Source organism: Streptomyces sp. NPDC006326 (assembly GCF_040612915.1).
Classification (GTDB): domain Bacteria; phylum Actinomycetota; class Actinomycetes; order Streptomycetales; family Streptomycetaceae; genus Streptomyces.
In genome coordinates, this window is sequence record NZ_JBEXRC010000015.1 from 83,843 (window position 1) to 141,513 (window position 57,671).

General features: G+C 76.0%; 26 protein-coding genes and 1 pseudogene (1 of these 27 cut by a window edge). 22 read left to right on the forward strand and 5 right to left on the reverse strand.

From position 1 onward, the window contains the following. The 5 genes and pseudogenes from ABZ128_RS14790 to ABZ128_RS14810 form a co-directional block, all read right to left on the reverse strand. Window positions 1–1,983: pseudogene (locus ABZ128_RS14790) on the reverse strand (Tat pathway signal protein); the annotation flags it as partial. Between the two features lie 182 nt (window positions 1,984–2,165). After that, on the reverse strand, window positions 2,166–3,935 hold the full coding sequence (locus ABZ128_RS14795) for an AMP-binding protein (RefSeq protein ID WP_356848538.1): 1,770 nt from the start codon (window positions 3,933–3,935) through the stop codon (window positions 2,166–2,168). 44 nt (window positions 3,936–3,979) lie between these two features. Continuing rightward, window positions 3,980–6,307 carry a LuxR C-terminal-related transcriptional regulator gene (locus ABZ128_RS14800; protein ID WP_356848539.1) on the reverse strand — a complete coding sequence of 776 codons (2,328 nt, stop codon included), beginning with the start codon at window positions 6,305–6,307 and terminating at the stop codon, window positions 3,980–3,982. 14 nt (window positions 6,308–6,321) lie between these two features. Further along, the gene (locus ABZ128_RS14805; RefSeq protein ID WP_356848540.1) at window positions 6,322–8,871 is read right to left on the reverse strand and encodes an AfsR/SARP family transcriptional regulator; all 2,550 of its coding nucleotides are present in this window, start codon (window positions 8,869–8,871) and stop codon (window positions 6,322–6,324) included. A 20-nt stretch (window positions 8,872–8,891) separates the two neighbouring features. Further along, on the reverse strand, window positions 8,892–9,947 hold the full coding sequence (locus tag ABZ128_RS14810; RefSeq protein ID WP_356848542.1) for an AfsA-related hotdog domain-containing protein: 1,056 nt from the start codon (window positions 9,945–9,947) through the stop codon (window positions 8,892–8,894). Window positions 9,948–10,204: 257 nt separating this feature from the next. Here ABZ128_RS14810 and ABZ128_RS14815 point away from each other — a divergent pair, with 257 nt between their 5' ends. The 22 genes from ABZ128_RS14815 to ABZ128_RS14920 form a co-directional block, all read left to right on the forward strand. After that, on the forward strand, window positions 10,205–11,575 hold the full coding sequence (locus ABZ128_RS14815) for an MFS transporter (protein ID WP_356848543.1): 1,371 nt from the start codon (window positions 10,205–10,207) through the stop codon (window positions 11,573–11,575). 131 nt (window positions 11,576–11,706) lie between these two features. Further along, window positions 11,707–13,269: an MFS transporter gene (locus ABZ128_RS14820; RefSeq protein ID WP_356848544.1), complete on the forward strand. Its 1,563-nt coding sequence runs from the start codon at window positions 11,707–11,709 to the stop codon at window positions 13,267–13,269. Window positions 13,270–13,469: 200 nt separating this feature from the next. After that, window positions 13,470–13,898, forward strand: coding sequence for an ester cyclase (locus ABZ128_RS14825; protein WP_356848545.1), 429 nt, complete (start codon window positions 13,470–13,472; stop codon window positions 13,896–13,898). A 20-nt stretch (window positions 13,899–13,918) separates the two neighbouring features. Then, window positions 13,919–16,249: an acyltransferase domain-containing protein gene (locus ABZ128_RS14830; RefSeq protein WP_356848546.1), complete on the forward strand. Its 2,331-nt coding sequence runs from the start codon at window positions 13,919–13,921 to the stop codon at window positions 16,247–16,249. Then, window positions 16,246–22,914 carry an amino acid adenylation domain-containing protein gene (locus tag ABZ128_RS14835; protein ID WP_356848548.1) on the forward strand — a complete coding sequence of 2,223 codons (6,669 nt, stop codon included), beginning with the start codon at window positions 16,246–16,248 and terminating at the stop codon, window positions 22,912–22,914. The genes ABZ128_RS14830 and ABZ128_RS14835 overlap by 4 nt, the downstream gene beginning before the upstream one ends. Next, window positions 22,907–25,945, forward strand: coding sequence for a beta-ketoacyl synthase N-terminal-like domain-containing protein (locus tag ABZ128_RS14840; RefSeq protein ID WP_356848549.1), 3,039 nt, complete (start codon window positions 22,907–22,909; stop codon window positions 25,943–25,945). Before ABZ128_RS14835 ends, ABZ128_RS14840 begins: the two co-directional genes overlap by 8 nt. Further along, entirely contained in the window at window positions 25,942–30,420 is a 4,479-nt protein-coding gene (locus ABZ128_RS14845; RefSeq protein ID WP_356848551.1) for an amino acid adenylation domain-containing protein, read from the forward strand. The genes ABZ128_RS14840 and ABZ128_RS14845 overlap by 4 nt, the downstream gene beginning before the upstream one ends. A 56-nt stretch (window positions 30,421–30,476) precedes the next feature. Further along, window positions 30,477–31,406, forward strand: coding sequence for a methyltransferase domain-containing protein (locus ABZ128_RS14850; protein ID WP_356848552.1), 930 nt, complete (start codon window positions 30,477–30,479; stop codon window positions 31,404–31,406). Then, window positions 31,403–31,612, forward strand: a complete 210-nt coding sequence (locus tag ABZ128_RS14855) for an MbtH family NRPS accessory protein (RefSeq protein WP_356848553.1) — start codon at window positions 31,403–31,405, stop codon at window positions 31,610–31,612. Before ABZ128_RS14850 ends, ABZ128_RS14855 begins: the two co-directional genes overlap by 4 nt. A gap of 57 nt (window positions 31,613–31,669) precedes the next feature. Next, window positions 31,670–32,086: an aspartate 1-decarboxylase gene (gene panD / locus ABZ128_RS14860; RefSeq protein WP_356848554.1), complete on the forward strand. Its 417-nt coding sequence runs from the start codon at window positions 31,670–31,672 to the stop codon at window positions 32,084–32,086. Continuing rightward, window positions 32,083–32,913, forward strand: coding sequence for an alpha/beta fold hydrolase (locus ABZ128_RS14865; RefSeq protein WP_356848556.1), 831 nt, complete (start codon window positions 32,083–32,085; stop codon window positions 32,911–32,913). Before panD ends, ABZ128_RS14865 begins: the two co-directional genes overlap by 4 nt. Window positions 32,914–33,046: 133 nt before the next feature. Continuing rightward, window positions 33,047–33,889: a hypothetical protein gene (locus ABZ128_RS14870; protein WP_356848557.1), complete on the forward strand. Its 843-nt coding sequence runs from the start codon at window positions 33,047–33,049 to the stop codon at window positions 33,887–33,889. 5 nt (window positions 33,890–33,894) lie between these two features. Beyond that, window positions 33,895–34,635 carry an SDR family oxidoreductase gene (locus ABZ128_RS14875; RefSeq protein WP_356848559.1) on the forward strand — a complete coding sequence of 247 codons (741 nt, stop codon included), beginning with the start codon at window positions 33,895–33,897 and terminating at the stop codon, window positions 34,633–34,635. Window positions 34,636–34,702: 67 nt separating this feature from the next. Beyond that, window positions 34,703–35,518 (forward strand): phytanoyl-CoA dioxygenase family protein, encoded by an 816-nt coding sequence (locus ABZ128_RS14880; protein ID WP_356848560.1) that lies wholly within the window; start codon window positions 34,703–34,705, stop codon window positions 35,516–35,518. Continuing rightward, on the forward strand, window positions 35,515–36,621 hold the full coding sequence (locus tag ABZ128_RS14885) for a zinc-binding dehydrogenase (protein WP_356848562.1): 1,107 nt from the start codon (window positions 35,515–35,517) through the stop codon (window positions 36,619–36,621). The genes ABZ128_RS14880 and ABZ128_RS14885 overlap by 4 nt, the downstream gene beginning before the upstream one ends. A 221-nt stretch (window positions 36,622–36,842) precedes the next feature. Beyond that, complete coding sequence (locus ABZ128_RS14890) at window positions 36,843–45,545, forward strand: type I polyketide synthase (protein ID WP_356848563.1); 8,703 nt, start codon at window positions 36,843–36,845, stop codon at window positions 45,543–45,545. Window positions 45,546–45,560: 15 nt separating this feature from the next. After that, the gene (locus ABZ128_RS14895) at window positions 45,561–52,184 is read left to right on the forward strand and encodes an SDR family NAD(P)-dependent oxidoreductase (RefSeq protein ID WP_356848565.1); all 6,624 of its coding nucleotides are present in this window, start codon (window positions 45,561–45,563) and stop codon (window positions 52,182–52,184) included. Window positions 52,185–52,200: 16 nt separating this feature from the next. Next, entirely contained in the window at window positions 52,201–54,999 is a 2,799-nt protein-coding gene (locus ABZ128_RS14900) for a beta-ketoacyl synthase N-terminal-like domain-containing protein (RefSeq protein ID WP_356848566.1), read from the forward strand. Further along, window positions 54,996–55,235, forward strand: a complete 240-nt coding sequence (locus tag ABZ128_RS14905) for an acyl-CoA carboxylase subunit epsilon (protein ID WP_356848568.1) — start codon at window positions 54,996–54,998, stop codon at window positions 55,233–55,235. Before ABZ128_RS14900 ends, ABZ128_RS14905 begins: the two co-directional genes overlap by 4 nt. Before the next feature lie 87 nt (window positions 55,236–55,322). Next, entirely contained in the window at window positions 55,323–56,531 is a 1,209-nt protein-coding gene (gene metK, locus ABZ128_RS14910; protein WP_356848570.1) for a methionine adenosyltransferase, read from the forward strand. Window positions 56,532–56,554: 23 nt separating this feature from the next. Continuing rightward, window positions 56,555–57,538 carry a carbohydrate kinase family protein gene (locus ABZ128_RS14915; RefSeq protein WP_356848572.1) on the forward strand — a complete coding sequence of 328 codons (984 nt, stop codon included), beginning with the start codon at window positions 56,555–56,557 and terminating at the stop codon, window positions 57,536–57,538. Then, window positions 57,535–57,671 carry part of the coding region annotated (locus ABZ128_RS14920) for a homocysteine S-methyltransferase family protein (protein ID WP_356848573.1) on the forward strand (this coding region is incomplete at its 3' end). 1,029 nt of the annotated region lie beyond the right edge of the window, so 137 of the 1,166 annotated nt are shown. The genes ABZ128_RS14915 and ABZ128_RS14920, both read left to right, overlap by 4 nt.

Here is a 57,671-nt window from a genome sequence, read left to right on the forward strand (position 1 = left end):
GAGGTTGGAGGCGCTGGTGCGGGTGGTGCCGTCGGGGTAGACGGATACGTGGCTGGCGGTGGTGGGTTCGGTGGCGGTGACGTTGAGGACGACGGCGGTGACTCCGGTGGCGGGGATGCCTGCCGTGCCGGTGACCTGGAGGGTCACGGTGCCGCCCTGGCCGACCTTCGCCTTCGGTACGCCGTGTCCGATGCGGGTGTCCATCAGCCGCGTGGGTGTGATCGGCTTGTACGTACCCAGGCCGGTGACCGCGGGCGGCGTCACCGTCAGCGTGCCGCGCGGGTACTCGGAGCCCAGGGCGACGACGCTGACGTTCCAGTTGCCGGCGGGCGCCGAGCGCAGGTCCACCGTCGCCTTCAGTGTCCGCGCGTCTTGCGAAACCGAGACGGTCGTGGCCGTCAGCGGCGCCGGGCCGCCGGTCAGCCGGACGGTGGTGTTCATGCCCAGCGCGGTGCCCTGCACGGTGAGGGTGGCGACCGTACCGCTCTGCGCGGTGGTCGGCGTGACCGTCCCGACGGACACGTTCTCGGAGCCGCAGGGCGCGGTGGTGCAGACGAGCTGGGCGCGGTACTCCGTCCGGTCCGTCCTGTCCGGCAGCGCGAGGACGAACGTGGTCTGGTCGGTGCCCTGACAGGTGTACGGGGACGAGCTGCCCGTGCAGAGGTCGCGCCCGGTGGTGCTGTACAGCGCGGGCTCCGGAGCGGACGCCCCGCCGTCCGTGGCGGTGACCTCGGCCCTGAACAGGTCACCCGAAACGCTCGGAAGAACGGCGCACACGCCGGTGTGGTCCTCGGAGAGCGTGCCGGTGAGCGGGCCGTACCCGTACGCGACGGATCCGGCGCGGGTGCACTCGGGAGCGGGCCCGGCGGCCGTGGCGATCCGCCAGGCGTCGAGCCGGTAGGAGGCGGGCAGGGACCAGTCCTGCGGGACCTGGGTGACGACCTGGTAGCCGGTGGAGCCGGTGACCGTGCACGCCCAGGTCTGCTGGTGGCAGGCGAGGGCGCCGGCGCCGTCCATGACCAGGATGTGCGTGGAGTCCTGCGCGTCACGGGCGTTGACGCGCAGCCGGTCCGCGGCGGCGGCCGTGGTGATCCGGTGGCAGCGCAGGGTGCCGTTCTGGCCGGACGCTCCGGTCGTGGCCGGGGCGCCGACCGCCGTCGCGGCGGACAGCGCGCAGCCCTTGGCCGTGCCGGTGACGTCCCGGCGGTCCAGGGTGTGGCTGCGCGGGGCGTCCTGGCCCTGAAGGAGGACGGTGTACGCCTTGCCCGCGGTGAACGAGCAGCTGGTGAGGCCGTCGGTCCGGAGCTGCTGGCCCGGGGCCGGGTGGTCGTAGCAGGAAGGCCCGCTGCCGTCGGTGCCGATCAGGCTGATCCTGTACCGCGGGAACAGATCCGAGTCGTCCGGGAAGCCGTAGCGGATGCGCAGGAGTTCGGCGGTGGAATGCGCGTCGGCCGGGATGGTCAGGCAGTGCGAGAACACGCCGTTGCCGGTGTCCAGCCGCACGGCCGCCGCGTCGTCGGCGAAGCTCCCGGCGGGCAGGACCTGACAGCCGTTCTGGAGCACGTCGGTACGGACGAAGTGGACACCGTACGGACCGGTCTCGGTGGCGTCAGCGGCGCGCACCAGTGCACGGAAGGGTGCCGTTCCGGTCAGGGCACAGCCGCCCCGGGGGAGCTCGTCGGCGGTGCACTGTGCGGTGCCGTTCCTGTCGACCACCTCGACCTGGACGGTCACCCCCGCGCCGCCGAGCGAGGTGAGGGCGGCGATCCGGGCGCCCTGCGGGCTCGGCAGCTCCAGGCAGTGCGTCTGCCCGGCCGTGGTGAAGGTGCCCGCGTACCGCCCCTCGGTGACGCCGAAGCAGTCCTGGACGGCCGGCGCCGCCTGAGCGGCGCCCACCGGCAGCAGAAGTGTGGCGAGGACGGCGAGCAGACACGTCAGCGCGGTGGAAAACGGGCGTCTTGCGGACGCCGATGCCGTTGGCATGAACCCCCCAGGGTGGTGTGCGACGAGCGATCGTCGCACACCCGTACGGGGCCGGGGTGAGGTGGGGGACCACGTCCCGGTACTGCCCGTGGGCGCCGCCCCTCCGACACGCTCGCGTCGAGTCCGCCGCGGGGCGCTGTGGCGCCTTGGCCGCCGTGACACCGCCTGCAGCCACGAAGTGGTCAGGCCCCCGGGCGCGGGCCGAGGCGGGGGGTGCCCGGGCGGAGGCGTTCCAGCCAGGCGCGCAGCCCGTCCCGGAGCGGCTCTCCGCGGTCGTCCGTCGGAAGGGAGCCCACCAGCTCCAGCCGGATGGGCAGGAAGCCCTCGCCGATGCCCCGGGCCGTGAGGTGCTCGCGCAGTTCCAGCAGGCCCGGCGGGGCGTCCTCGGCCTCCGGCACCACCACCGCGCAGGGGCGTTCGCCCAGGTCCGGATCCGCATGGCCCAGGACCACCGCCTGGCGCACGCCCGGGTGGGCCCGCAGCTCGCGCTCGATCCGGTCCACCGGGACCAGGAACAGGCCGCCGGTACGGGCCGTGGCCCGGGCCGTCACCTGGATCCCGCCGAGGCCGTCGGGCCGGCCTCGGTCCCCGGTGTCCAGCCAGCCCCCGGCCTGCTCCCAGGTGGCGACGGGGGCGGGAGCCCCGTGCGCCCAGGTCGCCAGGCAGACCGAGGGGCCCCTGACCCGCAGCGGGACGGGGGCGGCCGGGTCGGCGCCGTGCTCGCGCAGCAGCGGGGACACCTCCAGGCCGGCCAACGGCACCCCGTCGCTGGCGCCGTCCCGTTCGGCCGGGGTGTCACCCCGGGTGAGGGTGCCCATGCCGAGCTCGGGCGCACCCCACACCAGGCGCACCGCCGCGCCGCCCAGCGTGTCCGCCAGTTCCGCCGGCAGCGGGGCCGCCGTGCCGGTGCGGCCGCCGGACAGCACCAGGCGCAGGGAGTCCAGCGTGCGCGGCCGCCGGCGCTGGGCCGCCAGCACCTCGGACCAGTGGGCCGGGGCGGCGTACGCCTGGTGGACCCCCGCCGTCTCCAGCAGGTCCAGGCAGCCGTCGGGGGTCCAGAGCTCCTGGTACACCCCGCTTCCGCCGACCGCCAGCGGCCAGCAGACGGCGTACAGGATCGAGGCGAGCGAGGTCAGCGGGAGGGCCGAGTAGAACACCTCGCCCGTCCGGCGACCCGGCCCCGTGCGGTCGTCCTGGCCGCTGATGTTGGCGTACAGGGTGTTCGGCGTGTGCAGGGTCGTGGTGTACCCGTCCTCGCGCACGCCCATCACGGTCACCATCAGGCAGATGCGGTCCGCCGCTCCCGGGGCGGGCGGCGGGCGCCGGCCGTACGGGCCGCGTTCGTGCGCCGTGTGCAGGAAGTGCGCGCGGAAGTCGACGGCGGTGTCCGCGCCGTCGGCCCCGTACGGGTGCGCCGCCCCGCCCGTCCGCTCCGTTCCGGCGCCGGCGGCCACGACCCGGTGGCGCAGCCAGGGCAGTCCGGCCGCGAGCTGCGCCAGCGCCTCGGCGTGCGGGTACCCGTCCCAGACGTCCGGCACGATGCACACCCGGGCCTGCGAGGCCGTCAGGATCCGGGCCAGGCCGCGGGCCCGTACGGTCGGCAGCACCGGCACCGCCACCGCGCCCAGCCGCATGCAGGCCAGGGTGAGCGCCGCCGTCTCCCAGCGGTCGGGGAGCTGGTAGGCGACGGGATCGCCCTCCCGGACGCCGAGGGCGGCCAGGGCGGCCGCGAACCTCTCGACGTACGCCGCCAGTTGGGCGTAGTCCAGTACGACGTCCGGCCGCCCGGCGGGGCGGTGCAGGCGGCGGGAGACCAGGGCGGTCCGGCGGGGATGGCGGGCCGCCGTCCGGCGCAGGTCGTCGACGAAGGTGTCCGTACGCCACCAGCCCTGCGCGCGGAAGGCGGCGGCCACCTCGGGCGGCGGGGCGATCGCGGCCAGTGCCCCGGCCACGTCGGGTTCCTCGGCAGGACGGGCCGCCGTCCCCTCGTCCCGGCTCACGACCACTGCCCGATCGCCCAGGCGACCTGGATGCGGGAGGAGCAGCCGAGCCGCCGCATGATCTGCCGCACGTGGTTGACCACGGTCCACTCGGACAGGCCCAGCCGCTCCGCGATCTGCCGGTTCGTCAGGCCCTCCGCGACCAGCATCGCGACCTGCACCTGGCGCGGGGTCAGCGTCCGCGGCGCCTCGCCGGACGCCCGCGCCGCACTGCTGTCCGTACGGGCGGCCGGCGCGGGGGAGGACAGCGCCTCCAGTACAGCTTCGGCCGGACCCAGCGCCCACCCCTCCGCCCACGCCGTGGAGTACGCGGTCCAGCCCAGCCGGGAGAGCACACCCTTGCGTGCCTGCTCCACGGCGGACTCGTGCTCCTGCGGGGCCCGGGCGCCGAGGCCCTCGCGGAGCGCGGCCGACGCGGCCAGCAGCCGTACGACCCGCGGCTGCTGGGCCGGGGTCACCCGCAGGACGTGCAATGCGAACTCCTCCAGCACCAGCGGGAGTACGGTGCGCTCGCCGATCTCCCGGCACCGCCGCAGGCCCTCCCGCAGCAGCGCGTCCGCCGCGTCCGGGTCGTCCCCGCCGGTGAGCGCGGCCGACAGCCGCAGCGCCTCGGCCAGGCCACGGTCGTCCCCGACCCAGCGCAGCGCGCCCACTGCGCCCTCCAGCGCCTGGGCCGCCCGGCGGTCGCGGCCGAGGGCGTGCAGGGTCGCGGCCAGCGCCGTGCCGGCCCGGGCCGCGGGGCCGGCGGCGCCGACGGCTTCCAGCGCGGCCGCGGCGGGCTCCAGGGCGGCCAGTGCGCCCTGCGGATCACCGGCGGCGAGCAGGGCCGCTCCGAGGTGGGCGGTGACCTGCGCGGTGTGCCGGCGGTCGCCGAGGGGTTTGCACAGGGCGAGGGCCGAGCGGTGGCGGCGTACCGCATCGGGGGCATCGCCGAGGGCCGCCGCCAGCACTCCGGACAGGTCGGCCAGCCGGGCCGCCACCGGATCGGGCAGGCCGCCGGCCTCCAGCAGCCGGTCGCACCAGCCGAGCCCCGGCCGCAGCCTGCCCTGGGCCAGCCACGGTTCACCGCAGGCCACCGCCATCGCGGCGGCGCCCGCCCGGTCACCCCGGGTCCACAGCCGGTCCAGGGCGGCCTGCACGTTCGGCGCCTCGGCGGAGTGGACCGCCAGCCAGCGGGCCTGGTCCGTGCCGGTGAGCCGGCTCGCGGCCGAGGCCGCGAGGCGGGCGTAGCGGTCCGCGTGGTCGTCCGCCGCGGTCCCGGCCCGGCCCGCGTCCTCCTGGACGCCGCGCAGGTGCGAGCGGACCGGTTCCGGTACGGCGTACCTGGCGTCGGCGTGGTCCTCGCCGACCAGCCGCAGCAGGCCGCGGTCGAGCAGGGTGTCGAGGGCCGGGCCGTCGGAGCGGCCGAGTGCCACGGCGCCGAAACCGGGCTCGTACCCGGCCAGCCGTTCCAGCAGCGCGCGTGCCTGGGCGTCCAGGGAGCGGCAGCTCCACTCGGCGAGCGCGTCGAGGGAACGGTGCCGGGCCGGGGCGGAGGCCGGACCGCCGGACAGCGTGCACGGCCGGCCGCCGAGCCGGGCCAGCAGCACGCCGGGCGGATAGAGCCGCATCCGCCCGGCGGCCAGCTCCAGGGCCAGCGGCAGCCCTTCCAGCAGGGTGCACAGCGCGGCGGTGTCCCGGGCGTTGTCGGCCGTCAGGGCGAAACCGGGGCAGGCCTCGGCGGCCCGACGGACGAACAGCTCCACCGAGGGGACACGGGCCAGCGCGTGCGGATCGCCGGCGTCGGCGGGACGCGGCAGCGGCAGCGGCGCGAGCGGCACCAGCTGCTCGCCGTACACCCCTACCGGCTGCAGGCCGGTGGCCAGCACGGTGAGGCCGGGGACCCGGGCCAGCAGCGCGGCCACCTCGTCGGCGCAGGCCTCGGCGCCGTCCAGCACGAGCAGGGTGCGCCGCCCGGCGCCGGCCGTGCCGTCGAGCCCCTGAGAGCCGGTCCGAGCGTCGGTCCGTACCTCGTCGAAGGCACCCGCCAGGCGCTCGGCCGCGACGGCGACCAGCCGGCTCTTGCCGACCCCGGCGGGCCCCGTCACGGTGACCAGACGGGCGCGGGGATCGGCCAGCCTCCCCTCCAGGGCGTCCAGTTCGGCCTCCCGCCCGACCAGCCCGTCCGCCGCGGCGAACCGGTGGGCGACCGCCGGCGCCGGCCCCAGGGGGGCGTACGCCGGCCCGGGCGCCGGTGGGACCAGCCCGGATGCCGGCCCGGAGGCCGGAACGGGAAGGGGCGTTGGCGTTGGCGTCGCCGACCGCTCCGCTTGGTGTGTGGACATGTGTTCCCCCTTGGTCAGCGCGGTGTCCCGCACCGCAGGCGCCAGATTCCGGGCCGCACTTCGACCGCCCGGCCGGCCGCGGCACCGGCTCCCGCCGGGCCCGTGCGCAGGGTGCGGCGGGCATAGGCCTCGCGACGGCGGTCGCCGAGTGCCCGGGCGAGCGCCACGCAGTCCGCCAGCGCCCCGGCGGCCTCCGCGCCCGCTCCGGTTTCCAGGGCGAGCAGGGCCTCCACCCGCCGCACCTCGAAGCGTCCTGCGGCGGGACGCCCGGGGCCGGTGGCGAGGGCGCGGCGCGCCGAGGTGAGCAGGGCGTCCGCCTCGGCGACGAGCCCGCTGTCCAGGCGGAGTTCGGCGAGCCCCGCCAGGGCCCGGGCCGCCTCGGCGGGTGCACCGGCCGCGGTCGCCGCCCGGGCCGCCTGCGCATAGCGCTCGGCGGCCCGTTCGGCCGTCCGCTGCTGCCAGGCCAGATCGCCCAGCGAGCGGAGCATCCGGGCCTCGGCACGGCCGTCGCCGGCCCGCCGGGCGGCGTCCAGGGCGAGGGTGTGGGTGCTCTCCCAGTCGTCCCAGGCGGCGGCGCGCTCCAGGGACCCGGTCACGGCATCGGCGAGCTGCACGGTCTGCTCCCACAGCCCGGCGCCGTGCGCCGTACGGACCAGCGCCGCGTACAGCCCCGGGCCGTCACTGCCCGTGGGGCCGCCGCCCGGCTCCCCGGCGGCGGCCGCGTAGGCCGCGCACATCCGGGAGGTGGCCGCCCGGACGGCGTCGGCCGGCTCCTGCGCGGCGAGCTGCTCCGCGGCCAGGACGCGCAGCAGCTCGGGCAGGACATAGGTGTCCGGGCCCAGGGCCAGCAGCAGGTGCCGGTCCACCAGGGACTCCACGAGCGGCGCGGCCTCCGACGCCGCCAGGCCGAGTACGGCGGCGCCGGCGGCCAGCGGGAAGCCGGCCGCGGGCAGCAGGCCGAGCAGCCGGAAGGCCCGCCGCTCGGCCGCGGGGAGTTCCTCGCAGGCGGCCGTCAGCCGCGCCCGTACGTCGAACTCGCCGATCCGCAGCGCGTCCAGGCGGGACGTCTCGTCGCGCAGCCGCGCGGCGAGGACCTCGCCGGTCCAGTGCGGGCGGGCGTCGAGCTGTACGGCCGCGGCGCGCAGCGCGAGCGGCAGCCGGCCGCAGAGCGCCGCGATCTCCTCCGCGGCGCCCGGCCCCGCGGCGGCGAGCACGCCGGCGGCGGCCTTGCGGCCGAGATGGCCGAGCCGGAGCACGTGCAGGCCGGCGGCCCCGGCGGGCAGCAGGCGGCCGGTGACGAGCGCGCTGCTGCCGGGGGTGGTCGGCAGCAGCGGCCGTACCTGCGCCACGGAACGGGCGTCGTCGAGGACGAAGAGCAGCCGTCGCCCGGCGGTGAAGGTCCGCAGCGCCTCCAGCGGATCACCCTCCCGCTCCGGGGTGCAGCACGCCTCCCCGGCCACCGCCCGCGCCCGGCGCAGCAGCCGTACGGCGGCTTCCGCCGGGGCGAGGGCGGGGCCCCCGTCCGGGGCGAGGTCGAGGAACAGGACGCCGTCGGGGAAGGCGGTGGCCGCATCGCGGGCCGCGGCGACGGCGAGGGCGGTCTTGCCGGAGCCGGGCAGCCCCGTGACCGCGGTCCAGGCGCCGGGCCGGGCACTGCGCAAGCGGGCGCCCAGCTCGGCGCGCTCCGCGTCGCGACCGGCGAGCGGGCCCTCGTCCGGCGGCAGCCAGTCCGTGTTGCCCGCGGCCGCCGGGGCGGCCGTGAGGGCCACCGGCGCGGCCGGGACGGCGGGGAGCGGGTCGCCGTCGGCACGCAGCAGGTCCTCGTGCAGCCGGCGCAGCCGGGCGCCGGGCTCGACGCCGAGCTCCTCGATCAGGGTGCGGCGCACCGCCGCGTACGCCTGGAGCGCCTCCGCCAGCCGGCCGCTGCGGAAGAGCGCCGTCATCAGGTGGGCGTGCAGCTCCTCGCGCAGCGGGTACGTGGTGACCAGGGCGCGCAGCTCCGCGACGAGTTCACCTGCGCGGCCGAGCAGCAGGTCCGCGTGGACCCGCTGCTCCAGCGCCTCCAGCCGCGCCTCCGCCAGGCGTGCGGCCGCGCTCTCCAGCAGCGGCCCGTACGGGACTCCGGACAGCAGCGGCCCGCGCCACAGGTCCTGCGCCTGCCGCAGCAGCACGGCGGCCCGCTCGTGGTCGTGTTCGGCGAGCGCCTTGCGCCCGCGCTCCCGCAGGTCCTCGAAGACGGCGAGGTCCAGCTCGTCGGAGGCGGCCCGCAGGACGTATCCGGGCCGCCGGGTGAGCAGGATGCCCTCGCCGTGCCGGGCGCTCGCCGAACGCAGCGCCTTGCGGATCTGGGACACGTACACGTGCAGCGTGGTCATCGCGGTGCGCGGCGGGGCGTCGCGCCACAGCTCGTCGACGAGGGCGTCCACGGACACCACTTCGTTGGCCCGCACGAGCAGGGTGCCCAGCACCACCCGCAGCTTGGCGGGGCCGGGGGTGTGCAGACCGGCGGAGGCCGGGTCCGGGTCTCCCGCGACCTCCAGCGGACCCAGGATCCGGAACCTCATCTGGGACGACCTCTCAAGAATCAGAAATCCTGGACCACGACGGCGCGGGCCTCGGCCACGGGCCTGCGGCACTGGGTGAGCGTCAGCGTCACGGGGACCGACGGGCGCCCCTGCGCGTCCCGTTCCAGCCGGCCCGGCAGGGCCGTGCACCGCATCGGCAGTCCGGCCTCGGCGGGCCCGCGGAAGTGCACCCGCGAAGCCGCCAGGGTGCTGCGCGAGGCCGCCAGCCCGTGGCTGCGCCCGGCGGCGAGCAGCGCGGTCTGGCGCAGCGACTCCAGGACGCGCGCCCCCGTCAGCCGGCCGTCCGCGTCGGCGGCCGGCGGCCGGGCCCCGTCGGTCAGCACCCAGGCCGACCAGCGGCCGGAGGACAGCGGCTCCGGGTGGCCCACCACGACGTCGGCGGGATCCTCGCGCCCGACCGAGCCGGGGTCCGCGGGCACCACCGGGCGGTCGGGGGCCTCCTCGGCACCGGTGTCGCCGGCCGCACCGGCACCGCCCGTGCCTGCGGCCGCGGCCGCGCGGGCCGTGCGCCGCGCCCGCGCGAGATGGCTGCCGTACACGCCCGGCATCAGGAAGACCAGGCCGGCCGAACCGGCGGCGCAGGGCGTGCCGTCGATGCTCACCTCGACCTCGAAGTCGAGCCCGCGCGGCACCCCGTTGACCACGTGGGCGGGCAGGGCCCGGAGCCGGGTGGCGAGCCGGGAGCCGCCCTGCGGACCGGTGCGCCAGGCCGACAGGTCGGTGAGCCGCAGGTCGAACCGGAAGAACAGGCCGGGCCGCTCCTCGGGAACCCCGAAGTACCGGTGGCCGACGAACTCGCCCACCTCCTGGACCGCTTCGGTGACCGCCCGGGTGTCGTGGAAGTGCGCCCCGCCGCCGTGGAAGGGGGCCGGGGCGCCCGGCAGCCGGTCCGCGATGACGAAGTGCTCCTCGCCCAGGCTCGGTCCGTCCAGGCAGTGGTCCCAGGACACCGGGCAGTGGATCAGGTGGCGGGCCGGACCGAACCGCCGGGCGTGCTCGCCGCCCGCGGCCGGCGCAGCCGCGCGTGGCCCGTCCACCGTGGTCGCCTTCGTCATCCCGTCCCCCTCGTGCTGCATCGCATACGCCCCCGGACGGCCAAGCTTGCGAAAACCCGTGGTCCGCATGCCACTTCGGGCCGGTGGCAGCTAGTTGCACGTCCGTTACTGCTGCCGGTCGTCCGGGCCACCCGGTTTAGCGAAATACAGGGTGCGCGCGCGAGCGTGGGTGCGCGGGCCGGCCCCGGTGCGTCCGTCCCCCGGCCGCCGGGGCCGGTCCGCAGTCGGCTGAACGGCCCGAAAGGCGGCGACCCACCATGACGACCACTGTTCCCGTGCCGGACACCGGTACCGCGCAGACCGCCCCGGCCGGCCTGGCACCACCACCGGCCGTCCTCTCCGCGCGGGTCCGCGCCGGCTACGCCTCGGGCGCCCTCGCCTCCGGCACCTTCACCACCCTCCCCGGGCTCCTGCTGCTGCCCTACCTCACCGACACGCTGGGCGTCGGCGCCGCCCTCGCCGGAGTCGCCGTGCTGGTCCCGAAGGCCTGGGTGGCGCTCGTCAACCCGGTGGTGGGCCGGCTCAGCGACCGCACCCGCTCCCGCTGGGGAGCCCGCGGCCCCTGGGTGCTGGGCGGGGGACTGGCCATGGCCGTGGCCTTCGCCCTGATGTTCGCGGGCCTGGCCCGCGGCGCCGCCGGAGCCTGGATCACGGAGGCCGGATTCCTGCTCACGGCCACCGCCTTCGCCTGCTTCCAGATCCCCTACGCCGCCCTCCCCGCCGAACTGGCCCCGCACGGACGCGACCAGGTCCGGCTCGTCGGCGGGCGGGTCGTCGCGCTCGGGCTGGCCGCGCTGACCGCCGGAGCCGTGGCGCCCGCGCTGATCGGGGCGGGCGGCGGGGGAGTGCCGGGCCACCGCTGGGCCGGCCTGTTCGGCGGCGCCGTCATCGCGGTCGGCACGCTCGGGGCGTTCCTCGGCACCCGGTCGGCGCCGGCCGGCCCGCCGCTGCCCAGCGAGCCGAGCGTGCGCCTGCAACTGGCCGAGGCCCGCGGCAACCGCCCGTTCATGGCGCTGCTGCGCGCGGCCACCGTGCAGACCGTCGCCACGGGCGTGCTGCTGGCCGGGACCCCGTACGCGGCGGCGCAGGTGCTGCCCGGTCCCGGCTGGGCCGGCGCCCTGGTCGCCGTGTTCGTCGCACCCAACCTGTTCTCCACCCCGCTGTGGTCACGGCTCGGCGCCCGGCTCGGCCCGCGCCGCGCCTACACCGCGGCCTGCGCCCTGTTCGGCGCCGGCTGCCTGCTCTTCCTCGCCGCACCGCTGCTGCCGCCCGCCGCGGTCCTGGCCACCATGGCCCTCGCCGGAGCCGGGCACGCCGGCCAGCTGCTCTTCCTGTACGCGCTGCTGCCCGACTGCATCGTGCGGGAGACGGCCCGCACCGGGACCCGCCGAGGGGGCGTCCTGGCGGGGCTGTTCTCCACCGGGGAGGCGGTCGGGCTGGCGCTCGGCCCCTTCCTGTACGCCGTGGTGCTCCAGGCCTTCGGCTACCTCTCCTCCGACAGCGGGCAGGCGGCCGAGCAGACTTCCCTGGCGCGGCTGGGCGTGCTGGCCGGGATGGCCGTGGTCCCCGTACTGGCCACGGCGGCCGCCGTGGCACTGCTGCGCGCCTACCGGCCGGATCCGGCGTGATCGGAAAAGAGCAGGACCTAGGGGTCCCCTAACCTGCCTCCGGTTCCTTGCGGGCCGCTCCAAGCGGTCCCTACCGTCGGATCGTTGCTTTCGTCGTTGAGCGGCACTGCACTGCCGCGCGAGGAGTTGTGGTGGAAAACAAGGAGCACCCGCGCAGGTGGGCCATTCTGGCTGTGCTCGCCGTGGCAGTCTTCGTCGTCTCGATCGATTCGACCGTCCTCAATGTGGCCCTTCCCACGCTGGGCAGGGAATTGGACGCCGGCACCGGCGAACTGCAATGGATGGTCGACGCCTATTCCGTCGTCCTCGCGGGTCTCCTGTTGATGGCGGGAAGTCTTTCGGACCGGTTCGGCCGGAAGAAGCTGCTGCTGATCGGCCTGGTGCTGTTCGGCGCGGCCTCCGTGGCCGCCGCCTTCTCCACCGAGTCCTGGCAGCTGATCGCCGCCCGCGCCGCGATGGGCGCGGGTGCCTCGGCCTTCATGCCCGGCACCCTCTCCATCCTCGTCCACGTCTTCTCCGACGAGGAGCGGCCGAAGGCCATCGGCATCTGGGGTGCGGTGACGGCGCTCGGCGCGGTCACCGGCCCGCTGATCGGCGGGGTGCTGCTGGAGCACTTCTGGTGGGGCTCGCTCTACCTGATCAACGTGGTCGTGGTCGCCGCCGCCGTGCTCGGAGCGGCGGCCCTGGTGCCCGAGTCCACCGACCCGGCGGCCCGTCCGCTCGACCTGCCCAGCACGGTGCTCTCCATCGTCGGCGTCACCGCCCTGGTCTACGGGGTGATCGAACAGCCCCGGTTCGGCTGGTCCTCCTCCAAGGTGCTGACCGGGCTCATCGGCGGCGCCGTGGTGATGGTGCTGTTCTTCGTCCGGCAGGCGACCGCACGCCACCCGATGATCGACCTGACGGTGGTCCGCAACCGCCGCTTCCTCGGCTCCAGCGGCACCATGGCCGTGCTGATGTTCGCCCTCACCGGCAGCCTGTTCGTCCTGACCCAGCAGTTCCAGCTGGTGCTCGGCTACTCGCCGCTCCTCTCCGGCGCCGCGATCCTGCCGGTCGCGGTCGCGCTGATGGTCTGCTCCCCGCTGTCGCCGGTGGTCGCCAAGGCGATCGGCGTGCGCAACACCGTGGTGCTGTCCCTGCTGGTGCTCGCCGCCGGGTACGCCGTGTACGCCGTCTTCACCGAGGACTACGGCTACGGCGCGATGGTGGTCGCGATGGCGCTCGTCGGCACCGGCATGGGCCTGTCCCAGCCGCTGGTCAACGACGTGCTGATGACGGCCGGTCCGCCCGAGCAGTCCGGGCTGCTCTCCTCGATGAACGACACCGTGCAGGAGATGGGGGCCGCCTTCGGCGTGGCGGTGGTGGGCAGTGTGCTGGCAGCCAGGTACGCCGCGACGTACGACCCCCGGGACCCGGCCGCACCCGCCACCCGCTCCCTCGACCAGGCGCTGGAAGCCGCCCGGAGCCTGCCGCAGGCGGCCGGGAAGGCCACCGTGGAGGCGGCCAAGTCGGCGTTCGCACAGTCCTTCTCGGCCTCGGCGGCGGTCTGCGCCGGCGTGGTGGTGCTGGGCGCCGTGGCCGCCGCGGTCCTGCTGCCCCAGACGGTACGGGCCCCCGGCGAGGCCGAGGCGGAGGGGGATGCGGCCGTGGTGGCCGAGGCCCCCGCCCGCCCTGCCGGGAAGAGCACCGTCTGACCCCTCGACCATTTTCCGCCCCCCACAGAGCCGCCCGCGCGAACCCCGTCGCGCGGGCGGCTCTGCGCCGTTGCGGGGTGGGGGTGCCGGGGCCCGGGACCGGGGTGCCGGGGGCGCCGGTAGGGGCGGGTTAGGGGTGCCCTCCTTTCGAGCCACCCCATAGCTTTTTCGACGTAGGAGCCCATGCGAAAGGGAATCAGATGACCCAGGTCCAGGAAGAGCTGGAAAACGTCCTGCGCCGCTACATCGACGAGCTGCTCAACGGTCACGACGACAGCCTCGTCGAGGAATTCATCCACCCCGAATTCCGCCACTTCACCGACGAGAGCGCCCTCGCCCTCGAAAACGACGGGACCGATCTCGAAGGCATCAAGGCCGGCCTGATCGAGGTCCGCGAGAAGCTGGCCCCCCACTACAGCGCCGAAGTGGTCCGCTGGGAGGGCGACATCGCCCACCTGGCCTGGAAGACCACCGTCACGCACCAGGGCTACATCTTCGACCGCGAGCCCACGGGCAAGACCTTCACCCTCACCTACACCGGCAAGACCCGCTTCAAGGACGGGAAGATCTACCAGGCGCAGAACTACTGGGACCCGCAGCAGGCCCTCTCCGTCATCGACGGCGACTGAGGGGCCAGGGGGGCGCACCAGTGACGACATCGACTTGGGCCGCGGGCCGCGCGACGGCGGCGGCCGATCCGGCCGGCGGCCACCACCGGGGCCGCACCGCCTTCGTCTTCTCCGGACAGGGCAACCAGTGGCCGGGCATGGGCCGGGACCTGATGGCCCTGGAACCGTCCGTACGGCAGACGCTGGAGGAGGCGGACGCCGTCCTCCGCGAGCCCGGTGGATGGTCGCTGCTCGGCGAACTGGCCGCGTCCCCCGGGGAGTCGCGGCTGTCGGACCCGGCGGTCCTCCAGCCGGCCCTGGTCGCCCTGCAGATCGCCGTGGCCCGGCTGCTGGCCGAACGCGGCGTGGTCGCGGACGCGTTCACCGGGCACAGCCTCGGTGAGATCGCGGCCGCGGCCGCCGCCGGGGCCCTCGGCCTCGCGGACGCGCTCCGGCTGGCCCGGCTGCGCGGCGAGCTGATGCGCCGGGCCGTGGGCACCGGACGCACCGCGCTCCTGGGCGTGGACGCCGAGGAGGCGGCCGCGCGCATCGAGCGGCACGGCGGCGCGGCCGACGTGGCGGCGTGGAACGCCCCGGGCTCCACCCTGGTGGCCGGGGACGCCGCGACCGTGCAGGCCGTGGTGGACGAGCTCGCGGCGCGGGAGGTCTTCGCCCGGGTGCTGCCCGGGGACATCGCCTTCCACAGCCGTTTCCTGGAGCCCTTGCGCGCCGAGTTCGAGCAGGCGGCGCACGGTGTGCTGCCCGGCCCGACCACCGCCCCGCTGGTGTCCACCGTCACCGGCGCCGTGGTCGCCGGCACCGACCTCGGCCCCGCCTACTGGGCGGACAACCTGCGCCGCCCGGTCCGCTTCGTCCAGGCCGTCGACACCCTCGTCGGCCTCGGCTGCCGCACCTTCGTCGAGATCGGCGCGCACCCCACCCTCGCGCCCTCGCTGGCCGACTGCTGCGCGGCCCGGGGCGTCGAACCGGTCGTCCTGCCCACCCTGCGGCGCGGAGAGGACGGCCAGGAGAACGTCCTGCGCACCGTGTGGGAGCTGCGCGCGGCCGGCGCCGTGCGGGCCGTCCCGGCCCCGGCCGGCGCCGTACGCGAGGTGCGCTTCCTCACCGCCGTCACCCGTGACACCCCGCGGCCCGCGCTGCGCGGCCGGGCAGCCCAGTTCGCCGCCTCCGTCGCCGCCACCGCCCTGGAGGCGCTGGAGCGGGCCGAGGGGGGCGCGCCGTCCCGCACCGGGTCCCTTACGGCCCGCGTGGTGTGGGAGGAGAACGCCGAGCTCGCGCCCGGTGAGGCGACCGTGGTGGCGGCCCCCGTAGCCCCCGGCGCCTCGGCCGTTGCCGTGTACGGCCGCACCCCCGGGAGCGGCTGGACCCGGCTGGCCACCGCCCGCACGGAACCCGACCCGCTGCCGGCGCCGCCCGACGCGGACGTGCCGACCGCTCCCCGCACCCTGCCCCGTACGGTCGCGGACCCCGCGGTCGAAGCGGCCTGGGACGGGGCGGACGGCACCCTGGTACGGCTGCGCCCGGCGGCCGGCTCCGCCGTCGCCCCGCGCGAACTGCTGGACCTGGCCCTGCGCGTGACCGCGGCCGTCCTCGGCGCGCACGCGCCCGACGCCCTGCACGGGATCGAGCAGTCGGCCACGGGCGAAGCCCCGCGCTGGGTGCACGTCGCCCACGCCGCACCGGGGGACGGGGGAGCCGCATCCGCCGAGGCACCCGCCGGGCCCGCGGTCGCGGTGCTCGCCGCGACCGGCCGGCCCCTGCTGCGGATCGCCGCCTCCGCGTGGCGGCAGGCACCCGCCGCGGACCACGCCCCGGCACCGGTCCCCGCCACCCCGCCGGCCCCGCCCGCCCACCCCGGCGCGGACGGTGCGGCCGACCTGGCCGCGGTGCTGGCCGCCGAACCCGGCGAGCGGGCCGCGCTGCTCACCGAGCGGATCCGCCGGGCCGCCGCGGTGATCCTGCGGACCGGCATCGACCGGGTCCCGGCCGACCGGCCGCTGAACGCCCTCGGCATGGACTCCGTCATGGGCCTGGAGCTGCGCCGCCGCCTGGAGGCGGACTTCGGCGTGGAGATCGGCCTGGTGACCGTCCTGCGCGGGGCCACCCCCGCCGACCTGGCCGCCGACGTGGCCGCCGACCTGGCCGAGCAGCTCGCCGCACAGCCGCAGGAACCGGCCCCGCAGCAGGCTCCGGCCGCACACCCCGACCCCGCCCAGGCCGCCGCAGGCCTGCCCGATCTCGACGACCCCGCGGACCTTGAACGGCTCCTGGCCGACCTCGACGCGCTCTCCCCGGAGGAGGTGGACTCGCTGCTCGGCCGACTGGCCGGTGACGCGGCGGGCGAGCTATGACCACACACCCTGCCGCGCCCCTGACGGGGCCCGCCGCCGACCGGACCGCGGACGCCACCGCGGCGTCCGCCGCCCCCTCCACCGCCACCGGCGACGAGCGGCGCGCCCTGCTGCGCGCCGAACTGCTGCGCCGCGCCGCCGCCCGCCCGGCAGCCGCCGCTGCCGCCGCCGCAGTGCCCGTCGCGCCCGAGGCGCCCGCCGTCCACCCCGTCTCGGAAGGCCAGCGCGCCCTCTGGCTGTTCGAGCAGATGCACCCGGACAGCCCCGCGTACCGGCTGTGCTTCGCGGCCACGGTCACCGGCCCGCTGGACACCGACGCCCTGCGCAGCGCCCTGCAGACCCTGCTCGACCACCACCCGGTGCTCCGTACCGCCGTGCTCCGGGAGAATGGCGAACTCGTCCAGCGGATCCGCCCGGACGCCCGGGTGGAGTTCTCCGAGCTCGACCTCACCGGCCGGCCGGACCCGTCCGCCGCCGCCGAAGCCGCCGCCACCGCCTTCGCCGAGCGCCCCTACGACCTGGCGGCGGGCGCCTTCCTGCGCGCGCAGGTACTGCGCCTGGCCGCCGGACGCGCGGTCCTGCTGCTCGGCACCCACCACATCGCGGCCGACCTGTGGGCCTTCTCGCTGATGCTGCGCGACCTCCAGCTGGCCTACCCGGCCGTGCGGGCCGGCCGCCCCGCCGCACTGCCCGCTCCCGCCGCCGACTACCCGGCGTACGTCCGCCGGCAGCGCGAGCTGGTCGCCGGGGCCCGCGGCCAGGCGAGCGCCGCCTTCTGGCGGGAGCAGCTGTCCGGCGAGGTCCCGCGGCTGGAGCTGCCGGCCGACCGGCGCCGGCCACCCCGGCCCAGCCACCGCACGGCCGTGCACACCTTCAGCCTCGACCCCGAGGTCACCGAAGGGCTGCGCCGCATCGCCCGGGAGACGGGCGGGACCCTCTACACGGCCACCCTCACCGTCTTCAACCTGCTGATGCACCGGTACACCGGCCAGGACGACATCTGGCTCGGCTCGGTCTCCACCGGCCGGGGCAAGGCCGCCTACGAGGACATCGTCGGATACTTCGCCAACCTGATGGTGCTGCGCACCCGCATCACCCCGGGGCACACCTTCCGCACCCTGCTGGAGCAGGTCCGCGAGACCGCGCTCGACGCGATGGAGCACCAGGACTACCCGTACCCGCTGGTCGCCGAACAGGTCACCCAGGGCGGCGCGGGAAGCGGGCTGTTCGACGTCGCGTTCTTCTACGAGTCCGCCTCCTACAGCTCGGAGCAGGGCCTCTCGCTCTTCGCCACCGGAGCCGCCGGCGCCCGCCTCGCCATCGGGGACCTCCACCTGGAGCCGTACCCGCTGTCCGTCCAGGGCAGCGAACAGGACCTGACCGTCTTCGCCGAGGAGGTCGACGGCCGCGTCAGCTGCTCCCTGCGCTACGCCACCGACCTCTTCGACGCCGAGACCGCCGAGGGCCTGGGCCGCCACTTCCAGGCGCTGGCCGCCGCCTGCGCCGCCCGCCCCGACGCCCCGCACGGACAGCTGCCGATGCTCTCGGACGCCGACCGGCGCCAGGTGCTGACCGAGTGGAGCCGGCCCGGCGACCCCGCGGCCCTCGCCGGACGGGGCGTGCACGAGCTGGTGCTGGAACAGGCCGCCCGTACCCCCGCGGCCACCGCCGTATCGGCCGGCGAGGAGAGCCTCAGCTACGCCGAACTCGCCGAGCAGGCCCGTGCGCTGGCGCTGGTGCTGCGCTCCCACGGTGTCGGCCCCGAGGTCAAGGTCGGCCTCAGCGGCGACGGAACCCCCCGGCTCTTCGTCGGCCTGCTCGCGATCCTGATGGCGGGCGGCGCGTACATCCCGCTCGACCCCACCTACCCGGTCAAGCGGCTGGAATACATGATCGAGGACTCCTCGGTCGCCCTGCTGCTCGCCCAGCGCAGCATCGCCGGCCGGCTGCCCGTCCCCGACGGCACCCCGGTGCTGTACCTCGACGACCTCCACGAACCGCCCTCACCGGCGCCCGAACTGCCCGCCTCCGACGGCGGCCGGCTCGCCTACGTCATCTACACCTCCGGCTCCACCGGCCGCCCCAAGGGCGTGATGGTCGAGCACGCTGGCCTCGTCGACTTCGACCTCGCACACCGCGAGTCCATGCCGGCCGGCCCGGGCCGCCGGGTCCTGCAGAACGCCTCCATCAGCTTCGACGTCAGCACCTGGGAATGGATGATGGCGCTCACCACCGGGGGCACCCTGGTGGTCGCCCCGCGCGAGGAGCTGCGCCCCGGGCCGCCGCTCATCGACACCATCCGGCGCGAGCGCATCACCACCCTCAGCGCCACCCCGTCCGTCCTCGCCACCATGGACCCGGCCGACCTGCCCACCGTCACCGAGCTCACCTCGGTCGGCGAGGCCGTCTCCGCCGACCTCGTCCGCGCGTGGTCGCCCGGGCGGCGCATCGTGAACGCGTACGGCCCCACCGAGATCACCGTCTTCTGCACCACCGAGGTCTGCGTGCCGGACGGCAGCGTCCCGCCCATCGGGCGCGCCCTGCCGGGCACCGAGCTCTACGTCCTGGACGCCGGGCTGCGGCCGGTCCCGGCCGGTGTCGTGGGCGAGCTGTTCCTCGGCGGTACGGGCGTCACCCGCGGCTACCAGAACCGGCCCGACCTCACCGCCGACCGCTACGTGCCGCACCCCTTCACCGACGAGCCCGGTGCCCGGCTCTACCGCACCGGCGACCGCGTCCGCTTCGACCGGCAGGGGACCCTGCACTACCTGGGCCGCGCCGACCACCAGGTCAAGATCCGCGGCGTGCGCATCGAACCCGGCGAGGTACAGGACGCCCTCGACTCGCACCCCGGCGTGCGCGAGGCCGTGGTCATGGCCCGTCCCGGCCGCGACGGCCGCCTCGTCCTCGCCGGATATGTCCTGCGCGAGCCCGAGGCGCAGGCTCCCACCGTCACCGCCCTGCGGGCGCACCTGGCGGAGCGGCTCACCTCGGCGATGATCCCCTCGCACCTGTTCGTCATGGACGCCTTCCCGCTGAACCCCAACGGCAAGGTCGACCGCGCCCTGCTGCCCGCCCCCGAGCAACTGCCCGAGGACGGCGGTACCTCGGCCCCGCCCGCCACCCCCGCCGAACGGGCCGTGGCCGAGGTGTGGAGCGAGCTGCTCGGCATCGAGCGGATCGGCGCCGACGCCCACTTCTTCGAACTGGGCGGCCACTCCCTGCTGGCCATCCAGGCGGCCGCCCGGCTGCGCGAGCACACCGGCGTGGACCTGCCCCTGCGCGACCTCTTCGACGCCCCCGTGCTGTGCGCCGTCGCCGCCCGGATCGACGAGCTGCGGGCCGGCGCACCCCGGGACCCGCAGGCCGCCGCCGAGCCGGCGCTGCCCAGGCTGCCGCGCGGACCGGAGGGCCTGCCGCTCTCCTCCGCCCAGCAGCGGCTCTGGTTCACGGAGCAGCTGCGGCCGGGCGGCCTCGCGTACCGCATCGCGGGCGAGCTGCACCTCGACGGCCCGCTCGACCCCGCCGCCCTGCGCGCGGCGATGGCCGAGGTGGTACGCCGCCACGAGGCGCTGCGCACCGTGTACACCGTCTTCGCCGGGGAGCCGCGGCAGATCGTCACCGAGGCCGCCGCCGACGGGATCCTGCCCGTGGCGGACCTCAGCGGCCTCGGCCCCGAGGAGCGCGAGGCGGCCCGCGCCGAGCGGACCCGGAGCTTCTTCGAGCGGCCCTTCGACCTCACCCGCTCGCCGCTGCACACCCAGCTGCTCAGGCTCGCCGAGGACCGGCACGTCGTGCAGCTCTCGGTGCACCACATCGCCGCCGACGGCTGGTCCGTACGACTCGTCGTCCGCGAACTGACCGCGCTCTACACGGCGTACGCGACGGGCAGTGCGGCGGACCTGCCCGAACCGGCCGTGCAGTACCCGGACTTCGCCCACTGGCAGCGCGAACGCCAGGCCGGCGAGGCGGGCGAGGCCGAACTGGCCCACTGGGCGGCCACCCTGGCGGGCGCCCCCGCCCACCTGGAACTGCCCACCGACCGGCCGCGCCGCGACCTGGCCGACCGGCCGGCGGCCCGCGAGCGGCGGACCCTCGGCGCGGACCTCGCCGGCCGGCTGCGCACCCTCGCCGGCCAGGAGAACGCCTCGCTCTCCATGGCCCTGCTCACCGGCTACTCGGCGCTGCTGTCGCGCTGGTCGGGCCAGGAGGACATCGTCGTGGGCATGCCCGTGGCGGGCCGGAGCCGGCCGGACCTGGAACAGAGCGTCGGCCTCTACGTGAACACCGTCGCCGTGCGCACCGACACCTCGGGCCGGCCCGGGTTCCGCGAGCTGCTGGGCCGGGTCCGGGAGGCGGCCCTCGACGCCGACGCCCACCAGGACGTGCCCTTCGAGCGGGTCGTGGACCGGCTCGCCCCGGACCGGGACATCACGCGCACCCCGGTCTTCCAGGTGCTGTTCAACATGCTCAACCTGGACGGCTCCCACCCGCCCGTCCCGGGCGTGCGGACGCGGCTGGCCGGGACCGAGGACCTCAGTGCCCGCTTCGACCTGACCCTGTACGTCACACCGGACGCGGACGGCTCGCTCGGACTCGACCTCGTCTACGACTCCTCGCTGTTCGACGCCGGGACGGTCGCGGCCTTCCTCGACCAGTTCGAGGCGCTGCTCGCCGAGGCCGCCGCCGAACCGGCCGTCCCCGTGGCCGAGCTGGCCCTGCCGCGGCCGGCCGCCCTGCCGGACCCCGCCCTGCCGCTGCCGGCCGCACCGTGGACCGCGGCCGTGCACGAGCGGTTCGCCGCGACCGCCGCGGCCCGGCCCGACGCCGTCGCGCTCAGCCACGGCGGCCGGGAACTGACGTACGGCGAACTGGACCGCGCGAGCGCCGCCCTGGCGGCCGAACTGGCCCGCGCCGGCACCGGACCCGGCGGCGTGGCCGCCGTCCACGCGGAACGCAACCCCGCCCTGGTGGTCGCCGTACTGGCCGCGCTGCGCGCCGGAGCCGCCTTCGCCCTCCTCGACCGGGCCCACCCGGCCGAGCGGCGCGAGCAGATCGCCCGGGTGCTGGGCGCGGGGGCCTGGCTGGAGACCGGCAGCGCCCTGCCCGAGGTCCTCGGGCCCGCGGTCGGGTTCGCGCGGAGCGTCGGCGTCACGGCGGACGCCCCGGGCGATGCCCCGGCCGGCGCGGAGCCGGCGGCCCCGGCGGCGCGCCCCGCGCGTCCCGGCGACACCGCCTACATCGCCTTCACGTCCGGGACCACGGGCGCGCCCAAGGGGGTCGTCGGCAGCCACGCGCCCCTGGCGCACTTCGTGGACTGGTACACCCGCACCTTCGCCATCGGGGTCGGGGACCGCTTCGCCCTCACCTCGGGCCTGAGCCACGACCCCCTGCTGCGCGACCTGTTCGTACCGCTTGCGGTCGGCGCCCGGCTGCACGTCCCCGAGCCCGGACGGCTCGCCGCCCCGGAGGCGTACGCCCGCTGGCTGGCCGACGAAGGGATCACGGTGCTCCACCTGACCCCGCCGATGGCACGGTTCATGAGCGGACTGCCCGACGGCTGCCTGCCGTCCCTGCGCCTGGTCGCCTTCGGCGGTGACGCGCTCACCGGCCGGGAGGCCGCCACCCTGCGCAGACTGGCCCCCGGCGCACGCCTGGTGAACTTCTACGGCGCCACCGAGACCCCCCAGGCCCCGGCCTGGCACCCGGTCGGCGAGCACGCGGCCGACGAGCAGGTACCGCTGGGCACCGGCATCGACGGTGCGCAGCTGCTGGTCCTGCGCGGCGAGCGGCCCGCCTCGGTGGGCGAGCTCGGCGAGATCGCCGTCCGCACCCCGCACCTGGCCGAGGGCTACCTCGGCCCGGACGAGGCGGATCGTTTCCGCCCCGACCCGGCGGGCGGCGCGCACGGCGAGCGGCTCTACCGCACGGGAGACCTCGGCCGGCACCGGCCCGACGGCGCCGTGGTGTTCGCGGGCCGCGCCGATCGCCAGGTGAAGGTCCGCGGCCACCGGGTGGACCTCTCCGGCGTCGAGCACGCCCTGCGCGGCCACCCGGCGGTCACGGCCGCGGTGGTCGCCCCGGTGGCCGACGCCGGCGGCGAGCTCGGCCTCGCCGCCTGGGCCACCACGGACGGCAGCGCCGACGCCGCCGCGCTCCGCGCCCACCTGCTGGGCCGGCTGCCCGCGGCGATGGTGCCCGCGACCCTCGACGTGGTCGAGGCCTTCCCGCTCACCGCGAACGGCAAGGTGGACACCGCCCGGCTGCGGGCGTGGCGCCGCAGCGCCGGGGCGGCCGGGGCGGTCCGTACGCCCGCCACGCGGACCGAGGAGAAGGTCCGCGCCCTGTGGCAGGAGCTGCTCGGCGCCGAGGACATCGGCCGGGACGACACGTTCTTCGGGCGCGGCGGCCACTCCCTCCAGCTGGTCCCGCTCCAGCTGCGGCTGCGGGAGGAACTGGGCGTGGACGTACCGGTGCTGGACCTGCTCCGGCACCCGACCGTCGCGGCGCTCGCCCGCCACGTGGACGCACTCGCCGGCGGGACCTCCGCCGGCTCCGGGCAGGGCACGGGCCGGCCGGCGGCCGCCCGCGAAGAGGCCGCAGAACGCGCACGACGGGCCGCCGACCGGCGGCGCCGGATGAGAAGGGGACAGGGGGATGTCTGAGGCCGTGGCCGAACACAACCAGCGGACCGACGGGACGGACGGCATGGACGGGCTGGACGAGCCGGAGCGGATCGCCGTCGTCGGACTGGCCTGCCGGGTGCCGGGGGCGCAGGACCCGGACGGGTTCTGGCACAACCTGGTCGAGGGCGTCGAGTCCATCGAGCGCCTGGAGCCGCCCGCCGACGCCCCGGAGGGCTACGTGCCCGCCGTCGCGCGGATCACGGGCGTGGAGGACTTCGACGCGGAGTTCTTCGGCATGACGCCGCGGGAGGCGGAGCTCGCCGACCCGCAGCAGCGGCTGTTCCTGGAGCAGTGCTGGGCCGCGCTGGAGGACGCGGGCTGCGACCCCGAGCGGGCCCGTGGCCGGATCGGCGTCTGGGGCGGCACCTCGTTCAACACGTACCTGGTCCTCAACGTGCTGCCGGGCCGCTCCCGCGAGGGGCTGCTCGGCGAGTACCCGGCGGCCCTGCTGCACGGCAACGACAAGGACTACCTGACCAGCCGGGTCGCCCACCGGCTCGGACTGACCGGGCCCGCCGTCACCGTCCAGACCGCCTGCTCCACCTCGCTGGTCGCGGTCGCCGAGGCCGCCCGCGCGCTGCTGGACTACCAGTGCGACATGGCGCTGGCCGGCGGCGCCTCGATCAAGCTCCCGCAGGACTGGGGCTACGTGTACGAGACCGGCGGCATCCAGTCGCCGGACGGCCACTGCCGTGCCTTCGACGCCGAGGCCTCCGGCACGGTCTTCGGCAGCGGCGCGGGCGTGGTCGCCCTCAAGCGGCTCTCCGACGCCCTCGCCGACGGCGACCGGATCCACGCCGTGATCCTCGGCTCGGCCGTCAACAACGACGGCGCCCGCAAGAGCGGTTACACCGCGCCGAGCGTGGACGGACAGGCCGACGTCCTCACCGACGCCTACTTCGCGGCCGGGGTGAGCCCCGCCTCGGTCGGCTACGTCGAGGCGCACGGAACCGGCACGGCCGTCGGCGACCCCATCGAACTGGCCGCCCTGGACGAGGTGTTCGAGGCCGACGGGGCCGCTCCCGGCACGGTCGCCATCGGCTCGGTCAAGACCAACATCGGCCACCTCAACGCCGCCTCCGGAGTCGTCGGCCTGATCAAGGCCGTGCTGGCGGTCCGCGAGGGCGAGCTGCCGCCGAGCCTCCACTACCGCAACCGCAACCCGCGGACCAGCGAGAAGTCCCCGTTCGTGGTCAACGACCGGCGCCGGGCCTGGCCGGCCGGGCAGGGGCCGCGCCGGGCCGGGGTCAGCTCCTTCGGCGTGGGCGGCACCAACGTCCACGTGGTGCTGGAGCAGCCGCCCGCGGCCCCTGTCCGGACCGCCGCCGCCCCCGCGCGCGAGCAGCTGATCACCCTCTCGGCCCGCACCTCCGGCGCGCTCGCCGAGGCCGCCGAGCGGCTGGCGGACGTGCTCGACACCGCGCCCGCCGAGGCCCTGCCCGACATCGCGCACACCCTGGCCAACGGCCGCAGGCGCTTCCCCCACCGGACCGCGGTGGCAGCCGCCGACCCGGTCGCCGCCGCTGCCGCGCTGCGGCGTACGGCCGGTGTGCGGGCGGGCGGTGACGCCCCGGCCGTGTTCCTCTTCCCCGGCCAGGGCACCCAGTACCAGGGCATGACCGCCGGACTCCTCGCCGCCGAGCCGGAGTTCGCCCGGCACCTCACCGAGTGCGCCGAGCTGTTCGCCCCGCACACCGGGACCGACCTGCTGGCCCTGCTGAGCAGCCCGGCCCCGGCCGGCGCGGACGATGCGCTGACCGCCACCCGGCTCGCCCAGCCCGCCCTGTTCTCCGTCGAGTACGCGCTGGCGCAGTGGTGGACGGCGCGCGGAGTGCGCCCGGCCGCACTGCTCGGCCACAGCCTGGGGGAGTGGACCGCGGCCGCCGTGGCCGGGGTGCTCACCCTGGAGGACGCCGTCCGCCTGGTCGCCGCCCGCGGCCGGATGATGGGGGACTGCCCGCGCGGGGCGATGCTCGCCGTGGAGCTCCCCGAGGCCGAGGCGCGCCGGCTGGAAGGGCCCGGTCTGACCGTCGCCGCGTTGAACGCGCCCGCCCGCTGCGTGCTGTCCGGCACCGAGGCGGCCGTGGCCGCCGCAGAGGCCGGACTGGCCGCCCGCGGGGTGGCCGCGAAGCGGCTGGTCACCTCGCACGCCTTCCACTCGCCGCTGCTCGACCCGATGGTGGAGCCGTTCGCCGAGCTGGTCGCCGGGGTGCGGCTGCGCACCCCGCAGATCCCCTTCCTGTCCAACGTCACCGGCACCTGGATCACCGACGCCCAGGCCACCGACCCGCGCTACTGGGCGGGCCAGGCACGGGCCGCCGTACGCTTCGCCGACGGGGTGGCCGAGCTGCTGGCCGCCGAGCCCGACCCGGTGCTGCTGGAGCTGGGCCCCGGCCGGGCCCTGGGCCGGTTCGCCTCCCAGACCGGCGGCCCGCAGCTGCGTACGGTCAGCACCGTACGGGGCGCTCGCCAGGCCGGCCCGGACCGCCGGCTCCTGCTCCAGGCGGCGGGCGACGCCTGGGCGCACGGCGTCGCCCTGGAGCTGCCGCCCGCCGGCGACGGCCCGGACCGCCCCCGCACCGTGGCCCTGCCCGGGCATCCGATGGACCGGCGGCGGCACTGGATCGAGGCCCCGGCCACCGCGGCCGTCCCGGTCCCGGCCGGTCCGCCCCTGGCGGCCCCGGCCGACCCCGCCGCCCCCGCCGCGTCCGCCGACCCGGCCGGAGCCGGCACCCGTGAGAGCCCGGCGCCCCTGCCGGACGGCCCGCAGGAGCAGATCGCCGCCCTCTGGCGGGAGCTGCTCGGCATCCGGCACATCGGACCCGACGACGACCTCTTCATGCTCGGCGGCGACTCCCTCAACGCCTCCCAGCTCGTCTCCCGCGCGAACCGGCTCTTCCGGGCCGACCTCCCGCTGGAGGAGTTCCTGGACGAGCCGACCGTCCGGCGGATGGCCGAACTCGCCGTCCGCGCACAGACCGACAACCCTGCCGAGGCGGTGGAGCAGTGACCAGCCACATCACCACGACGACCACGACGAAGAGCACGGGGCCGGACGCACCGGGAGCGACGGGCCGCCCGGCGGACCGCCCGACGGACCGCCCCCTCTCCTTCGCACAGCAGCGCATGTGGTTCATGGAAGAACTCGTGCCCGGGACCGCCCTGCAGAACATCCCGCTCGCCGTGCGGCTCACCGGCCCGCTCGACACCGAAGCGGTCCGCGGCGCCTTCCGCGCGGTCGTACGCCGCCACGACACCCTGCGCACCGCCTTCGGCGTCCACCAGGGCGCCCCCGGCCACGCCGTCCTGGCGCCCGAGGAGGCCGAACCGCACCTCACCGTCGTGGACCTCGGCCGCGCCGACGCCGACGGAGAGGGCCACACCCTCGCCGCCTGGCTGCACGAGCAGGCCACCGAGCCCTTCGACCTCGCCCGCCCGCCGCTGCTGCGGATCGGCCTGGCACGACTGGGCCCCGAGGAGCACGTCCTCTCCCTCACCGTGCACCACCTCGTCTGCGACGGCTGGTCGCTGGACGTGCTGATCCGCGAGTTCAACTCCGCCTACACCGAACTGGCCGGGGGCGCCGCCGAGCCGGCCCTCACCGAACCCGCCGTCCGGTACGCCGAGTTCGCGGCCCGCCAGCACCAGCGCTTCACCGACGGCTCGATGTCCGCGGACCTCGCGTACTGGCGCGAGAAGCTGGCCGGCGAGCTGACCGCACTCGAACTGCCCACCGACCGGCCCCGCCCCGAGGAACCCGGCTACCGCGGCGCCCGGATCCGGCGCGAGATCCCGCAGCCGCTGCTCGACGCGGTCACCGCCCTCGCCCGCGGCCGGGGCGTCACCCCGTACATGGTGCTCCTCGCCGCGTACAGCGCCCTCCTCCAGCGCTGCTCCGGACAGAGCGAGGTGATCGTCGGAACGCCCATCGCAGGCCGCTCCGACGTCGACACCGAGGAGCTGATCGGCCTCTTCGTCAACACCCTGCCGCTGCGGATCGACCTGTCCGGCGACCCGGCCTTCGGCGACCTGGTGCGCCGGGTCCGGACCACCTCGGTCGGCGCCTACGCCCACCAGGGCCTGCCCTTCGAGAAGATCGTCGAGGACCTCCGCCCGGACCGCGGCAGCCACCTCACGCCGCTGTTCCGCACCCTGTTCATCCTGCAGAACGCCACCACCACCGGCCTGGAGCTGCCGGGCCTGAGCGCCGAGGCCGTCGAGACCCACAACGGCACCGCCCGCTTCGACCTCCAGCTCATCGTCGGCAAGCGCGCCGACGGCTGGGTGGCCACCCTGGAGTACGACACCGACCTCTTCGACCGCAGCACCGCCGAGCGGATGCTCGACCGCTACCTGACCCTGCTCGAAGGCGCCGTCGCCGCACCCGACACCCGGCTCTCCCGGCTCCCGCTGCTCAGCGGCACCGAGCGGCGCCGCGTCCTGGACATCGGCCGCTCGGCGCAGGACTTCCCGGTCACCGAGTGCCTGCACGAGACCTTCGCCCGGCACGCGCGCCGGCGCCCCGACGCCGTCGCCGTCAGCTGCGAGGGCCGGAGCCTGACGTACGCCGAACTCGACCGCCGGGCCGAGGCACTGGCGCTGCGGCTGCGCGCCGCGGGCGTCGGCCGCGAGAGCCTGGTCGGGCTCTTCCTCGACCGCGGCTTGGACACGGCGGTGGCCATCCTCGGCGTCTTCAAGGCGGGCGGCGGATACGTGCCGATGGACCCGCTGTACCCGGCCGCCCGGCTCGCCCGGATCCTCGGCGACGCCACCCCGCACGTCCTGATCACCCACGACGCGCTCCGCGGCGCCCTGCCGGACTACGACGGCCACCTGCTCGTCATCGACCGTCCCGAGGAGCCCTTCCCGGATCCGGCCCGGCCCGTGCCCGTACGCGACGGCGCTCCCCTCGCCCCCGACAACGCCGCCTACGTCATCTACACCTCCGGCTCCACCGGCACGCCCAAGGGCGTCCAGGTCAGCCACGCCACCGTGGCCCGGATGTTCGCCGCCATGACCGCGACGAGCAGCTTCGCCTTCGACGAGCACGACGCCTGGCCGATGCTGCACAGCTACGCCTTCGACGTGTCCGTCGTGGAGATGTGGGGCGCCTGGCTGCACGGCGGCCGCCTGGTCGTCGTCCCGGCCGAGACGGCCCGCGACCCCGAGGCGTACTACGCGCTGGTCCGCGAGGAGGGCATCACCGTCCTCAACCAGACCCCGTCCGCCTTCGTCCACTTCGCCGCCGTCGACGCCCGCCACGACCCGGCCGAGCTGCCCCTGCGCACCATCATCTTCGGCGGCGAGGCACTGGAGTCCGGCACCCTCGCCTCCTGGTTCCAGCGCCACGGCGACCAGGGCCCGCGGCTGGTCAACATGTACGGCATCACCGAGACCATCCACGTCACCATCCGCGAGATGACGGCGGAGGACGTACGGCAGAACCGGCGCAGCCCCATCGGCCGGCCCATGCCGGACATGGAGCTGTACGCTCTCGACGACCTGCTGCAGCCCGTGCCGATCGGCGTCACCGGCGAGCTGTACGTCGGCGGCCCGGGCCTGGCCCGCTGCTACTTCCGCGACCCGCGCAAGACCGCCGACCGGTTCGTCCCGCACCCCTTCTCCCCGGTCCCGGGCGCCCGTCTCTACAAGAGCGGCGACCTGGCCCGGCTCACCGCCCGCGGCGAGTTCGAGTACGTCGGCCGCGCCGACCACCAGGTCAAGATCCGCGGCTACCGCATCGAGACCGGGGAGGTGGAGGCCGTCCTCCTCGACCACCCGGACGTGCACGCCGCCGTGGTCGTGCCGCAGCGGGCGGCCGACGGCGAGATGCGGCTCTACGGGTACGCCACCCTGGAGCCCGGCGCCCGGGACGGCGAGCGCCCCGAGGCCACCGCCGCCCTGCTGCGCGACCACCTCGCCGAGCGGCTGCCCGCCTACATGGTGCCCGCCGCCGTGGTGGTGCTGGCCGCACTGCCGCTCACCGTCAACGGCAAGGTCGACCGCAAGGCGCTGCCCGTGCCGGAGCCGGTCCGGGCGGAGAGCGCCACCGCCTACGTCGCCCCCCGCACCCGCACCGAACAGCGCGTCGCCCAGGCCTGGCGCGAGCTCCTCGGTCTCGAACGGGTCGGCGTGCACGACAGCTTCTTCGACCTCGGCGGCTACTCGCTGCTTGCGACCCGGCTGGTCTTCCGGCTCCGTGAGGAGTTCGCCACCGGCCTGCCGCTGCGCACCCTGTTCTCCGACCCGACCGTGGCCGGCATCGCCGCCGTCCTCGACGCGGCCGAAGCCGCAGGCCAGGCCCCCCAGGCGGCGCTCGCGCCGGTCTCGGCGATGCGGGCCGACAGCGTGCTCGGGGAGGGCATCGCCGGGTTCCCGGCGCCCGCCCGGCCGGGCGGCGAGCACGACGTCCTGCTCACCGGCGCCACCGGCTTCCTCGGCGCCTTCCTCCTCGACGCCCTCCTGGACGCCACGGAGGCCACCGTGCACTGCCTGGTGCGCGCCGAGGACGAGGCCGGTGCGCAGCGCCGGCTGGAGAAGGCGCTCTCCGGCTTCGGGCTGTGGGACGCGACCCGGTCCCACCGGATCCGCGCCGTCGCCGGCGACCTCGCCTCCCCCCGCCTCGGCCTCGACCCCGCCGCGTACGAGGACCTGACCGCCCGCATCGACGCGATCTACCACTCGGGCGCGGCCGTCAACCTGGTCCTGCCGTACGAGGAGCTGCGCCCCGCCACCGTCGACGGCACCCGCGAGATCCTCCGGCTGGCCACCGCGACGGGCCGGGCCGCCGTCCACCACGTCTCCACCGTCGGCGTCTTCGCCGGACCGCCCGCCGACGGCGGGGCGCTCGCCGAGACCTCGGTCACCGGCCCGCCCGAACTGCTGCGCCAGGGCTACACCCAGAGCAAGTGGGTGGCCGAGCAGGTCATCGCCCTGGCCCGGGCCGAGGGAGTACCGGTGACCCTGCACCGGCCCGCCCGGATCTCCGGGCACACGGTCACCGGCGCCTGCCAGAACGACGACTTCCTGTGGCGCGTCATCAAGGGCTGCATCCAGGCGGGCGCGGTCCCGCGGGGCCTGACCGCCGAGGCGGACCTGGTGCCCGTCGACTACGTGGCCCGGGCCATCGTGGCCGTGGCCGGCCGGCCCGAGGCGCTCGGCGGGCTCCACCACCAGGTCAACACCCGCCCCGTACCGCTCTCCGACGTCCTCGGCCACGTCCGGGACTTCGGCTACCGGCTCGCCGAGCTGGAGCTCGCCGAGTGGGTGGACCTCGTCAAGGGCGACCCCGCCAACGCGGCCTACCCGCTGCTCAGCCTCTTCGACCCGGCCGGCGGCGGCTTCACGGCCGTCCGCTTCTCGGACGAGGACACCCGGGTCCACCTGGCCGGCACGGGCATCTCCTGCCCGCCGCTGGACGCCCGGCTCTTCCACACCTACCTCGGCTACTTCGTCGGCTCCGGGTACCTTCCGGCGCCCCGATGAACCGCCCCGCACCCCTCCCCTCCACCCACCACCAGCAACGGAGACACCGAACCGCCATGACGACCCTGACCCAGCCCGCCGCCGCCGACCTCGCGCAGACGCCGGGAGCGGACCTGTCCCGCCCGTCCTCCTACTACAAGCCGGGCGAGCACCACGCGCCGGAGAACGAGATCCACCGCCTGCGCCAGCAGGTCGCCGCCTCCTGGGGCAAGGAGGCCCGGATCCTGCGCGAGTTCGGCCTCACCGCCGACAGCGACGTCCTGGAGATCGGCTCCGGCCCCGGCTACATCACCGAGCGCCTCCTGGAGGAGGTCCCGGACGGGTCCGTGACCTGCCTGGAGCTGAACGAGGACCTGATCGAGCACGCCCGTGGCCACCTCACCCCCGCCCGCCCGGAGCAGCTGAAGCTGGTCCAGGGCTCCGTCCTGGAGTCCGGCCTGCCCGGTGACGCGTACGACCTGGCCCACGCCCGCCTGGTCCTCCAGCACGTGCCGCACACGGCCGACGCGCTCGCCGAGATCCACCGCACGCTGCGCCCCGGCGGCAGGCTCGCCGTCATCGACGTCGACGACGCCCTGTGGGGGCTGCTGCACCCGCAGCCCGAACTGCCCGAGTTCGACGAGGTCGTGCGGCTGCGCATCGAGCTCCAGGCCAGCCGCGGCGGCAACCGCCTGATCGGCCGTGAGATGGGCCGGCTGATGCGGGAGGCCGGCTTCACCGACATCAAGGTCGAGGCCGTCGCCATCTCCAGCGAGGAGGTCGGCATGGACGTCCTCGCGCCGCAGCTCGACATCCGCTCCCGCACCGCGGCGATGGTCGCCGTCAACCCCGCGGCCGAGCGGCCCTGCGAGGTCACCGCCGATGCCATGGACGAGTTCCTGGCCCGCCCGGACGCCTCGATGATGCTGGTGTTCTTCATGTTCTCCGGCACCAAGCCCGCCACCGCCCCGGCCACCGCCGACGCCGCCGCGGGCGGTGACCGGTGACCGCGCCCGCCGCCGCGCCGGCCTGGAACGTGGTGGTCAACCACGAGGAGCAGCGCTCCGTGTGGCCGGCCGACCAGGAGCCGCCGGCCGGCTGGGACACCACCGGGTTCACCGGAACCCGCGAGGAGTGCCTGACCCGGATCGCCGCCGACTGGACGGACCTGCGTCCGCTCGGGCTGCGCCGCCGCATGGCCGACGCGGGCTGATGCCCGTACCACCCCTACCCGTACCAGACCCACGCCACTGAAGGAGACGAGACCGCCGTGTACCGCACCATGTTCAAGTCCAAGATCCACCGAGCCCGGGTCACCCAGGCGGACCTGCACTACGTCGGATCCGTGACGATCAGCGCCGAACTCATGGAGGCCGCCGACCTGCTGCCGGGCGAGAAGGTCGACATCGTCGACATCGACAACGGCAACCGGCTGTCCACCTACGTCATCGAGGGCCCGCGCGACTCCGGGGTCATCGGCATCAACGGCGCCGCGGCCCGCCTGATCAGCCCCGGCGACCTCGTGATCATCATCGCGTACGCCACCGTCACCGACGCCGAGGCCCGGCGCATCGAGCCCCGCGTGGTCTTCGTCGACGAGCACAACACGGTGCGCCACACCGGATCCGACCCGGCGGAGACCCCGGCCGGCTCGGGGCTGCTGCGCGGCGACCTCGTCGCGTCGTGACCGTCGCGAGCGTGCCCGCCGCCGCGGGCGGCGGGCGCACCCTGCCCCTGGAACACCCCGGGCCGTGGCTGCGCCGCTACCACGGCAGCCCGGCCCGGGCCGAGGCCACCCTGGTGTGCCTCCCGCACGCAGGCGGGTCGGCCGGCTTCTACTTCCCCTGGTCACAGGCGCTTTCGGGCCGGTACGACGTGATCGCCGTGCAGTACCCCGGCCGCCAGGACCGGCACCGGGAGCCCTGCGCGGCGAGCGTCGCCGAACTCGCCGAGGCGACGGCGGCCGAGCTGGCCGCCGCCGTCCCCGCAGACCGGCCCCTGGTCTTCTTCGGCCACAGCATGGGGGCCGTCGTCGGCTTCGAGACCGTCCGGGCCATGGAGCGACTGGCCGCCGCCCGCCCCGGCGCCGTACGGACGCCGGACCTGTTCCTCGCATCGGGCCGGCGGGCCCCCGCCCTCAGCCGGGACGACGGCATCCACCGGCTCCCCGACCGGGCCCTGCTCGACGAGCTGAAGAAGCTCGGGGGAACCGACCTGCGGATGCTGGACGATCCCGAGCTGTTCCAACTGGTCGTGCCCACCATCCGGGCCGACTTCGCCGTGGTGGAGACCTACCGTCCCGCCCCGGGCGCGCGGGTGGGCTGCCCCGTGGTCGCCCTCATCGGCGACAGCGATCCGCGCGTTTCGGCCGAACAGGGCGCCGCCTGGCGCGACCACACCGCGGGGGACTTCGCCCTGCGGGTCTTCCCCGGCGGGCACTTCTACCTCGCCGAGCAGCAGCGCGACGTGCTCGCCACCGTCACCGCGCACGTCGACGCGCTCACCGCCGCCTGAGCCTGCGGGTCGCCCCCAGAAGGCTTAGGGGCCGATAGGGGTGCAGCTTCAGGCCACCCCGCTCGTACCGTCGGACTTGAGGGAAACGCAAGGAACGTGCCGCTCTTCCTTCGAGCGATCATCTGGAGAAACCGTGGCAACAACCATCGCCTCGACGCGTGAGAACGTCAGCAGCAATCAGACACCCATCTACGTCCTCTTCGACGTGGAGACCGTGGAATCCGCCGGGAAACTCACCCGTGACCAGCTCGTCCGGCTGGCCGCCGGAACCCTCGGCGCGATCCACATCAAGAACTTCGCCAGCCCCGAGGAATGCGGCACCGTTCTGCGCGGACTCGACAACGTCCCGATGAGCTCCTACGACGAGGAAATCGTCTACCCGCGCATTCCCAAGCTCGGCCCCGCCGCCTACGACCACTACGACGCCCACGGCCTCGGCGGTGCGTACTGGAAGGACGCCGAGGAGTCCGCCCTGCACCGCGCCACCCTGCTCGACGGCGCCGACCCGCTCGACCTCGCCGTGGACCGGATCCGCGCCGCCTGGGACGGCCCCATGGCCCCGGCCTCCTGCGACGGCCGCCCCATGTACGCCGGCATGATCCGCGAGACCACCGGCGGCATGAAGATGCACTGGGACGAGATCGCGCGGGAACTCCCGGGCGCCCTCGACGACCCGGTCATCGCGCAGATCGGCTTCAACTGGTACCTCTCCATGCCGGAGGGCGGCGGCGCCACCCAGATCTTCCGCCGCCGCTGGCTGCCCACCGACGAGCGGGCCCGCGACGGGTACGGATACGCCGAGGAGCTCGCGCAGCAGGAGCCGAGCGTCGTGGTCCGCCCCGGCCCGGGCGACGCGGTGATCTTCGACCCCCGCAACTACCACGCCGTGCGCGGCAACGAGGGCCCCGGCCGGCGCGTCGCCCTCTCCTTCTTCATGGGCGTCAGCGCGGGCGGCACCCTCCAGTACTGGTCCTGACCGCCATGGACCGACCCACAGCGGTGGTGAGCGGCGGCACCCGCGGCATAGGGCTCGCCCTGAGCCTGCGCCTCGCCGCCCTCGGACACCACGTCTACGCCCTCTACCAGGGGGACGGTGCGGCCGCGGACGAGGCGGCGGCCGCGGGCGGCGGACTGGTCGAGCCGGTCCGCCTGGACGTCACGCGGCCCGAGCAGGTCGCGGAGGGCTGCGAGCGGATCCTCGCCGCCTCCGGCGCCCCCGCCGTCCTCGTCAACAACGCCGGGGTCAACCGCGACCGCCCGTTCCTGGACCTCACCGACGAGGACTGGGACCGGGTGCTCGCGGTCAACCTGTCCGGGCCCTTCCGCCTCACCCGGGCACTGGCCCCGGCGATGCTCGAAGCGGGCACGGGCTGCATCGTCAACGTCGGCGCCACCACGGCCATCCGGCCCCGGCCGAACGGCGCCAACTACTGCGCGTCCAAGGCCGGACTGCTGCAGCTGACGAAATGCCTGGCCCTCGAATTCGCCCCCCGGGTGCGGGTCAACGCCCTGATCCCCGGATTCACCGACACCCCGGAAGTCGTGGAACGGTACGGACTGGACGACCCCGGCCGGCGCGCGGAGATCCTGCGCTCCATTCCCTCCCGGCGTATCGGAACGGCGCAGGACATCGCCGACGCGCTGGAATTCCTGGTGACCGCCAAGAGCAGCTATGTCACCGGACAGCAATTGATCGTCGACGGCGGGAACTTCATGGGATGACCCGCCGCGCCAGCGGGCGCGCGCCGGACCCCCTGCCCCACGAAACGCCTGGATGGAGAGACCCAGCATGCTTTTGACCCAAGAGCAGATCACCCGCTATCACGAGGACGGGTTCCTGCTGCTGGAATCGGCCCTCGGCCCCGACGAGATCGACCGGCTGCGCGAGGCCTTCGCACGGGACTGCCTGGTCCCCGGCCCGCAGCGCGTGGCCGAGGAGGGCCGCGACGAGGTGCGCGCCGTCTACGCCTCCCACCAGCGCCAGGCGGAGTACGCCGGCCTGGTCCGCGACCCGCGCCTGCTCGCCCCGGTGCAGCAACTGCTCACCGAGGACGTCTACATCTACCAGTTCAAGATCAACGCCAAGCCGGCCTTCGGCGGCGAGAAGTGGTCCTGGCACCAGGACTACGTCGCCTGGCGGATCGCCGACAACCTGCCCGCCCCGCTCCAGGTCAACGTGGCCGTCTTCCTCGACGACGTCGACGAGTTCAACGGGCCGGTCATCTTCCTGCCCGGCTCGCACCGCTCCGGCCTGATCAACGACAGCCGCAAGGCCACCGCCAAGTCGAGCCAGCACCTCGACCCCGACGACATCGCCCTCAGCGAGCACCAGCTCTCCGGGCTCGTCGCCGAGCGCGGCATGGTCAGCCCCAAGGGCCGGGCCGGCTCCGTGGTCCTCTTCTCGCCCGAGATCGTGCACGGCTCCGCGCCGAACATGTCGCCGTTCCCGCGCCGCCTGCTGATCATGACCTACAACGACACCGCCAATCTGCCGAGCTACCCGGACGGGGAGCCCCGCCCCGACTACGTGGTGTGCCGCGACACCGAGCCGCTGCGCGTCCTCGACGCCCCGTTCCTCGAAGCCCTCCAGGGAGCCCAGGCATGAGCCGTACCGCCCGAGCCGTCGTCCTGGAGGAGTTCGGCGCGCCGCTCTCGCTGCGCACCTTCGAGGTGCCCGCAGCCCCCGCGGGCGGCATGGTCGTCGCCTGCCGGCACGGCGGGGTCTGCGGCACCGACCTGCACCTGGCGCAGGGACACCTCCCCATCCCGGTACCGCTCGTCCTCGGCCACGAAGGGCTCGGCACCGTCGAGGAGTTCGGACCGGGCACTGCGGCCCGCGACGCCGCGGGCCGTGAACTGCGCGTCGGCGACACCGTCATGTGGGCCTCCTCCATCGCCTGCGGCACCTGCGTGCCCTGCCGGCTGCACCGCGAACCCACCCTGTGCGAGAACCGGCGCACCTACGGGGTCAACCGCCCCCTGGACGGCGGCTCCGAGCTCGCCGGGGCCTGGGCCGAGGCCATCGTGCTGCACGAGGGCGCCACCGTGGTGCGGATCGACGACGCCGTCGACCCGCTCGCGGCCATGGCCTTCGCCTGCGCCGGCCCCACCGTGGTGCACGCCCTCTACGAGCGCCGCCCGGTCCGGGTCGGCGAGGTGGTGGTGGTGCAGGGCGCCGGACCGGTCGGGCTGGCCGCCGCCGCGCTGGCCCAGCTCGCCGGAGCCGCCAAGGTGATCGTGGTCGGCGGTCCGCAGGGCCGGCTCGACCTCGCGGCCAAGGCCGGCATCGGCGACGTGCACATCGACATCACCGGCCCGGGCGGCGCCGCGGCGGCACTGGAGCGGGTCCGCGAGGAGACCGGCGGCCGCGGCGCCGACCTGGTCATCGAATGCGCGGGGGTGCCCGTGGCGGTGGCGCAGGGCCTCACCCTGGCCCGCCGCGGCGGCTCGTACCTGGTCATCGGGCAGTACACGGACGCCGGCGACACCCTGCTCAACCCGCACCAGATCGTCTACCGCCAGCTCGACGTCGTGGGCTCCTGGGCCTTCACCGGGGCCCACCTGACCGAGTACGTGCAGCTGCTGCCCGCCCTGACGGCCCGGTTCGACCTGCGCAGCCTGGTCACCTCCTACCCGCTGGCCGAGCACGGCACCGCCCTCGCGGACGTCGCCGGCGGAGCCACCCTCAAGGCCGTGCTCTCCAGCTGAGCGCGCCCGTCTCGCGCACCCCGGGGGCGGCCGCGCCGCCCGCCCGTCCAGGCCCCCGGGGGTGCCCGCGCCGCCCGCCTCCCGCGCCCGGGGCGCCCTCTCCGGCCGCCGCCTTCCTCGCCGGCCGCCGCTTCGCCCGCGGGCGCACCGCCCCACCGCCCAGCCCGCCGCGCCGTCGCGCCCGGCCACGCCCTGCCCACCACGAGGGGACACGAGTTCACATGCTGACCGACGAGGGGACCGCCACCCCCGACCGCGCCGCCGACGGTGAGGCCATCGCCGTCGTCGGCATGTCCTGCCGGGTCGCGGGCGCCGATACGCCCGAGGCGTTCTGGCAGCTGCTCAGCAGCGGCACCTGCGCGGTGTCCCGGGACGAGCGGACCGGGCAGTGGGCCGGGTTCGTCCAGGACAAGGACCGGTTCGACGCGGCCTTCTTCGGACTCTCGCCGCGCGAGGCCGCCGCCATGGACCCGCAGCAGCGGCTGGTGCTCGAACTGGCCTGGGCGGGGTTCGAGGACGCGCGCATCGTCCCGGACCGGCTGGCCGGCACCCGCACCGGCGTCTTCGTCGGCGTGATCAACGACGACTACGCCACGCTGGTCCGCCGTACCGGCCCGGCGGCGATCTCCGGCCTGACCACCACGGGCCTGCACCGCGGCCTGATCGCCAACCGGCTGTCCTACCTGCTGGGGCTGCGCGGGCCGAGCCTGACCGTGGACTGCGCCCAGTCGTCCTCGCTGGTCGCGGTCCACCTGGCCTGCGAGAGCCTGCGGCGCGCCGAGACGGACGTGGCCGTCGCGGCAGGGGTCAACCTGATCCTCGCCGACGAGAGCACCCTGGGCATGGAGTCCATGGGCGCGCTCTCCCCGGACGGGCGCATCCGCCCCTTCGACGCCCGCGCCAACGGCTACGTACGCGGGGAGGGCGGCGCCACCGTCGTCCTCAAGCGGCTGGCCGACGCGCTCGCCGACGGCGACCGGATCCACTGCGTGATCCGGGGCGGCGCGGTCAACAACGACGGCGGCGGCGCGACCCTGACCGCGCCGGACCAGGCCGGGCAGGAGGACGTCCTGCGGACCGCGCTGCGGCGCGCGGGAGTCACGGCGCGCGAGCTCGGCTACGTCGAACTGCACGGCACCGGCACGCCCGTCGGCGACCCGGTCGAGGCCGCCGCGCTGGGCGCCGTCCGCACCGCCGCCACGGGCACCGCCGGCGCGGGCAACGGCGGCGCGGGCAACGGCGGTACGGGCAACGGCGGTACGGGCAACGGCGGTACGGACTCCGCCGCCCCCGATGTCGCCGCGGCCGCCCCGCTCGCGGTCGGTTCGGCCAAGACCAACGTGGGCCACCTGGAGGGCGCCGCGGGCATCGTCGGCCTGGTCAAGACGGCCCTGTGCCTCACGCACCGCCGCATCCCGGCCACCCTCCACCACGAGACCCCCCACCCGGCGATCCCCCTGGACCGGCTGGGCCTGCGGGTGCCGACCGCGCTCACGGACTGGCCCGCCACCCGCGCGGACCGCCCGCGCCTCGCGGGTGTCTCCTCCTTCGGCATGGGCGGGACCAACTGCCACCTGATCGTGGCCGAGGCCCCGGCCGTCCCCGCCCCCGCCGCGGCGCAGGCACCGGCGTCGGCGCCGTTCGCCGGGGCCGTCATGCCCTGGCCGGTGTCCGGCCGTTCGGAGCAGGCGCTGCGCGCCCAGGCGGTGCGGCTGCGCGACTTCACCCGCGACCGGACCGCGCTCGACGAGGCCGACCTCGGCCACTCGCTGGCCGCGACCCGGACCGCCTTCGCCCACCGCGCCGTCGTGCTCGGCGCCGACCGGGCCGGCCTGACGGCCGGACTGGCCGCGCTCGGTGCGGGCGAGGAGTCCGCCGCGCTGGTCCGGGGCACCGCCACCGGCGCCGGGAGCGGCACCGTCTTCGTCTTCCCCGGGCAGGGCGCCCAGTGGGCCGGCATGGGACGCGAACTCCTCGACGTCTCCGAGGTGTTCCGCCGGGAGATCCAGGCCTGCGAGGCGGCCCTCGCCCCGTACACCGACTGGTCGCTGACGGGGGTGCTGCGCGGTGAGGCCGGCGCACCGGACCTCGACCGGGTCGACGTGGTCCAGCCCGCCCTGTTCGCCGTCATGGTCGCCCTGGCCGCCCTCTGGCGCTCCTGGGGCGTGGAGCCGGCCGCGGTCGTGGGCCACTCGCAGGGCGAGATCGCCGCCGCGTACGTGGCGGGCGCCCTGAGCCTGGACGACGCCGCCCGCGTGGTGGCCCTGCGCAGCGCCGTGATCGCCCGCCGGCTGGCCGGCCGCGGCGGCATGGCCTCCGTCGCCCTGCCCGCCGCCCAGGTGGCCGAGCGCCTGCACGGCCCGTACGCGGGCGTGGAGATCGCCGTGGTCAACGGCCCCGCCGCCACCGTCGTCTGCGGCGACCCGGCCGTCCTCGACGCCCTCGCCGCCGACCTGGAGCGCGAGGAGATCCGCGTCCGCCGCATCGCGGTCGACTACGCCTCGCACTCCGCCTACGTCGAGGAGATCGAGGACGAGGTCCTGACCGCCCTCGCCCCGGTCGCCCCAGCGGCCCCGCGGACCCCCTTCTACTCCACCCTGCTCGGCCGCCGGATCACCGACGAGCCGCTCGACGCCGGCTACTGGTACCGCAACCTGCGCGGCACCGTCCGCTTCCAGGACACCGTCGAGGCCCTGCTCGCCGACGGCCACACCGCCTTCGTCGAGCCGAGCGCCCACCCCCTGCTGACCCCCGCCGTCCAGGACACCGCCGAACGGGCCGGCACGCCCGTCGCGGCCGTGGGCTCCCTGCGCCGCGGGGACGGCGGACCAACCCGCTTCCTCACCTCCCTCGCCGAGGCCTGGACCCGGGGCCTCCCCGTCGACCTCACCACCGCCTTCCCGGCCGCGCACCCCGTCGACCTGCCGACGTACGCCTTCCAACGGACCCGGCACTGGCTCCCCGAACTGGACGCCGCCGCGCCGCACGCACCCGTACGGCGGTCCGCGGACCAGGCCCGCGAAGCCGCAGGGGACGCAGCGGACACCGAGGAGAACCCGCTGCGCCGCGAGCTCGCCGCCCTCCGGCCCGCCGAACGCGCCCGCCGCGTCCTGCACCTGGTCCGCGCCACCGCCGCCGCCGTACTCGGCCTGGACGGGCCCGCCCAGGTCGATCCCGCCGTCACCTTCAAGAACCAGGGCCTGGGCTCCCTCACCGCCGTCGAACTGCGCAACAAGCTCCAGGCGCGGACCGCCCTCACGCTCTCCACCACGCTCGCCTACGAACGCCCCACCCCGCAGGCGCTCGCGGACCATCTGCTGGAGCAGCTGGACGCCGCCGCGGACGGTCCCGCCGGCGCCCCGGCCGAGCTGCCCGCGCCGCCCGCCCACGGCGGCGGTGCGGCAGCCGCCGGGGAGGACCCCGTTGTCATCGTCGGCATGGGCTGCCGCTTCCCCGGCGGCGTCGAATCCCCCGAGGACCTGTGGCGGCTGGTCGCCGAAGGCTCCGACGCCATCGGCGCCTTCCCCGCCGACCGCGGCTGGGACCTGGAGGCGCTGTACGACCCGGAGCCCGGCACGGCCGGCCGCTCGTACGTCCGCGAAGGTGGATTCCTCCACGGCGCCGCCGAGTTCGACCCCGGCTTCTTCGGCATCTCGCCGCGCGAGGCCGTCGCCATGGACCCCCAGCAGCGTCTGCTGCTGGAGACCGCCTGGGAGGCGCTGGAGCGGGCCGGCATCGACCCGCACCGCCTGCGCGGCAGCGACACCGGCGTGTTCGTCGGCGCCATGGCCCAGGACTACGGCCCCCGCCTGCACGAGCCCGCGCAGGGCTCCGAGGGGTACCTGCTGACCGGCAGCACCACCAGCGTCGCATCCGGCCGGATCGCCTACACCCTCGGCCTGGAGGGGCCGGCCCTCACGATCGACACCGCCTGCTCGTCCTCCCTCGTCGCCCTGCACACCGCCTGCCGGTCCCTGCGCAGCGGCGAAACCTCCCTCGCGCTGGCCGGCGGCGTGTGCGTGATGTCCACGCCGGGCATCTTCGTGGAGTTCGGACAGCAGCGCGGCCTCGCCCCCGACAGCCGCAGCAAGGCCTTCTCGGCAGCGGCCGACGGCACCAGCTGGGGCGAAGGGGCCGGCCTGGTCGTCCTGGAACGCCTCTCCGACGCCCTACGCAACGGCCACCGCGTCCTCGCGGTCGTCCGCGGCTCCGCGACCAACCAGGACGGAGCCAGCAACGGCCTCTCCGCCCCCAACGGCCTCGCCCAGGAACGGGTGATCAGGCAGGCCCTGGCGCAGGCGGGACTCACCGCCGCGGACGTCGACGTCGTCGAGGCCCACGGCACGGGCACCCGGCTCGGCGACCCGATCGAGGCCCGCGCCCTGCTCGCCACCTACGGCCAGGGACGGCCGGAAGGGCGGCCCTTGCTGCTCGGCTCGTTGAAGTCGAACATCGGGCACACCCAGGCCGCCGCGGGCGTCGGCGGCGTCATCAAGATGGTGATGGCCCTGCGCGAGGGCGTCGCCCCGCGCACCCTGCACCTCGACGAGCCGACCCCGCACGTCGACTGGTCGGCCGGCGCGGTGGAACTGCTGGCCGAGGCCGCCGACTGGCCCGAGACGGGCCGGCCGCGCCGGGCCGCCGTCTCCTCGTTCGGCATCAGCGGCACCAACGCCCACCTGATCCTGGAGCAGGCCCCCGCCGAACCCGCCGAACCCGCCGAACCCGGCGAGCAGGGCGGCAGCGCGCCCGCGCAGCCGCGCCCCGACGGCGTCCCGGCCGCGCTGGTGGTCTCCGCCCGGACCCGGGAGGCGCTGGCCGCGCAGGCCGCACGGCTGGCCGAACGGCTCGCCGCCGCCCCGGCCACCGACCCCGCCGCGCTCGGCCACGCGCTCGCCGCGACCCGTACCGCCTTCGAGCACCGCGCCGTGGTCGTGGGCGCGGACCCGGCGGAGCTGGAGTCCGGCCTGACCGCACTCGCCGGGGACGGGGAGTCGGGCACCCTGGTCCGGGGCACCGCCACCGGACCGGCCACGGACGGCCCGGTGTTCGTCTTCCCCGGCCAGGGCGCCCAGTGGGCCGGGATGGGCCGTGAACTGCTGGCGCAGTCACCGGAGTTCCGCCGGGAGATCGAAGCCTGCGAGGCGGCGCTCGCCCCGTACACGGACTGGTCGCTGACCGGGGTGCTGCGCGGCGCCGAGGGAGCGCCCTGCCTGGACCGGGTGGACGTGGTCCAGCCCGTCTCCTTCGCCGTGATGGTGTCGCTCGCCGGACTGTGGCGCTCCTGGGGCGTCGAACCGGCCGCCGTGGTGGGCCACTCGCAGGGCGAGATCGCCGCCGCGTGCGTGGCGGGCGCCCTGTCCCTGGACGACGCCGCCCGGGTGGTGGCCCTGCGCAGCCAGGAGATCGCGCGGCACCTCGCCGGCCGCGGCGGCATGGCCTCGGTGGCCCTGCCCGCAGCCGACGTCCGCGAACGGATCGCCGCCTGGGGCGGACGGCTGGGCGTCGCCGCCTTCAACAGCCCGGCCTCCACCGTCCTGTCGGGCGAACCGGCCGCGCTCGCCGCGTTCGTCGAGGCCTGCACCGCCGACGGCGCCCGGGCCCGCCTCATCCCCGTCGACTACGCCTCCCACTCGCAGTACGTCGAGGCCACCGAGGACGGCGTGCTCGCCGCCCTGGCCCCGATCGCGCCGCGAACCCCGCGGATCCCCTTCTACTCGACGCTGCTGGCCCGCCGGATCACCGACGAGCCGCTCGACGCCGGCTACTGGTACCGCAACCTGCGCGGCACCGTCCGCTTCCAGGAGACCGTCGCCCTGCTGGCGCAGGAAGGCCACGACTGCTTCGTCGAGGTCAGCGCCCACCCCGTGCTCACCGCCGGCATCCAGGAGACCGTGGAGGAGGCCACCGGCGCCGAACCCCGGCTCGCCGTCGGCTCGTTGCGCCGCGACGACGGCGGCCTGCGCCGTTTCGCCACCTCGGCCGCCGAGGCCTGGGTGCGCGGGCTCGCCGTCGACTGGACCCCGCTGCACGGCAGCCCGGCCGGCCCGGCCGTCGAACTGCCCACGTACGCCTTCCAGCGCGCCCGCTACTGGCTGGACCAGCCGCGCCCGGCCGCCACCCCCGCCGGGCTGGGCCTGGACAGCGCCGGACACCCCTTCCTCGGCGCCCGTCTCGACCTCCCCGACGGCGGTCCGGTGGTCCTCACCGGCTCCCTCGCGCTGCGCGAGCACGGCTGGCTGCGCGACCACGCGGTCCTCGGCACGGTCCTGCTGCCGGGCACGGCCTTCGTCGACCTGGTGCTGCACGCCGCCGCGGCGGTGGACCACGCCGGCCTGGACGAGCTGGTGCTCCAGGCGCCGCTGGTGCTGAACGAGGACGGCGCGGTACAGCTGCAGGTCGTCATCGGCGACGCCGACGCGTCGGGCCGCCGCCCGGTCGCCGTCCACTCCCGCCCCGAGGCGGGGCAGGACGACGCCGGCGACCCCGCCGGCCGCCCGTGGACCCGGCACGCGCAGGGCTGGCTCTCGGCGGACGCCGCGGCCGCCCCGGCGGCCGAGTCCGCCTGGCCGCCCGCCGGCGCCGAGCCGGTCGACCTCGACGGCCGCTACGGCGAACTGCTGGCCCAGGGTTACGCGTACGGGCCCGCCTTCCAGGGGCTGCGCGCGGCCTGGCGGCGCGGCGCGGAGGTCTTCGCCGAGGTCGTCCTCACCGAACAGGACGCCTCCGACGCCGGCTTCGGGGTCCACCCGGCCGCCCTGGACGCCGCGCTGCACGCCCTCGGCCTGCTCGGCCGCCCCGGCTGCGCCGCGGACACCGGCAAGCCGTTGCTCCCGTTCGCCTGGAGCGGCGTACGGCTGCACGCCCACGGGGCCACCGCGCTGCGGGTGCGGCTCGCCCCCGCGGCGGACCCCGGCGGTGCGGACACCGACGCCGTGACGGTCTTCGCCGCCGACGTGGCGGGACAGCCCGTGGTCAGCGTCGACTCCCTGGTGATGCGCCCCGTCGAGCCCGAGCGGCTGGCCGCCCTGGGCCGCCGCGCCGACCCGCTGTTCGCGGTGGAGTGGACCCCCGTCCCGCTCGACCTGCGCACCGCACCGGCGGGCCCGCAGGCCGTGCTCGGAACGGGCGCCGGGCTGCCGGGCCTCGGCCGGGCCCTCCCGTACGACGGGATCCCCGCCCTGCTGGAGGCCGTGGACGCCGGCGCCCCCGTGCCCGACCTGCTCTTCGTGCCCGTCACCGGGCCCGCGGGCGGGGCCGGCCCCGGCAGCGCCGCCCGGCGGCTGACCCGCGACCTGCTCGCCACCGTGCAGCAGTGGCTCGCCGAGGACCGCCTCGCCGGGAGCCGCCTGGTCGTGGTGACCCGGGGCGCGGTGGCCACGGATCCGCAGGCGGGCATCGGGGACCTCGCGGCCTCGGCCGCCTGGGGGCTGATCCGCTCGGTGCAGACGGAGTTCCCCGACCGGTGCCTGCTGCTCGACACCGGCACCGGCACCGAGACCGGCACCGAGACCGAGACCGGGGCCGCCGACCTGGCCGCCCCCGCGGCCGCCGCCTTCGCCCGCGGCGAGCACCAGCTCGTGCTCCGCGACGGCCGCGGATACGTACCGCGCCTGGTCCGCCCCGAGACCCACGGCGGGCCCGCCTCCCGGCCGCTGGACCCGGACGGCACCGTGCTCGTCACGGGCGGAACCGGCACCCTGGGCGCGCTGGTGGCCCGCCACCTCGTCACCGGGCACGGCGTACGGCGCCTCCTGCTGACCAGCCGCCGGGGACCCGCCGCGCCGGGCGCGGACCGCCTCGTGGCCGAACTGGCCGCCCTGGGGGCCCGCGCCGAGGTGGTGTCCTGCGACGCCGCCGACCGTACGGCGCTGGCGGCGGCGCTCGCCGCGGTGGACCCCGCGCACCCGCTGACCGCGGTCGTGCACGCCGCCGGACTGCTTGTCGACGCCACCGTCACGGCCCTGACCCCCGACCGGGTGGACCGGGTGATGCTGCCCAAGGCCGATGCCGCCTGGAACCTGCACGAGCTGACCCGCGACCTCGACCTGGCCGCCTTCGTCCTCTTCTCCTCCGTGGCCGGTGTCCTCGGCCTCGGCGGGCAGGCCAACTACGCCGCCGCCAACGCCTTCCTGGACTCCCTCGCGCACCTGCGCCGGGCCCAGGGCCTGCCCGCCGTCTCCCTCGCCTGGGGCCTGTGGCAGGAGGCCAGCGGCATGACGGGGGAGCTGACCGCCGCCGACCTGGCCCGGATGGCGCGGGCGGGCATCGCCCCGCTCGCCTCCGAGGACGGCCTGCGGCTGCTGGACACCGCCTGGGCCGAGGGCGGCAGCCCGCTGCTCGTCCCCGTGGCCCTGGAGGTCTCGGCCCTGCGCGCCCGCGCCGCGGCCGACGGCACCACCCCGCCCCCGATGCTGCGGGCCCTGGTCCGCGCAACGCCCCCGCGCACCGGGGCGGCCCAGGCGGCGCCCGAACAGTCCCGGGCCGCCGGACCGGGCCTGGCCGAGCAGCTGGCGGGGCTGGACGCCGACGAGCGCCGGCACACCGTGCTCGACCTGGTCCGGCGCAGTGCGGCCGTGGTCCTCGGCCACGGCTCGGCCGAGAAGGTGGAGCCCGAACGGGCCTTCTCCGCCCTCGGGTTCGACTCGCTCACCTCGGTCGACCTGCGCAACCGGCTCAACGCGGCGACCGGACTGCGGCTGCCGACCACCCTGCTCTTCGACTGCCCCACCCCGGCGGCGGTCACCGAGCGGATCCTGGCCCGGCTCGCGCCCCAGGACCCGCCCCCCGCGCCCGCCGCAGCCGCGGCGGCGACGCCCCCGGCCCCGGCGGCGGCCGTGGACGAGCCCGTGCTCGCGGCCATCGCGTCCGCGAGCGACGACGAAATCTTCACGTTCATCGAAAGTGAACTCGGTATCTCATGAGGAGTGTTGGGTCGGATGGCTAACGAGGACAAGCTCCGCGACTATCTGAAGAAGGTCACCACCGACCTCCACGCCACCCGGCAGCGGCTGCGCGAGATCGACGAGCGCGCCCACGAGCCGATCGCCGTGGTGGGCATGGGGTGCCGGTTCCCGGGCGGCGTGGAGTCCCCGGAGGACCTGTGGCGGCTGGTCGCCACGGGCACGGACGCGATGGGCGGCTTCCCGCTCGACCGCGGCTGGGACGTGGAGGGACTGTACGACCCGGAGCCCGGCAAGTCCGGCAAGTCGTACGTCCGCGAGGGCGGCTTCCTGCACGGCGCCGCCGAGTTCGACGCGGCCTTCTTCGGCATCTCGCCCCGCGAGGCGGTGGCGATGGACCCGCAGCAGCGGCTGCTGCTGGAGACCTCCTGGGAGGCGCTGGAGCGGGCGGGCATCGACCCGACCGCGCTGCGCGGCTCCGACGCGGGGGTCTTCGTCGGGCTCATGTACCACGACTACACCGCCCGGCTGGGGCAGCTGCCGGAGGAGTACGAGGGGTACGCCGTCACCGGCGGCTCCTCCAGCGTGGCCTCCGGCCGGATCGCCTACACCCTGGGCCTGGAGGGCCCCGCGGTCACCGTGGACACGGCCTGCTCCTCCTCCCTGGTGACCATGCACATGGCCGTGCAGGCGCTGCGCCGCGGCGAATGCGGGCTCGCCCTCGTCGGCGGTGCGGCCGTCATGCCGACCCCGACGATCTTCCTTGAGTTCTCGCGGCAGCGCGGACTCGCCCCCGACGGCCGGAGCAAGGCCTTCGCCGCCGGCGCCGACGGCACCAGCTGGGGCGAGGGCGTCGGCCTGGTCGTCCTGGAGCGCCTCTCCGACGCGCTGCGCAGCGGTCGCGAGGTGCTGGCCGTGATCCGCGGCTCGGCCGTCAACCAGGACGGTGCCAGCAACGGGCTCACCGCCCCCAACGGCCCCGCCCAGGAGCGGGTCGTGCGGCAGGCGCTCGCCGACGCCGGGCTCGCCCCGGCCGACGTGGACGTGGTGGAGGCGCACGGCACCGGTACCCGGCTCGGCGACCCCATCGAGGCGCAGGCCCTGCTGGAGACGTACGGGCAGGGCCGCCCCGCCGACCGGCCGCTGCTGCTCGGCTCGCTGAAGTCCAACCTCGGCCACACCCAGGCCGCCGCCGGCGTCGCCGGCGTCATCAAGACGGTGATGGCGCTGCGCGAGGGCGTGGCTCCCAAGACCCTCCACGTGGACGAGCCGACCCCGCACGTCGACTGGGAGTCGGGTGCCGTACGGCTCCTCACCAAGGCCGCGGACTGGCCGGACACCGGCCGCCCGCGCCGGGCCGCCGTCTCCTCCTTCGGCATCAGCGGCACCAACGCCCACCTGATCCTCGAACAGGCCCCCGCGGCGGACCCCGTGGAGGCCGCCGCCCCGGCGGAGCCCGCCGAGGCCCCGGCCCCCGCCCCGGTGCTCGCCACCGCGCCCGCGGTCTGGCCCCTGTCCGCCCGCGGCGACGAGGCGCTGCGCGCCCAGGCCGAACGCCTCCTGAACTACACCGCCGAGCACCCCGAGGCCGATCCCGCCGCCGTCGCCCGCGCCCTGACCACCACCCGGGCGGCCCTCTCCCACCGGGCCGTCGCGATCGGCGCCGATCCGGTCGAGCTGGAAGTGGCGCTGCGCGCCCTCGCCGCCGGCCAGGACTCCCCGTACCTGGTCCGCGCCGAGGCGACCGGCGGCCGCCCCGTCTTCGTCTTCCCCGGCCAGGGCGCCCAGTGGGCCGCAATGGCCCGCGAACTCCTGGACGCCTCCGCGGTGTTCCGGACGTCCGTCGAGGCCTGCGAGGCCGCCCTCGCGCCGTACACCGACTGGTCGCTCACCGCCGTGCTGCGGGGCGCGGACGGCGCCCCGCCGCTGGACCGGGTGGACGTGGTCCAGCCCGCCCTGTTCGCGGTGATGGTCGCGCTCGCCGACGTGTGGCAGGCCGCCGGCGTCCGCCCGGCCGCCGTCGTCGGACAGTCCCAGGGCGAGATCGCCGCGGCGTACGTCTGCGGCGCCCTCGGCCTCGACGACGCGGCCCGGATCGTCGCCCTGCGCAGTCGGATCTGCCGCGACCGGCTTTCCGGCAGCGGCGCCATGGCCTCCGTGCTGCTCCCCGCCGGGCAGGTCGAAGCGCTGCTCGCCGCCACCGACGGGCAGATCCAGATCGCCTCCGTCAGCAGCCCGGCCTCCACGGTCGTCGCCGGACCGGCCGGCGCCCTCGACACCCTCCTCGCCGCCTGGGACGCCGACGGCGTACGGTCCCGCCGGATCCCCGTCGACTACGCCTCGCACGTCGCGCAGGTCGAGTCCGTCGAGGCAGAACTGCTCGCCGCCCTCGCCCCGGTGGCGCCCCGCTCCTCCCGCATCCCCTTCTACTCCACCGTCACCGGCGCGGTCCTCGACACCACCGGCCTCGACGCCGCCTACTGGTACCGCAACCTCCGCAGCACCGTCCGCTTCACCGATGCCGCCCGCGCCCTCTTCGCCGACGGATTCGGGACCTTCGTCGAGCCCACCCCGCACCCGCTGCTGACCTCCGCCGTCCAGGAGATCGCGGAAGCGGACGGCAGGAGCGCCGTCGTGCTGGAGACCCTGCGCCGCGACGACGGCGGCGCCACCCGCCTGACCACCTCGCTGGCCCGGGCCCACGCCCACGGCCAGCCCGTCGACTGGCAGGCGCTGCCCGGCACGCCGGCCGCGCCGGCCCTGCCCGCGCCGCTGCCGACGTACGCCTTCCAGCGGACCTCCTACTGGCTCGACGCCCCGGCCCCGGCCGCCGACGCGGCCGGACTCGGCCTCGAACCGCTCGGCCACCCCCTGCTCGGCGCCGCAGTCGACTCCGCCGAGGACGGCACCACCCTGCTCACCGGACGGGTGTCCCTGCAGACCCACCCCTGGCTGGCCGACCACGCCGTCTCCGGCACCGTCCTGCTGCCCGGCACCGCCCTGCTCGACCTGCTCGTGGCGGCGGGCGACCGCACCGGCTGCGACCTCGTCGAGGAACTCGACCTCGCCGTCCCGCTGGTCGTCCCCGAGGGCCACGGCGTCCGCATCCAGGTGAGCGTCGCCGCCCCCGACGCCGAAGGCCGCCGGGCGGTCTCCGTCCACGCCCTGCGCGAGGACGCCCCCGAGGCGGGCTGGACCTACCACGCGGGCGGCCGCCTCGCGACCGCCGGCGCCGCGCCGGAGCCCGCCGCCCCCGCGACCTGGCCGCCGCAGGGCGCCGAACCGCTGCCCGTCGAGGGCGCGTACGAGCGGCTGGCCGAAGCCGGGTACGCCTACGGCCCCGCCTTCCGGGGGCTCACCGCCGCCTGGCACCTCGGCGACGACCTGTACGGCGAGGTCACCCTCGGCGAGGACGGGCACGCCGACGCCCACGCCTTCGCCCTGCACCCGGCGCTGCTCGACGCCGCCCTGCACCCGCTGCTCGTCCGGGGACCGGACGGCGAGGGCACCCGCCAGGTGGTGCTGCCCTTCGGCTGGTCCGGAGTACGGCTGCACGCCACCGGAGCCACCGCCCTGCGCGTACGCCTGACCCGCAAGGCGTCCGACACCGTCGGATTGACCGCCTGGGACCCGGCCGGCGCGGTGGTGCTCTGCGCCGAGTCGCTGACCGTACGCGCCCTTCCCCCCGGGGCCCTCACCGGGGCCGCGGCCGGGGCCGGCGCACGGCGCTCGCTGTACGCCGTCGACTGGAGCCCCCTCGACGAACTCCCCGCCCCCGCCGCGGGGGAGCGGCTCGCGGTCCTCGGCACCGGCCACGGGCTCACCGGTCACGAGGCCCACGAGAGCATCGCCGGCCTGCTGGCCGGCCTCGCCGGAGCCGCTCCCCGTCCCCCCGCCGCCGTCCTCGCCCCCGTCGCGTCCGCCACCGCAGCCGCGCTCCCCGGCGAGCGGCCTGCCGACGAGGTACGCGCCGAACTCGACGCCGTGCTCGCCCTGCTGCGGGCCTGGCTCGCCGAGGACCGGCTCACCGACGTCCCGCTGGTCCTGGTCACCGGCAGGGCCGTGGCCACCGGCCCCCACGAGCGGCCCGACTCCCTGGCCGGCGCGGCCGTCTGGGGCCTGATCCGCTCCGCCCAGCGCGAGCACCCCGGCCGCTTCGCCCTGCTCGACCTCGACGGCACCGACCTCGGCACGGCCCTGGAGGACCTGCCGCTGCTGCTGCGCACCGAACCCGAACTCGCCTTCCGCGCCGGCCGCTTCCTCATTCCCCGGCTGCTCCCGGCCGACACCGGCGCGAGCCTGGCCGCGCCGGCCGGCACGGACGCCTGGCGGCTGGTCACCGAGGGCAAGGGCAGCCTGGAGAACCTGGCCCTCGCCCCTGCCCCCGAGGCCACGGCCGCGCTGCGGCCCGGGCAGGTCCGGATCGCCGTCCGCGCCGCCGGGCTCAACTTCCACGACGTCGTCCTCGCCCTCGGCATGATCGAGGAGGACGAGGACCGGTTCGGCTACGAGGCCGCCGGACTGGTCGTCGAAACCGGCCCCGGGGTGACCGGCCTCGCCCCGGGCGACCGGGTCCTGGGCCTGGTCCGCGACGGCTTCGGGCCCTACGCGGTCGCCGACAGCCGGCTCGTCGCACCCGTCCCGGAGGGTTGGACCTTCGCCGAGGCCGCGGCCGTGCCCGTCGCGTTCCTCACCGCCTACTACGGCCTCGTCGACCTCGCGGGCATCCGCCCCGGCGACACCGTCCTGATCCACGCGGCGGCCGGCGGCGTCGGCATGGCGGCCGTCCAGCTCGCACGCCACCTCGGCGCCGAGGTCTACGCGACCGCAAGCCACGGCAAGTGGGACACCCTGCGCGCCAACGGCCTGGACGACGCACACATCTGCGACTCGCGCACCCTCGCCTTCGAGGACCGCATCCGCGAGGCCACCGGCGGCCGCGGCGTGGACATCGTCCTCGGCTCCCTCGCCGGGGACTTCGTCGACGCCTCGCTGCGCCTGCTCGCCCCCGCCGGGCGGCTCATCGAGATGGGCAAGACCGACATCAGGGACCCGCACCGGGTCGCCGCGGACCACCCCGGCGTCTCCTACCACGCCTACGACCTCAATCTCGTCGCCCCCGAACGGGTCGGGGAGATGCTTGCCGAGGTCCTGGCCCGTTTCACCGACGGCACCCTGCGGGCCCTGCCCGCCGCCGCCTGGGACCTGCGCCAGGCCCCCGCCGTCTTCCGGCACATGAGCCAGGCCCGGCACACCGGCAAGCTGGTGCTCACCGTCCCGCGGCTGCTCGACCGGGACGGCACCGCGCTGGTCACCGGCGGCACCGGCACCCTCGGCGCCCTCGTCGCCCGGCACCTGGTCGAAGAGCACGGCATCCGCCATCTGCTGCTCACCAGCCGGCAGGGCGCCCAGGCCCCCGGAGCGCAGGCACTGGCCGCCGAACTCACCGCCCGGGGCGCCCGGGTGACGCTCGCGGCCTGCGACGCCGCCGACCGGACGGCGCTGGAGGCGGCGCTCGCCTCGGTGGACCCGGCGCACCCCCTGACCGCGGTCGTGCACGCCGCCGGAACCCTCGACGACACCGCCGTCGAACAGCTGACCGCGGACCAGGTGGACCGCGTCCTGCGCCCCAAGGCCGACGCCGCCTGGAACCTGCACGAGCTGACGCGCGGTCTCGACCTCGCCGCCTTCGTGCTGTTCTCCTCCGCGGCCGGCACGCTCGGCACGGCCGGGCAGGCCAACTACGCCGCCGCCAACGCCTTCCTGGACGCCCTCGCCCAGCAGCGGCGCGCCCAGGGCCTGCCCGCGGTGTCCCTCGCCTGGGGCCTGTGGCAGCAGACCAGCGCCCTCACCGGCACCCTGGACGACAAGGACCTGCGCCGGCTCTCCCGCACCGGCGTGGCCGCCCTGCCCACACCGGAGGCCCTGGCCCTGTTCGACGCGGGACTGACCGCCGACCGGCCGGCCCTCGCCCCCGTACGGCTGGACACCGCAGGCCTGACCGGGGCCGGCGCCGAGATCCCGGCGCTGCTGCGGGGCCTGGTCCGTACGCCCGTACGCCGCCGTGCCCAGGCCGGCGGCGGGGCCGGGGGGCCCGCCGCGCTGGCCGACCGGCTGGCGCCGCTGCCCGAGGCCGAGCGCCGCCGGATGCTGCTCGACCTCGTCCGCGAGCACGCGGCCGTGGTCCTCGGTGAGTCCTCGCCGGCCGCGATCGGCCCGAACCGGGCCTTCAAGGAGCTCGGCTCGGACTCGCTGACCTCGGTGGAGCTGCGCAACCGGCTCAAGGCGGCGACCGGGCTGAGGCTCTCCGCCACGCTGGTCTTCGACTACCCCACGCCGGCTGCGCTCGCCGACTACCTGTACGGCGAACTGGCCCCGGCGGAGGGTGTCACGGCGGCCGGGACCACCGACGCCGCCGACACCGCCGACCGCGAACTGCGACGGCTGGAGGCCCAGTTCGAAGCCCTGCTCGCCGCCGCTCCGGACGACGCGGCCCGACAGGGCATCGGCCGGCGGCTGGGCGAGCTGCTCCAGCGCTGGGAGCGGCAACCGGCGGCCGCCCGGCAGACCCCGGCCACCGGCCAGGAGGACCTGGCGGCGGCGACCGACGAGGAGCTGTTCGCGGCCCTCGAAGACGAACTCGATCTTTTCCGAGGCTGAGGAGGCCGGCATCCCCATGGGGAACGAGAACACGGGCGAGCACCTGACCGGCGCCGCCGGCGACACCAACGAGGAGAAGCTGCGCACCTACCTGCGCCGCGCCATGACCGAACTGCGCGAGGTCAAGGGGCGGCTGCGGGAGCAGGAGGACCGCCGCACCGAACCGGTCGCCATCGTCGGCATGGCCTGCCGCTACCCGGGCGGCACCGCCTCCCCCGAAGCGCTGTGGGACCTGGTGGCCGAAGGCCGCGACGCCCTGACGGAACTGCCCGACAACCGGGGCTGGGACATCGAGAACCTCTACGACCCCGACCCCGACCGGCCCGGCAGGTCGTACGCCTACGAGGGCGGCTTCCTGCACGACGCCGACCGCTTCGACGCCGAGTTCTTCGGCATCTCGCCCCGCGAGGCGATCGCCATGGACCCGCAGCAGCGGGTCCTGCTGGAGACCTCCTGGGAGGCGCTGGAGCGGGCCGGCATCGACCCGCTCGCCGTCCGCGGCAGCAACACCGGCGTCTACATCGGCGCCATCGCCCAGGAGTACGGCCCCCGCCTGCACCAGCCGTGGGAGGGCGCCGACGGCCACCTCCTCACCGGCACCACGGCCAGCGTCATCTCCGGCCGGATCTCCTACGCCCTGGGCCTGGAGGGCCCCGCCGTCACCCTCGACACCGCGTGCTCCTCCTCCCTGGTAGCCCTGCACACCGCCTGCCAGGCCCTGCGCTCCGGCGAAACCGACCTGGCCCTGGCCGGGGGAGTGACCGTGCTGGCCTCGCCCGGCGTGTTCGTCGAGTTCTCGCGCCAGCGCGGCATGGCGCCCGACGGCCGCTGCAAGGCCTTCGCCGCCGCAGCGGACGGCACCGGCTGGGGCGAGGGGGCGGGCGTGCTCGTCCTGCAGCGGCTCTCCGACGCGCTGCGCAGCGGGCACCGGGTGCACGCCGTCATCCGGGCCTCCGCCGTCAACCAGGACGGTGCCAGCAACGGCCTCACCGCGCCCAGCGGGCTCGCCCAGCAGAAGGTCGTCCGCCAGGCCCTCGCGCAGGCCGGGCTCACCCCGGCCGACGTGGACGTGGTGGAGGCGCACGGCACCGGTACCCGGCTCGGCGACCCCATCGAGGCGCAGGCCCTGCTGGAGACGTACGGGCAGGGCCGCCCCGCCGACCGGCCGCTGCTGCTCGGCTCGCTGAAGTCCAACCTCGGCCACACCCAGGCCGCCGCCGGCGTCGGCGGCGTCATCAAAATGGTGATGGCCCTCCGGGCGGGCCTCGTCCCGAAGACCCTGCACGTGGACGAACCGACCCCGCACGTGGAGTGGGACGCGGGCGCCGTGGAACTGCTCACCGAGCAGGTGCCGTGGCCGCAGACCGGCCGCCCGCGCCGGGCCGCCGTCTCCTCCTTCGGCATCAGCGGCACCAACGCCCACGTCATCGTCGAGGAGGCGCCCGCCGCCCCGGAGCCGGAAGGGGCCCCCGCGCCCGCCGCCGCACCCGTGCTCGGCTCGGCCCCCGTCGCCTGGCCGCTCTCCGCCCGCGGTGCCGAGGCCCTGCACGCCCAGGCGGCCCGGCTGCTGGACTTCACCGCCGCCCACCCCGGCACCGACCCGGCGGCACTCACCCACGCCCTGTCCACCACCCGGGCCGCGCTCTCCCACCGCGCCGTGGTCCTGGGCGCCGACCGGGCCGCCCTCGAAGCGGGCCTGCGCGCCCTCGCCGCCGGCCAGGACTCCCCGTACGTGGTGCGCGGCGAGGTCACCGACGAGCGCATCGGGTACGTCCTGCCCGACCCCCAGGGCCCCTGGCGTGAGTCGGCGCGCCGGCTCGCCGCGCAATCACCGGAGTTCCGCAGCCACCTGGAAGCCTGTGCGCACGCCCTGCGCCCGTACACGGACACCCCGGTCCTCGACCGGCTCCTCTCGGCGGCGCCGGGGCCGGAGGACGAAACCGCGGACCGCTGCGCCCTGTTCGCCTTCACCGTCGCCCTCGTGCGCCTGTGGCGCGCCCTCGGCGTACGCCTCGACGCCTTCGTCGGCGACCCGGCGCACGAGGCCGCGGCCGTCCACGCCGCCGGCGCCCTCGGCCTGGACGCCGCCGCCCGCTGCGCGGCCCTGGGCGAGGCACCCGACCCGGCACAGCCGTCCTGGTCCCTGTTCCGGCCCGCCTCCGACCCGCAGGCCTGCGAGGACTACGTCGCCCTGGTGGAACTGCTCCCGCCCGGCGGGAACGTGGCGGCCGGACTGGCCCGGGCGTACGTGCACGGCGCGCACGTGGACTGGCACACCCTGCGCGAGACGCCGGCCGCCGCCCGGCAGCGGCCGCTGGACCTTCCCACGTACGCCTTCCAACGCCGGCCCTACTGGCTGGGCGCACCCGCCCGCACGGTGTCGGAGCGCCGGAGCCTGGACTGGCGGCCCGCGGAGCAGCCGCCGGAGCCGTCCGGGGCCGGCTGGCTGGCGCTCGTACCGGCCGGGTTCACCGAGGACCCGTTCGTCACCGCCGCCCTGGAGGCACTCGCCGTACGGGGTGTGGAGGTCGGGGTGCGCACCGTGGACCTCTCGGACGCGGCTGAGGAGGAGGAGGAGGCGCTCGCGCAGCGGCTGACCCAGGACGTCACGGCCGCCGCTCCGGCGGGCGTGCTCTGCCTGCTGGAGGCCGACGGCACGCCCTGCGGCCCCGGACTCGGCCTGCCGCGCGGCACCCTGGCCACGCTGGTCCTGGCACGCGTCCTGCACGGCCTGCCCGACGCCCCCGAACTGTGGTGCGCGACCGACACCACCCGGGCCAACCCCGGCCCGTCGGCCATGGCCTGGTCCGCATGACGCCCGCGGAGCAGGCCCACGTGCTCCGCTTCGTCCGCGGTGAGCCGGAGGAGCAGCAGATCGTCGCGGCGACCCTGGCGCTGCTCGCCGTCCTGCGCACCCGCGGCGCGTGCGCCGACCCGTGCGCACCGGCCCAGGCCCCCGCTCCGGCGGCGGCCTGGGACCTGGACCGCAGCTACCGGTCGCCCCGGTCCTGGGCGGCGCCCCGCCGGCCCGCCCCGGCCGGATCCCTTTAGCAGCTCGCAAGGACCCCGCTCGACGATCCTCCAGCCCGTCCCGCAGCCCTCGGCGGCTGCGGTCCTCGAAAGCCCCTCAGGAGCCCCATGTCCCGCCGCCTGTTCACCTCGGAGTCCGTGACCGAGGGCCACCCCGACAAGATCGCCGACCAGATCAGCGACACGATCCTCGACGCGCTCCTCACCGAGGACCCGACCTCGCGTGTGGCCGTGGAGACCCTCATCACCACCGGTCTCGTGCACATCGCGGGCGAGGTGACGACGAAGGCCTACGCCCCGATCGCGCAGCTCGTCCGCGACAAGATCCTGGAGATCGGCTACGACTCCTCCGCCAAGGGCTTCGACGGCGCCTCCTGCGGTGTCTCGGTGTCCATCGGCGCGCAGTCCCCGGACATCGCGCAGGGCGTCGACACCGCGTACGAGACCCGGGTCGGCGGCGAGGCCGACGAACTCGACCGTCAGGGCGCCGGCGACCAGGGCCTGATGTTCGGCTACGCGTGCGACGAGACGCCCGAGCTGATGCCGCTCCCGATCCACCTCGCGCACCGGCTCTCCCGCCGCCTGTCCGAGGTCCGCAAGAACGGGACCATCCCGTACCTGCGCCCCGACGGCAAGACCCAGGTCACCATCGAGTACGACGGCGACAAGGCCGTCCGTCTCGACACGGTCGTCGTCTCCACCCAGCACGCCGCGGACATCGACCTGGACGCCCTGCTGACCCCGGACATACGCGAGTTCGTCGTCGAGCACGTGCTGACCCAGCTCGTCGAGGACGGCATCAAGCTGGACACCGACGGCTACCGCCTGCTGGTCAACCCGACCGGCCGCTTCGAGATCGGCGGCCCGATGGGCGACGCCGGCCTGACCGGCCGCAAGATCATCATCGACACCTACGGCGGCATGGCCCGCCACGGCGGCGGCGCCTTCTCCGGCAAGGACCCGTCGAAGGTCGACCGCTCCGCCGCCTACGCCATGCGCTGGGTCGCCAAGAACGTGGTCGCCGCCGGCCTCGCCTCGCGCTGCGAGGTCCAGGTCGCGTACGCCATCGGCAAGGCCGAGCCCGTCGGCCTGTTCGTCGAGACCTTCGGCACCCACACCGTGCCCACCGACCGGATCGAACGGGCCATCGGCGAGGTCTTCGACCTCCGCCCGGCCGCGATCATCCGCGACCTCGACCTGCTGCGCCCGATCTACGCCCAGACCGCCGCCTACGGCCACTTCGGCCGCGAGCTCCCGGACTTCACCTGGGAGCGCACGGACCGAGCCGAAGCGCTGCGCCGCATCGCGGGCATCTGACCGAGGAAGGCCGACCCACACCCATGCGCATCGCCCTCTCCGGGTCCATCGCCACCGACCACCTGATGGTGTTCCCCGGCCGCTTCGCCGACCAGCTCGTGGCCGACCGGCTGGACCACGTCTCCCTCTCCTTCCTCGCGGACAGCCTCGACATCCGCCGAGGGGGAGTGGCGGCGAACATCGCGTACGGCCTGGGCCTGCTGGGCCTCGCCCCGGTCCTGGTCGGTGCGGTCGGCCCCGACTTCGCCGAGTACGCCGTCCGGCTCAAGGAACACGGCGTCGACACCGACGCGGTGCACGTCTCGCCGGAACACCACACGGCCCGTTTCGTCTGCACCACCGACGCCGACCACAACCAGATCGCCACCTTCTACGCCGGCGCCATGGCGGAGGCCAGGACCATCGGCCTCGAACCGGTCGTCGAGCGGGTGGGAGGCCTGGACCTGGTCCTGGTCTCCCCGAACGACCCGCAGGCGATGCTCCGCCACACCGAGGAGGCCCGGCACCTGCGCATCCCCTTCGCCGCGGACCCCTCCCAGCAACTCGCCCGCCTGGACCGCGACCAGGTACGCGCCCTCGTCGACGGCGCCCGCTGGCTCTTCACGAACGAGTACGAGTCCGTACTCCTCCAGGAACGCACCGGCTGGACCGAACGGCAGGTCCTCGACCGGACCGGCCTGTGGATCACCACACTCGGCGAAGCCGGCTCGCGCATCCTGCGCAGGGACGCCGCGCCCCTCCCCGTGCCCGCGGTGCCCAGCCCGTCCCCGGTGGACCCGACGGGTGTCGGAGACGCCTTCCGCTCGGGCTTCCTCGCGGCGACCGCCTGGGGGCTGGGCCCGGAAGCGGCCGCCCGCCTGGGCAGCGCGCTGGCCACCACGGCCCTGGAGTGCGTGGGGACCCAGGAGTACGAGCTGGACCGCGCCGCGATCCTGTCCCGGCTGGCCGCGGCGTACGGTGCTGCGGCGGCGGCAGACGTCGAGACCTTCCTGCCGAGGCCGAGATGAACGCGCAGACCCGGGCCGATGCCCTTCGAGAGGCTCTGGCCACCCGGGTGGTCGTCGCCGACGGGGCGATGGGGACGATGCTCCAGGCGCAGGACCCCACGCTGGAGGACTTCCAGCAGCTGGAGGGCTGCAA

Bases quoted from the DNA above. Each gene is read 5' to 3' on its own strand.
- ABZ128_RS14800 (WP_356848539.1), bottom strand. From the start codon at position 6,307: ATGTCCACACACCAAGCGGAGCGGTCGGCGACGCCAACGCCAACGCCC.
- ABZ128_RS14805 (WP_356848540.1), bottom strand. From the start codon at position 8,871: ATGAGGTTCCGGATCCTGGGTCCGCTGGAGGTCGCGGGAGACCCGGAC.
- ABZ128_RS14810 (WP_356848542.1), bottom strand. From the start codon at position 9,947: ATGACGAAGGCGACCACGGTGGACGGGCCACGCGCGGCTGCGCCGGCC.
- ABZ128_RS14815 (WP_356848543.1), top strand. From the start codon at position 10,205: ATGACGACCACTGTTCCCGTGCCGGACACCGGTACCGCGCAGACCGCC.
- ABZ128_RS14825 (WP_356848545.1), top strand. From the start codon at position 13,470: ATGACCCAGGTCCAGGAAGAGCTGGAAAACGTCCTGCGCCGCTACATC.
- ABZ128_RS14835 (WP_356848548.1), top strand. From the start codon at position 16,246: ATGACCACACACCCTGCCGCGCCCCTGACGGGGCCCGCCGCCGACCGG.
- ABZ128_RS14840 (WP_356848549.1), top strand. From the start codon at position 22,907: ATGTCTGAGGCCGTGGCCGAACACAACCAGCGGACCGACGGGACGGAC.
- ABZ128_RS14850 (WP_356848552.1), top strand. From the start codon at position 30,477: ATGACGACCCTGACCCAGCCCGCCGCCGCCGACCTCGCGCAGACGCCG.
- ABZ128_RS14875 (WP_356848559.1), top strand. From the start codon at position 33,895: ATGGACCGACCCACAGCGGTGGTGAGCGGCGGCACCCGCGGCATAGGG.
- ABZ128_RS14880 (WP_356848560.1), top strand. From the start codon at position 34,703: ATGCTTTTGACCCAAGAGCAGATCACCCGCTATCACGAGGACGGGTTC.
- ABZ128_RS14885 (WP_356848562.1), top strand. From the start codon at position 35,515: ATGAGCCGTACCGCCCGAGCCGTCGTCCTGGAGGAGTTCGGCGCGCCG.
- ABZ128_RS14890 (WP_356848563.1), top strand. From the start codon at position 36,843: ATGCTGACCGACGAGGGGACCGCCACCCCCGACCGCGCCGCCGACGGT.
- ABZ128_RS14895 (WP_356848565.1), top strand. From the start codon at position 45,561: ATGGCTAACGAGGACAAGCTCCGCGACTATCTGAAGAAGGTCACCACC.
- ABZ128_RS14900 (WP_356848566.1), top strand. From the start codon at position 52,201: ATGGGGAACGAGAACACGGGCGAGCACCTGACCGGCGCCGCCGGCGAC.
- ABZ128_RS14905 (WP_356848568.1), top strand. From the start codon at position 54,996: ATGACGCCCGCGGAGCAGGCCCACGTGCTCCGCTTCGTCCGCGGTGAG.
- metK (WP_356848570.1), top strand. From the start codon at position 55,323: ATGTCCCGCCGCCTGTTCACCTCGGAGTCCGTGACCGAGGGCCACCCC.
- ABZ128_RS14915 (WP_356848572.1), top strand. From the start codon at position 56,555: ATGCGCATCGCCCTCTCCGGGTCCATCGCCACCGACCACCTGATGGTG.